At 63.7% G+C, this 57,208-nt stretch carries 54 protein-coding genes and 1 tRNA gene (2 of these 55 cut by a window edge); 17 read left to right on the forward strand and 38 right to left on the reverse strand.

Annotated elements, in window-relative coordinates:
- The 5 genes from IFT60_RS06540 to IFT60_RS06560 all read right to left on the reverse strand — a co-directional run.
- Nucleotides 1-427 carry the 5' portion of a succinate dehydrogenase iron-sulfur subunit gene (locus IFT60_RS06540; protein ID WP_192050775.1) on the reverse strand. Its footprint begins 284 nt before the window's first position, so the window shows 427 of its 711 coding nt (coding positions 1-427); the start codon lies at nt 425-427; its stop codon lies beyond the left edge, outside the window.
- Nucleotides 428-455: 28 nt separating this feature from the next.
- Complete coding sequence (gene sdhA / locus IFT60_RS06545) at nt 456-2,234, reverse strand: succinate dehydrogenase flavoprotein subunit (protein WP_192050777.1); 1,779 nt, start codon at nt 2,232-2,234, stop codon at nt 456-458.
- Between the two features lie 2 nt (nt 2,235-2,236).
- Nucleotides 2,237-2,605 carry a succinate dehydrogenase, hydrophobic membrane anchor protein gene (gene sdhD, locus IFT60_RS06550; protein WP_192050780.1) on the reverse strand — a complete coding sequence of 123 codons (369 nt, stop codon included), beginning with the start codon at nt 2,603-2,605 and terminating at the stop codon, nt 2,237-2,239.
- A gap of 2 nt (nt 2,606-2,607) precedes the next feature.
- Nucleotides 2,608-3,030 carry a succinate dehydrogenase, cytochrome b556 subunit gene (sdhC, locus tag IFT60_RS06555; RefSeq protein ID WP_192050782.1) on the reverse strand — a complete coding sequence of 141 codons (423 nt, stop codon included), beginning with the start codon at nt 3,028-3,030 and terminating at the stop codon, nt 2,608-2,610.
- A gap of 311 nt (nt 3,031-3,341) precedes the next feature.
- Complete coding sequence (locus tag IFT60_RS06560) at nt 3,342-4,109, reverse strand: GntR family transcriptional regulator (RefSeq protein WP_192050784.1); 768 nt, start codon at nt 4,107-4,109, stop codon at nt 3,342-3,344.
- Between the two features lie 260 nt (nt 4,110-4,369).
- Here IFT60_RS06560 and IFT60_RS06565 point away from each other — a divergent pair, with 260 nt between their 5' ends.
- From IFT60_RS06565 to acnA, 4 genes are all read left to right on the forward strand, one after another.
- Complete coding sequence (locus tag IFT60_RS06565) at nt 4,370-5,359, forward strand: malate dehydrogenase (protein ID WP_192050787.1); 990 nt, start codon at nt 4,370-4,372, stop codon at nt 5,357-5,359.
- A gap of 99 nt (nt 5,360-5,458) precedes the next feature.
- Nucleotides 5,459-6,448 carry an HpcH/HpaI aldolase/citrate lyase family protein gene (locus IFT60_RS06570; RefSeq protein WP_192050789.1) on the forward strand — a complete coding sequence of 330 codons (990 nt, stop codon included), beginning with the start codon at nt 5,459-5,461 and terminating at the stop codon, nt 6,446-6,448.
- A complete protein-coding gene (locus IFT60_RS06575; RefSeq protein ID WP_192050791.1) occupies nt 6,448-7,011 on the forward strand; it encodes a hypothetical protein in 564 nt (187 codons plus the stop codon). The genes IFT60_RS06570 and IFT60_RS06575 overlap by 1 nt, the downstream gene beginning before the upstream one ends.
- A gap of 88 nt (nt 7,012-7,099) precedes the next feature.
- Entirely contained in the window at nt 7,100-9,808 is a 2,709-nt protein-coding gene (gene acnA, locus IFT60_RS06580; RefSeq protein ID WP_192050793.1) for an aconitate hydratase AcnA, read from the forward strand.
- Nucleotides 9,809-10,026: 218 nt separating this feature from the next.
- Here the strand turns inward: acnA and IFT60_RS06585 are convergent, their stop codons facing one another.
- Nucleotides 10,027-10,476 carry a DUF4844 domain-containing protein gene (locus tag IFT60_RS06585; RefSeq protein WP_197986239.1) on the reverse strand — a complete coding sequence of 150 codons (450 nt, stop codon included), beginning with the start codon at nt 10,474-10,476 and terminating at the stop codon, nt 10,027-10,029.
- 255 nt (nt 10,477-10,731) lie between these two features.
- Here IFT60_RS06585 and IFT60_RS06590 point away from each other — a divergent pair, with 255 nt between their 5' ends.
- A complete protein-coding gene (locus IFT60_RS06590) occupies nt 10,732-11,202 on the forward strand; it encodes a hypothetical protein (RefSeq protein ID WP_192050798.1) in 471 nt (156 codons plus the stop codon).
- A 250-nt stretch (nt 11,203-11,452) separates the two neighbouring features.
- Here IFT60_RS06590 and IFT60_RS06595 read toward each other — a convergent pair whose 3' ends face one another.
- Complete coding sequence (locus IFT60_RS06595) at nt 11,453-12,133, reverse strand: Fe2+-dependent dioxygenase (RefSeq protein ID WP_192050801.1); 681 nt, start codon at nt 12,131-12,133, stop codon at nt 11,453-11,455.
- A gap of 76 nt (nt 12,134-12,209) precedes the next feature.
- Complete coding sequence (locus IFT60_RS06600; protein WP_192050804.1) at nt 12,210-14,543, reverse strand: TonB-dependent receptor; 2,334 nt, start codon at nt 14,541-14,543, stop codon at nt 12,210-12,212.
- 321 nt (nt 14,544-14,864) lie between these two features.
- Here IFT60_RS06600 and IFT60_RS06605 point away from each other — a divergent pair, with 321 nt between their 5' ends.
- Nucleotides 14,865-16,124 (forward strand): DUF2863 family protein, encoded by a 1,260-nt coding sequence (locus tag IFT60_RS06605; protein ID WP_192050806.1) that lies wholly within the window; start codon nt 14,865-14,867, stop codon nt 16,122-16,124.
- A gap of 228 nt (nt 16,125-16,352) precedes the next feature.
- Here the strand turns inward: IFT60_RS06605 and IFT60_RS06610 are convergent, their stop codons facing one another.
- From IFT60_RS06610 to IFT60_RS06630, 5 genes are all read right to left on the reverse strand, one after another.
- Complete coding sequence (locus IFT60_RS06610; protein ID WP_229510718.1) at nt 16,353-17,504, reverse strand: serine hydrolase domain-containing protein; 1,152 nt, start codon at nt 17,502-17,504, stop codon at nt 16,353-16,355.
- 8 nt (nt 17,505-17,512) lie between these two features.
- Entirely contained in the window at nt 17,513-17,989 is a 477-nt protein-coding gene (locus tag IFT60_RS06615) for a CYTH domain-containing protein (protein WP_192050811.1), read from the reverse strand.
- Between the two features lie 12 nt (nt 17,990-18,001).
- Complete coding sequence (locus IFT60_RS06620; protein WP_192050813.1) at nt 18,002-19,123, reverse strand: M14 family metallopeptidase; 1,122 nt, start codon at nt 19,121-19,123, stop codon at nt 18,002-18,004.
- Nucleotides 19,124-19,234: 111 nt separating this feature from the next.
- Entirely contained in the window at nt 19,235-19,600 is a 366-nt protein-coding gene (locus IFT60_RS06625; protein ID WP_192050816.1) for a hypothetical protein, read from the reverse strand.
- Nucleotides 19,601-19,796: 196 nt separating this feature from the next.
- Entirely contained in the window at nt 19,797-20,087 is a 291-nt protein-coding gene (locus tag IFT60_RS06630; protein WP_056333040.1) for a KGG domain-containing protein, read from the reverse strand.
- Between the two features lie 354 nt (nt 20,088-20,441).
- Between IFT60_RS06630 and IFT60_RS06635 the strand changes: the two genes are divergently transcribed.
- The 6 genes from IFT60_RS06635 (at nt 20,442) to IFT60_RS06660 (ending at nt 26,661) form a co-directional block, all read left to right on the forward strand.
- Nucleotides 20,442-21,308 (forward strand): hypothetical protein, encoded by an 867-nt coding sequence (locus tag IFT60_RS06635; protein ID WP_192050819.1) that lies wholly within the window; start codon nt 20,442-20,444, stop codon nt 21,306-21,308.
- A 391-nt stretch (nt 21,309-21,699) separates the two neighbouring features.
- The gene (locus IFT60_RS06640) at nt 21,700-22,656 is read left to right on the forward strand and encodes a glycosyltransferase family 2 protein (protein WP_374011015.1); all 957 of its coding nucleotides are present in this window, start codon (nt 21,700-21,702) and stop codon (nt 22,654-22,656) included.
- A gap of 7 nt (nt 22,657-22,663) precedes the next feature.
- Nucleotides 22,664-23,629: a glycosyltransferase family 4 protein gene (locus IFT60_RS06645; protein ID WP_192050824.1), complete on the forward strand. Its 966-nt coding sequence runs from the start codon at nt 22,664-22,666 to the stop codon at nt 23,627-23,629.
- On the forward strand, nt 23,626-24,933 hold the full coding sequence (locus IFT60_RS06650) for a glycosyltransferase (protein WP_192050826.1): 1,308 nt from the start codon (nt 23,626-23,628) through the stop codon (nt 24,931-24,933). The genes IFT60_RS06645 and IFT60_RS06650 overlap by 4 nt, the downstream gene beginning before the upstream one ends.
- 26 nt (nt 24,934-24,959) lie before the next feature.
- Nucleotides 24,960-25,583, forward strand: a complete 624-nt coding sequence (locus IFT60_RS06655) for a D-glycero-alpha-D-manno-heptose-1,7-bisphosphate 7-phosphatase (RefSeq protein ID WP_192050829.1) — start codon at nt 24,960-24,962, stop codon at nt 25,581-25,583.
- A complete protein-coding gene (locus IFT60_RS06660) occupies nt 25,567-26,661 on the forward strand; it encodes a glycosyltransferase family 9 protein (RefSeq protein WP_192050831.1) in 1,095 nt (364 codons plus the stop codon). Before IFT60_RS06655 ends, IFT60_RS06660 begins: the two co-directional genes overlap by 17 nt.
- A 45-nt stretch (nt 26,662-26,706) precedes the next feature.
- Here IFT60_RS06660 and IFT60_RS06665 read toward each other — a convergent pair.
- Both IFT60_RS06665 and IFT60_RS06670 read right to left on the reverse strand, forming a co-directional pair.
- Nucleotides 26,707-26,783: transfer RNA gene (locus IFT60_RS06665), tRNA-Pro, on the reverse strand.
- Nucleotides 26,784-26,898: 115 nt separating this feature from the next.
- Nucleotides 26,899-28,785, reverse strand: a complete 1,887-nt coding sequence (locus IFT60_RS06670) for an MFS transporter (RefSeq protein WP_192050833.1) — start codon at nt 28,783-28,785, stop codon at nt 26,899-26,901.
- Between the two features lie 264 nt (nt 28,786-29,049).
- Here IFT60_RS06670 and IFT60_RS06675 point away from each other — a divergent pair, with 264 nt between their 5' ends.
- On the forward strand, nt 29,050-29,250 hold the full coding sequence (locus tag IFT60_RS06675; protein WP_192050836.1) for a hypothetical protein: 201 nt from the start codon (nt 29,050-29,052) through the stop codon (nt 29,248-29,250).
- 15 nt (nt 29,251-29,265) lie between these two features.
- Here the strand turns inward: IFT60_RS06675 and IFT60_RS06680 are convergent, their stop codons facing one another.
- Nucleotides 29,266-30,585, reverse strand: a complete 1,320-nt coding sequence (locus IFT60_RS06680; protein ID WP_192050838.1) for a homoserine dehydrogenase — start codon at nt 30,583-30,585, stop codon at nt 29,266-29,268.
- 30 nt (nt 30,586-30,615) lie between these two features.
- Nucleotides 30,616-31,842, reverse strand: coding sequence for a pyridoxal phosphate-dependent aminotransferase (locus IFT60_RS06685; RefSeq protein ID WP_192050840.1), 1,227 nt, complete (start codon nt 31,840-31,842; stop codon nt 30,616-30,618).
- Nucleotides 31,843-32,012: 170 nt separating this feature from the next.
- Between IFT60_RS06685 and IFT60_RS06690 the strand changes: the two genes are divergently transcribed.
- The 3 genes from IFT60_RS06690 (at nt 32,013) to IFT60_RS06700 (ending at nt 35,039) form a co-directional block, all read left to right on the forward strand.
- Nucleotides 32,013-32,399 carry an Mth938-like domain-containing protein gene (locus IFT60_RS06690; protein WP_192050842.1) on the forward strand — a complete coding sequence of 129 codons (387 nt, stop codon included), beginning with the start codon at nt 32,013-32,015 and terminating at the stop codon, nt 32,397-32,399.
- Nucleotides 32,400-32,566: 167 nt separating this feature from the next.
- Entirely contained in the window at nt 32,567-33,037 is a 471-nt protein-coding gene (locus tag IFT60_RS06695; RefSeq protein WP_374000803.1) for a peroxiredoxin, read from the forward strand.
- Between the two features lie 223 nt (nt 33,038-33,260).
- Nucleotides 33,261-35,039 carry a PhoH family protein gene (locus tag IFT60_RS06700; RefSeq protein ID WP_192050847.1) on the forward strand — a complete coding sequence of 593 codons (1,779 nt, stop codon included), beginning with the start codon at nt 33,261-33,263 and terminating at the stop codon, nt 35,037-35,039.
- Nucleotides 35,040-35,335: 296 nt separating this feature from the next.
- On the opposite strand, the gene IFT60_RS06705 is transcribed toward IFT60_RS06700, so the two are convergent.
- The 7 genes from IFT60_RS06705 to rpsF form a co-directional block, all read right to left on the reverse strand.
- Nucleotides 35,336-36,346 carry an inorganic phosphate transporter gene (locus tag IFT60_RS06705; RefSeq protein ID WP_192050848.1) on the reverse strand — a complete coding sequence of 337 codons (1,011 nt, stop codon included), beginning with the start codon at nt 36,344-36,346 and terminating at the stop codon, nt 35,336-35,338.
- A 24-nt stretch (nt 36,347-36,370) separates the two neighbouring features.
- A complete protein-coding gene (locus IFT60_RS06710; protein ID WP_192050851.1) occupies nt 36,371-36,997 on the reverse strand; it encodes a DUF47 domain-containing protein in 627 nt (208 codons plus the stop codon).
- Between the two features lie 78 nt (nt 36,998-37,075).
- Nucleotides 37,076-38,461 carry a replicative DNA helicase gene (locus IFT60_RS06715; protein WP_192050854.1) on the reverse strand — a complete coding sequence of 462 codons (1,386 nt, stop codon included), beginning with the start codon at nt 38,459-38,461 and terminating at the stop codon, nt 37,076-37,078.
- Nucleotides 38,462-38,589: 128 nt separating this feature from the next.
- The gene (gene rplI, locus IFT60_RS06720) at nt 38,590-39,042 is read right to left on the reverse strand and encodes a 50S ribosomal protein L9 (RefSeq protein ID WP_192050856.1); all 453 of its coding nucleotides are present in this window, start codon (nt 39,040-39,042) and stop codon (nt 38,590-38,592) included.
- Between the two features lie 36 nt (nt 39,043-39,078).
- The gene (gene rpsR, locus IFT60_RS06725; protein ID WP_056332995.1) at nt 39,079-39,369 is read right to left on the reverse strand and encodes a 30S ribosomal protein S18; all 291 of its coding nucleotides are present in this window, start codon (nt 39,367-39,369) and stop codon (nt 39,079-39,081) included.
- A gap of 37 nt (nt 39,370-39,406) precedes the next feature.
- Entirely contained in the window at nt 39,407-39,700 is a 294-nt protein-coding gene (priB, locus tag IFT60_RS06730; protein ID WP_192051130.1) for a primosomal replication protein N, read from the reverse strand.
- Nucleotides 39,701-39,748: 48 nt separating this feature from the next.
- Nucleotides 39,749-40,144, reverse strand: a complete 396-nt coding sequence (gene rpsF, locus IFT60_RS06735) for a 30S ribosomal protein S6 (RefSeq protein WP_192050859.1) — start codon at nt 40,142-40,144, stop codon at nt 39,749-39,751.
- Nucleotides 40,145-40,397: 253 nt separating this feature from the next.
- Between rpsF and lexA the strand changes: the two genes are divergently transcribed.
- Nucleotides 40,398-41,045: a transcriptional repressor LexA gene (gene lexA, locus IFT60_RS06740; protein WP_192050861.1), complete on the forward strand. Its 648-nt coding sequence runs from the start codon at nt 40,398-40,400 to the stop codon at nt 41,043-41,045.
- A 99-nt stretch (nt 41,046-41,144) separates the two neighbouring features.
- Here lexA and IFT60_RS06745 read toward each other — a convergent pair whose 3' ends face one another.
- The 14 genes from IFT60_RS06745 to IFT60_RS06810 all read right to left on the reverse strand — a co-directional run.
- A complete protein-coding gene (locus IFT60_RS06745; RefSeq protein ID WP_192050864.1) occupies nt 41,145-41,894 on the reverse strand; it encodes a tetratricopeptide repeat protein in 750 nt (249 codons plus the stop codon).
- Between the two features lie 119 nt (nt 41,895-42,013).
- Nucleotides 42,014-42,790, reverse strand: coding sequence for a tetratricopeptide repeat protein (locus tag IFT60_RS06750; protein ID WP_192050866.1), 777 nt, complete (start codon nt 42,788-42,790; stop codon nt 42,014-42,016).
- 118 nt (nt 42,791-42,908) lie between these two features.
- Entirely contained in the window at nt 42,909-43,727 is an 819-nt protein-coding gene (locus IFT60_RS06755; RefSeq protein WP_192050869.1) for a tetratricopeptide repeat protein, read from the reverse strand.
- A 96-nt stretch (nt 43,728-43,823) separates the two neighbouring features.
- Nucleotides 43,824-45,065, reverse strand: a complete 1,242-nt coding sequence (locus tag IFT60_RS06760; protein WP_192050871.1) for a cystathionine gamma-synthase family protein — start codon at nt 45,063-45,065, stop codon at nt 43,824-43,826.
- A gap of 12 nt (nt 45,066-45,077) precedes the next feature.
- A complete protein-coding gene (purF, locus tag IFT60_RS06765) occupies nt 45,078-46,604 on the reverse strand; it encodes an amidophosphoribosyltransferase (protein ID WP_192050873.1) in 1,527 nt (508 codons plus the stop codon).
- A gap of 64 nt (nt 46,605-46,668) precedes the next feature.
- Entirely contained in the window at nt 46,669-47,157 is a 489-nt protein-coding gene (locus IFT60_RS06770) for a CvpA family protein (RefSeq protein ID WP_192050875.1), read from the reverse strand.
- A 13-nt stretch (nt 47,158-47,170) separates the two neighbouring features.
- Nucleotides 47,171-48,190 (reverse strand): SPOR domain-containing protein, encoded by a 1,020-nt coding sequence (locus tag IFT60_RS06775; protein WP_192050878.1) that lies wholly within the window; start codon nt 48,188-48,190, stop codon nt 47,171-47,173.
- An 11-nt stretch (nt 48,191-48,201) separates the two neighbouring features.
- Nucleotides 48,202-49,500, reverse strand: a complete 1,299-nt coding sequence (folC, locus tag IFT60_RS06780; RefSeq protein WP_192050880.1) for a bifunctional tetrahydrofolate synthase/dihydrofolate synthase — start codon at nt 49,498-49,500, stop codon at nt 48,202-48,204.
- An 80-nt stretch (nt 49,501-49,580) separates the two neighbouring features.
- On the reverse strand, nt 49,581-50,453 hold the full coding sequence (accD, locus tag IFT60_RS06785) for an acetyl-CoA carboxylase, carboxyltransferase subunit beta (RefSeq protein WP_192050883.1): 873 nt from the start codon (nt 50,451-50,453) through the stop codon (nt 49,581-49,583).
- Nucleotides 50,454-50,751: 298 nt separating this feature from the next.
- Nucleotides 50,752-51,549 (reverse strand): tryptophan synthase subunit alpha, encoded by a 798-nt coding sequence (gene trpA / locus IFT60_RS06790; protein ID WP_192050885.1) that lies wholly within the window; start codon nt 51,547-51,549, stop codon nt 50,752-50,754.
- Between the two features lie 173 nt (nt 51,550-51,722).
- Nucleotides 51,723-53,000, reverse strand: a complete 1,278-nt coding sequence (gene trpB / locus IFT60_RS06795; RefSeq protein ID WP_374000810.1) for a tryptophan synthase subunit beta — start codon at nt 52,998-53,000, stop codon at nt 51,723-51,725.
- A complete protein-coding gene (locus tag IFT60_RS06800; protein WP_192050887.1) occupies nt 52,951-53,676 on the reverse strand; it encodes a phosphoribosylanthranilate isomerase in 726 nt (241 codons plus the stop codon). Before IFT60_RS06800 ends, trpB begins: the two co-directional genes overlap by 50 nt.
- A 10-nt stretch (nt 53,677-53,686) precedes the next feature.
- On the reverse strand, nt 53,687-54,487 hold the full coding sequence (gene truA, locus IFT60_RS06805; protein ID WP_192050890.1) for a tRNA pseudouridine(38-40) synthase TruA: 801 nt from the start codon (nt 54,485-54,487) through the stop codon (nt 53,687-53,689).
- Nucleotides 54,484-57,208 carry the 3' portion of a motility hub landmark protein FimV gene (locus tag IFT60_RS06810; RefSeq protein ID WP_524537862.1) on the reverse strand. Its footprint extends 329 nt past the window's final position, so the window shows 2,725 of its 3,054 coding nt (coding positions 330-3,054); the start codon falls outside the window, past its right edge; the stop codon is at nt 54,484-54,486. Before IFT60_RS06810 ends, truA begins: the two co-directional genes overlap by 4 nt.

Below are 57,208 nucleotides of genomic sequence, written 5' to 3' on the forward strand. Positions count from 1 at the left end.
CGTCGAGCTCTTCGCGCTCTTCAGGCGATTGCAGGCGCTCTTTTTCCGGCTTGATCGATTCGTTGATCAGGAACGGCTTGACCGAGTGGTACTGCTTGAAGAACTGGGTCATGTCGACGATCAGGTCGCGCACGACCGGCAGGCCCGGCAGCGGACGCAGCACGATCGGCTGGCTCAGTTCGTTCAGGTTGGTGGTGCAGGCCAGGCCGTTCTTGCCGTTGATGTTCATCGCGTCCGAACCGCAGACGCCTTCGCGGCACGAGCGGCGCAGGGCCAGCGAATCGTCGACGTCCGACTTGATGCGCTGCAGCGCGTCGAGCAGCATCTTGTCGGTGTCTTTCAGTTCGACGGTGACGTCTTGCATGTAAGGCTTCGAATCCTTGTCCGGATCGTAGCGGTAGATCTTCAGTTGGACTGTGCGTGCCATGTGGTTTACCTAAATAATTTTTCGTGGATCAGAACGTACGTGGCTTCGGTTTGAAGGTATCGACCGTCAGCGGCTTGGTCACGACCGGCTTGTAGTCGAGACGGTTGCCTTCCGAGAAGAACAACGTGTGCTTCATCCAGTTTTCGTCGTCGCGCTGCTCGTAGTCGCTGTGGGCGTGGGCGCCGCGCGATTCCTTGCGTGCCGCAGCCGACACGATGGTCGCCTTGGCCACTTCGATCAGGTTGTCGAGTTCGATCGCTTCGATGCGGGCGGTGTTGAACACCTTCGACTTGTCCTTGAACGAGACGTGCTTGCGGCGCTCGTCGAGCTTCATGATTTCGGCCACGCCCTGGTCCATCAGGGCCTGGGTGCGGAACACGCCGCAGTACTTCTGCATGGTGGCGCGGATGTCGTTGGCGACGTCCTGCACCTTTTCGCTGCCGCTCGCCGTTTCCTGGCGGTTGAGGCGATCCAGCGCGTAGTCGGCGAAGTCCTTCGGCAGGGCGCGGTTGCCCTGGGCCTTGAGCTTCTGGCCGATGATGTGGTTGCCGGCCGCGCGGCCGAACACCAGCAGGTCGAGCAGCGAGTTCGTGCCAAGGCGGTTGGCGCCGTGCACCGAGACGCAGGCGCATTCGCCAATCGCGTACAGACCGTTGACGATCTTCTGGCTGCCGCTGCCGTCAGGTGCGACGACCTGGCCGTGGATGTTGGTCGGGATGCCGCCCATCTGGTAGTGGATGGTCGGAACGACAGGGATCGGTTCCTTGGTCGCATCGACGTTGGCGAACTTGTGGCCGATTTCCAGGATCGAAGGCAGGCGCTTCTTGATGGTATCGGCGCCGATGTGGCGCAGGTCCAGCAGCACGTGGTCCTTGTTCGGGCCGACGCCGCGGCCTTCCTTGATTTCCTGGTCCATCGAGCGCGAGACGAAGTCGCGCGGCGCCAGGTCCTTCAGGGTCGGCGCATAGCGCTCCATGAAGCGTTCGCCGTTCGAGTTGATCAGGATACCGCCCTCGCCGCGCACGCCCTCGGTGATCAGGACGCCCGCGCCGGCCACGCCGGTCGGGTGGAACTGCCAGAACTCCATGTCCTGCAGCGGCAGGCCGGCGCGTGCCGCCATGCCCAGGCCGTCGCCGGTGTTGATGAAGGCATTCGTCGAGGCGGCGAAGATGCGGCCGGCGCCGCCGGTGGCGAAGATCGTGGTCTTCGCTTGCAGCATCATGACGTCGCCGGTTTCCATTTCGAGGGCGACCACGCCCAGCACGTCGCCGTCGGCGTTACGCACCAGGTCGAGGGCTTGCCATTCGACGAAGAAGTGGGTCCGCGAGCGAACGTTACGCTGGTACAGCGTGTGCAGCAGCGCATGGCCGGTACGGTCGGCCGCGGCGCAGGCGCGCTGGACCGGCTTTTCGCCGAAGTTGGCGGTGTGGCCGCCGAACGGGCGCTGGTAAATCGTACCGTCGGTGTTGCGGTCGAACGGCATGCCGAAGTGTTCCAGCTCGTAGACGACTTTCGGTGCTTCACGGCACATGAATTCGATCGCATCCTGGTCGCCCAGGTAGTCCGAGCCCTTGACGGTGTCGAACATGTGCCAGTACCAGTCGTCTTCGCTCATGTTGCCCAGCGAAGCGCCGATGCCGCCCTGCGCCGCCACGGTGTGCGAGCGGGTCGGGAACACTTTTGAGAGCACGGCGACGTTCAGGCCGGCTTCGGTCAGTTGCAGTGCGGCGCGCAGGCCGGAACCGCCCGCGCCGACGATGACGACGTCGAACTGGCGGGTAGGGATTGCAGAATTAAATGCTGCCACGATTAAACACTCCAGAGAATTTGCACAGTCCACACGGCGTATGCCACCAGCAGGAGCACGGTGATGCACTGCAAGGCCAGCTTGATGCCGGCGTTTTTGACGTAGTCCATCCAGATGTCACGCACGCCGACCCACACGTGGTAGAACAGTCCGAAGAAGGTGACTGCCGTGAAGAGCTTGAACCACTGGCGCGAGAACAGCGACGCCCAGCCTTCGTAGGTGAAGTTTTGTGCGGTCAGGAAGGTGGCGAGCAGGATGACGGTGTACACCACCATCAGGATCGCGGTGACGCGCTGCGCCAGCCAGTCACGCACACCGTAGTGGGCGCCGACGACGAGGCGGCGCTGGCCGATATTATTCTTGCTTGCCATGATTAGAATACTCCGAACAGTTTCAGGCCACAGAGGGCGGTCAGGACCAGGCTGATGACCAGCACCCAGCGTGCGGTCTTCTGGGCGGCGTCCTTGTCCAGGGCAATGTGGTTGTCCATGAACAGGTGGCGGATGCCGGCGGTGAAATGGTGCGCATAGGCCCAGATCAGGCCCAGCAGGATGATCTTGGTGAAGGCGTTGTCGACGATGCCGCCGAAGTGGTAGTACGAGATTTCCGAACGCAGGCTTTCCTGGAGCAAATACAACAGGAAAGGCAACATCAGGAAGAGCCCGAAACCGCTGATGCGGTGCAGGATCGACACGATGGCCGATGGCGGCATCTTGTAATGCGTAGTGATATCCGCAATATTGATATTACGAATCGGCTGTCCTCTCTTTTGCTGCTTTGTTATGGCCTCGGACATACAACACCTCCCTTAACTGACAAAATGTGATTAACCCTTAATTTTCGCCGATTTTTTGCGGCGCACCAAGACACATTCTCCGAATATTCGTGGGATAAACGTGGAACCGGGTTTTGTTTGGCGATTTCTTGCTAACAACATATTTTATACGCATACGAACGAACGTGCTGACGGTCCGCTTTTCGTAGGGTGGACGGCTCCGCCGTCCACGTGGTGATACTTGTCGGGTCCGATATCGTGCCGGATGATCTCGCTGCTACGTACCACCGCGTGGCCGGGAAACCCGTCCACCCTACGGCTTGCATCACGTATCACGACAACTCGTTCTGGTAATGATGCTGCGCCGTCAGATACAAGCCGCGCCGCAACTCCACCGGGCGGTCGCCGTAGGTGAACGACACCCGGTCCGCCACCAGCAAGGGGGTACCTTCGGCCACGTTCAAATATTCGGCGGCGGCGGCATCGGCCCCGACCGCGCGGATCTTCTCGGTCGCGCGGATCATGCGCGTGCCGAATTCCGACTCGAACAGGCCGTACATCGGACCCTTGTACTCGACCAGCCGCTCGGCCGTCAGCCCCTTGAACACCTGCCCCGGCAGCCACAACTCTTCGAGGATGGTCGGCGCGCCGTCGAAGCACATCAGGCGCTTGATGTAGACGACGGCGTCGCCCGATTTCAGCTCGAGCAGGCGCGTCACCTCGGCCGGCGCACGGATGCGCTTGACCTCGATGATGCGGTTCTCGGGATGGTGGGGCACGCCCTCGTCGGGCATCAGTTTCAGGAAGCGGAAATGCGCGCGTTCTTCGTGGTGGGTGGCAACGAAGGTGCCCTTCCCTTGCCGGCGCACCACCAGGTTCTCGGCAGCGAGTTCGTCGATGGCCTTGCGCACCGTGCCCTGGCTGACCTTGAAGCGAGCCGCCAGTTCGACTTCGCTCGGCATCAACTCGCCCGGCTTCCACTCTCCGGATTGCAGGCTGTGCGTGATCAGCGCCTTGATTTGCTGATACAACGGCCGGAACGATGGCGAAGCATTGCTGCCTGGCCCCTCGCCGGAAGGGTTGGTCGGGACGGAATTCATAGACCACGATTTCACCACAAAAGCCCCGTTCCGTCCAGTGTGCGCATGGCAACATATGTGTCTTATATAAGACATATGATATCAATTGACAGGTAGAACAGGCGAGGACTACACTCGCGGTCGATCGGGTGTCCAGGCAGGCCTCGCGCCATATGCAGGACGCCTACGGGATCGATGTCCGTTTTGGTATGATTGCAGTTTTCGCGGACAGGCGTATCCTCGGCTTCGACCGTTTTCATTCCCACTTTTGGAGATTCATCATGGCTAAAACCCCAATGCGCGTTGCCGTTACCGGCGCTGCCGGCCAGATCGGCTATTCGCTGCTGTTCCGTATCGCTAACGGCGACATGCTGGGCAAAGACCAGCCGGTCATCCTGCAGCTGCTGGAGATCGACAACGAAAAAGCACAGAAAGCCCTCAAGGGCGTCATGATGGAAATCGACGACTGCGCCTTCCCGCTGCTGGCCGGCATGACCGCGCACTCGGACCCGATGACCGCGTTCAAGGACGTCGAGTTCGCCCTGCTGGTCGGCGCGCGTCCACGCGGCCCTGGCATGGAACGCAAGGACCTGCTGGAAGCCAACGCCCAGATCTTCACCGTGCAGGGCAAGGCGCTCGACGCCGTCGCTGCGCGCAACGTCAAGGTGCTGGTGGTCGGCAACCCTGCCAACACCAACGCCTACATCGCCATGAAATCGGCGCCGAGCCTGCCGGCGAAAAACTTCACCGCCATGCTGCGCCTGGACCACAACCGCGCGCTGTCGCAAGTGGCTGCCAAGCTGGGCAAGCCGGTCGGTTCGATCGAAAAGATGGCTGTCTGGGGCAACCACTCGCCAACCATGTACGCCGACTACCGCTTCGCCACCATCGACGGCGCCTCGGTCAAGGAAGCGATCAACGACGACGCCTGGAACCGCGACACCTTCCTGCCGACCGTCGGCAAGCGCGGCGCCGCCATCATCGACGCGCGCGGTGCGTCGTCGGCCGCATCGGCCGCCAACGCGGCGATCGACCACATGCATGACTGGCACCTGGGCACCGGCGGCAAGTGGACCACGATGGGCATCCCATCGGATGGTTCCTACGGCATCCCTGAAGGCACCATGTTCGGCTTCCCGGTCACGGTCGAAAACGGCGAGTACACCATCGTGCAAGGCCTGGAGATCGACGCGTTCTCGCAAGAGCGCATCAACCTGACGCTGAAAGAGCTGACGGAAGAGCGCGAAGGCGTAGCCCACCTGCTGGCCTGAGTTGACACCGCGGCGGATGGGCCGGCACGGCATGCCCATCCGCTGAACTTTCTGTGCCGCCTCCTGGGCGGCACGGCTGTTTCTACTACTAAACCCACCATGCACCCTTCCGAGGTTTTATTCCAGGGCAAACGCCAGCCGCTCCTGCTTCCCGCCTGCGATCACTATTGCGGCTCGGAGAAGCTGATGCGCAAGTCGATGGCCCTGCAACAAGAGCTTGGCCCCGTCTTCGACATCACCTTCGATTGCGAGGACGGCGCCGCCGCCGGCAACGAAGCCGCGCACGCCCAGCTGGTCGCCGCGCTCGTGAACAGCGAAGACAACCGTTTCAAACGCATCGGCGTGCGCCTGCACGACATCGACAGCCAGCACTTCGTGCAGGACGTGGTCACCATCGTCGGCGCTGCCGCCAATCAATTGGCTTATGTCGTGCTGCCGAAACCGAGCGGCATCGACGACGTACGGCGCGCGCTGGAAATCATCAACCGCGTCGCCGTGCCGAACGGGCGCGCGGCGCTGCCGGTACACGTGCTGATCGAAACCCACGGCGCATTGCACGACGCCTACGAGATCGCCGCCCTGCCCCAGGTCGAGTGCCTGTCGTTCGGCATCATGGATTTCGTTTCCTCGCACTTCGGTGCGATTCCCGCCGGTGCGATGCGCACCCCGGGACAGTTTTCTCACCCATTAGTTGTCCGCGCCAAGCTGGAGATGGTTGCGGCATGTCATGCGCACGGCAAGGTGGCCTCGCATAATGTGACGACCGAGATCAAAGACAGCGCGATTGTGGCAAACGATGCACAACGTGCCGGCGGCGAATTCGGTTTTACGCGCATGTGGAGCATCCATCCCGACCAGATCAAACCGATCGTCAAGGCGTTTACGCCCCGTCTGTCGGAAGTGAACGAAGCCACCAACATTTTGCAGGAAGCGATGGCGGTGAATTGGGGTCCGATTGCTCAACATGGGCGCTTGCACGACCGCGCCAGCTACCGATATTATTGGACCGTTTTGCAGCGCGCGAAGCTGGCCGGCCTGGCGCTGCCTGAATCCGCGGCGGCAATCGTCAACCAAACGGAATCCCACTAATGGCCACCTCCCCCAAACACCTGTTCGCCGCCGGCGCTTTCGCGTTCGCGGCTATTGCCCTGTGCGCTGCTCCTGTCTCGGCCGCTCCCGAGAAAAACCACCCGAAGGCGGAAGACGTCCTGAAGGCCAGGAAAGCTAAGACCGCGAAGCCATCGAAGTCGAAGAAAGCAGCCGCCGCTGCGGCAGCGACCGTCGCTACTGCCGCCGCCGCCGACAACTGGGCGCCGGCCGACGAAGCCGAACCGGACATCACCGATACCAAGGTCACCGAGTACACCTGCGAGCTGAACAACAAGGTCACGATCTACTCGAACGAGAACGACGACGCCCACATCGCGCTGCGCTGGAAGAAGCGCCTGCACCGCCTGGAGCGGGTCGGCACCACCACCGGCGCGCTGCGTTTCGAGAACACCAATTTCCGCCTGATCTGGATCGGCATCCCGTCGAAGGGCATCCTGCTCGACTCGCGCCTGAACCGCCAGCTGGCCAATGAATGCAAGAATGCCGAGCAAAGCAAGCCTGTCGTTGCTGCCGCTTCGGAACCGAAGAAAGCCGACGCCTGAAGAACCAATCGGGCATCGGCGCCCCGTTGCCCGATATTCTTATAACGAATTGACGCAATAACAAGAGACCCCTACTGAAGGAGAGCTTATGTCTCGCAACACCCTGAACACGCTGAAGGACTTCCCGCTGGCAGCGGGTGCGTCCGGCCAGTTCTATTCGCTGCCGGCGCTGGGCGAAAGCCTGGGCGTGAACCTGTCGCGCCTGCCGGTGTCGATCCGTATCGTCCTAGAGTCCGTGCTGCGTAACTGCGACGGCAAGAAGGTCACCGAAGAACACGTCCGCCAGGTGGCGAACTGGAGCGCGACCGCCGAGCGCACCGACGAGATTCCTTTCGTCGTTGCCCGCGTCGTGCTGCAGGACTTCACCGGCGTGCCGCTGCTGGCCGACCTGGCCGCGATGCGCAACGTCGCCGCCCGCAATGGCGCCGATCCGAAGAAGATCGAGCCACTGGTGCCGGTCGACCTGGTCGTCGACCACTCGGTCACCATCGACCACTTCCGCGAGCCGGGCGCGCTCGACCTGAACATGAAACTGGAATTCCAGCGCAACAACGAGCGCTACCAATTCATGAAGTGGGGCATGCAGGCTTTCGACACCTTCGGCGTCGTGCCTCCGGGCTTCGGCATCGTCCACCAGGTCAACCTCGAGTACCTGGCGCGCGGCGTCATGAAGCAAGGCGAGACCTACTACCCTGACACCCTGGTCGGCACCGACTCGCACACCACCATGATCAACGGCGTCGGCGTAGTCGGCTGGGGCGTGGGTGGCATCGAAGCCGAAGCCGGCATGCTGGGCCAGCCGGTCTATTTCCTGACCCCGGACGTTATCGGCGTCAACCTGACCGGCAAGCTGCGCGAAGGCTGCACCGCGACCGACCTGGTGCTGACCATCACCGAACTGCTGCGTAAAGAGAAAGTCGTCGGCAAGTTCGTCGAATTCTTTGGTGCGGGCACCCGTTCGCTGTCGACCACCGACCGCGCCACCATCGGCAACATGGCGCCTGAATACGGCGCGACCATGGGCTTCTTCCCTGTGGACGAAGCCACCGTCGACTACTTCCGCGGCACCGGCCGTACCGAAGAAGAACTGACCGCCTTCGAGAACTACTACAAGGCCCAGGGCATGTTCGGCATCCCGCAAGAAGGCGAGATCGACTACACCCGCATCGTGCACCTCGACCTGTCGACCGTGACGCCATCGCTGGCCGGCCCGAAGCGTCCGCAAGACCGTATCGAACTGGGCAACGTGAAGAACAACTTCACCGAGTTGTTCAGCAAACCTACTACTGAAAATGGCTTTAACAAGGCGCCTGAAGACCTGTCGAAGGTCTACGAGACGACCAACGGCGTGCGCGTGAAAAACGGCGACATCCTGATCGCCGCCATCACCTCGTGCACCAACACCTCGAACCCGAGCGTGCTGCTGGCCGCCGGCCTGCTGGCCAAGAAAGCCGTCGAGCGCGGCCTGACGGTTGCTCCGCACATCAAGTCCTCGCTGGCCCCTGGCTCGCGCGTCGTCACCGAGTACCTGACCGCCGCCGGCCTGCTGCCTTACCTGGAAAAGCTGGGCTTCGGCGTGACCGCCTATGGCTGCACCACCTGCATCGGCAATGCCGGCGACCTGACCCCGGAACTGAACGCCGCGATTGTCCAGAACGACATCGTCGCGTCGGCCGTCCTGTCGGGCAACCGTAACTTCGAAGCACGTATCCACCCGAACATCCGTTCGAACTTCCTGGCCTCGCCACCGCTGGTCGTCGCTTACGCGATCGCCGGCAACATGACGCGCGACCTGATGACCGAGCCAGTCGGCAAGGACAGCAATGGCGTCGACGTCTACCTGGGCGACATCTGGCCGTCGAGCCAGGAAGTGGGCGAACTGATGCGCTTCGCGATGAACTCGGAAGTCTTCAAGAAGAACTACGCCGACGTCAAGGGCAACCCGGGCGAGTTGTGGGAACGCGTGTCGTCGACCGAAGGGCAAGTGTACAACTGGCCTGAGTCGACCTACATCGCCGAACCGCCGTTCTTCAGCGACTTCGAAATGACCCCGAAAGCAGCTGCCACCGGCATCACCGGCGCCCGTGCGCTGGGCGTGTTCGGCGACTCGATCACGACCGACCACATCTCGCCAGCCGGTTCCATCAAGGAAGACGGTCCAGCGGGCAAGTGGCTGAAGGATCACGGCGTGCTCAAGGCCGACTTCAACTCCTACGGCTCGCGCCGCGGCAACCACGAGATCATGATGCGCGGCACCTTTGCCAACGTGCGTATCAAAAACAAGATGATCCCGGCCAAGGCAGACGGTTCGGCAGTCGAAGGCGGCATCACGATCCACCAGCCATCCGGCGAACAGATGTCGATCTACGACGCGGCCATGCAATACGTGGCGGCGGGCACCCCGACCATGGTGTTCGGCGGCGAAGAGTACGGCACCGGCTCGTCGCGCGACTGGGCAGCCAAGGGCACCCAACTGCTGGGCGTGAAGGCGGTCGTCGTGCGTTCGTACGAGCGCATCCACCGCTCGAACCTGGTCGGCATGGGCGTGCTGCCGCTGCAGTTCATCGGCACCGACAGCGTCGAAACCCTGGGCATCACCGGCAAGGAAACCTTCGACCTGAAGGGCCTGGAAGGCGAGATCAAGCCGCAACAGCTGGCCACCCTGGTCATTCACCGCGAAAACGGCGAATCGCAGGAAGTGCAAGTGCTGCTGCGTATCGACACCCCGATCGAAGTCGACTACTACAAGCATGGCGGCATCCTGCCGTTCGTGCTGCGCCAGCTGCTGGCTGCGTAAATGTCGAAGGCCCGCCTCGCGGCGGGCTGGTGAAGACAAAGGGCTGGAACCTTCACGGGTTCCAGCCCTTTTTTTATTCATCGTTCCCGTTCGCAGCAGGACGTAGGGTGGGCGGGTCCCTGCGGGGCCGCCGAGGCCCACGCGTTCAACCCGCTCCAGAAACCTCGCGTCGCTGCAAGGTAGATCAGGCCACGAAAAGCACCTCGTGCCAACCGCAATCAGAAAAACCACCCATAAGGAAAACCATAGCGCCAGACAGTGAACAATTGCGATGACCCTTCAATCCCGCAGATGTCGAGCGCGCGTTCCAGATAGAACAGCATGCGGTCGCGCTCCTCCGACTCGATCGTCGTGAACCCTGCGAGCGCCCGCTTGAAATGGCCAAGCACGACCGCACGGCGCGGATGCGCCGGCAGGTCGTCGATCAGCGCCTGGATCACATTGTCTGCCACCAATTGTGCAGCGGCGCGTTGCGCTTCGTTACGCGCGCCCGGGTAGAAGCTCGCCGCATCGGGTCCGAACTTGTGCTCCCGCTTCAACTCGTCCAGGCGCGCCAGCATGGCCGGCGTGACGTTCAGGCGGTGGTCTCCCAGGAAGGTTGGCCATAGATAGAAACTGAGTCCGGAGACGCCGGCGGCAACGATGGCGGCAACCAGGATGACGATCATGGCCAGGTACTTCATGCAGGTAGCAACTCCTCGTTCATATGCGAGCAAATGGCCGGCCATCCTCGCATGGATCGGTTATCGAAGCAACAACCCCCGTGGCCTTGCCCGGCCTGGCAGAAGCACAGATGGTTCACGCACCCGGGCTCCCCATGCATACAAAATTTTGCTTGAAAATTCGTCAATAATCTGGAGAATGGAAGAGACAACCTGGGGGTGTCCATGCGTACAACAGCAACTCTTGCGATCGCTTCGATAATGACCCTGCTGCTCAGCTGGCAGCACCTGCACGGCGGCGTGCCGGCGCACCACCTGCTGGCCGATCCGGGCTTGCCGGCGCTGTCGAACTGGTGGGGCCTGCTGACGCTGCCGCTGCTGGCGTGGTTTCTCCTCGGCCGCGTCGAACGCCGGCGCCAGGCCCGGCCACACGCCGCGCATGGCGATTTCGCCGCCTTCACGGGCGCGCTAGTGTTCGGCGCCGTGCTGTCGCTGCTGTTCACGGCCGGGCAAAGCACCGCGACCGAAAACATGGTGCAAGGGCTGGCCCTGCTCGCGCTGTTCTATCCGATCCACCGCGCCGCCTGCGTGCTCGGCTTCGTGGTCGGCATGACCTGGACCTTCGGGGCGGTGCTGCCGATGATCGCGGCGGCCATCTTCGCGGCGGCTGGCGCAGCGATTTATTATGGCGTGCGTTTCATTTACTCGCGGGCGCTGGTGCTGCGCCGCTAAACGCCCTCATCGAATACCTCGCGCGGCGGATGGCGTTGCGCGTATCACCGCGTGGACGGCGGAGCCGTCCACCCTACCCTCTCGGTCGACCTGTAGGGTGGGCGCCCCGTGCCCACGCGTGAAGTCTGCATCGTGTTGGCTGGGTCTTTCTTAAAACGAAGCCAATACGGTGCGACGTTTACGCGTGGGCACGGGGCGCCCACCCTACTTTCCTTCGCTCCAATTTAACGATACGTCCAACCGGTGTGCATCACACCTCCGCCCACATCCGCAGCAGGTTGTGATAATGCCCCGTCAGCCCGACCGTCGCCTCCGATTCGCCATGCGCCGTGCGCAGCGCCTGGATATGGGTGTCGAGCTCGAACAGCATGGCGCGTTTGGCGTCGTCGCGCACCATGCTCTGGGTCCAGAGAAAGGAGGCGATGCGTTCGCCGCCCGTGACCGGCAGCACTTGATGCACGCTGCCCGACGGATAGACGATGGCGTCGCCCGCCGGCAGTTTCACCTCATGGGTGCCATAGGCATCGACCACCACCAGTTCGCCGCCTTCGTATTCGTCCGGTTCGCTCAGGAAAACCGTGGTCGAGACGTCGGCGCGGATCGCCGGCAGCCCAGGGCGCTGGGCGCGGATGGCGCCGTCGACGTGCAGGCCGTAGTGTTCGCCGCCGCCATAGCTGTTGAAGTAGGGCGCCAGGATGCGCAGCGGCAGCACGCTGGAAAAGAACAGCGGGTGCGCCATCAGGGCGGCGCTGACGATCTGGCCGAGCTCGACGGCGAGCGGCGACCCTTCCGCCAGCTGGCGGTTGCGCTTGACTTGCGCGCCCTGGGGGCCGACGCTGGCGCGGCCGTCGATCCAGTCGGTCGCCGCCAGACGCGCGCGCATCTGTGCGACTTGTTCGGGGCTGAGTACGCCGGGGATGTGCAGCATCATGGCATCAAGCCTTTTCAATAAAGCACGGCCCTCCCCGCTTCAAGCAAGGAGGGCCGTGCGAAACATATCTGCGTGTTTAGAACTTCAGGTTGGCAGTCAGGCTCGCCGAGCGGCCGGCGCCCACACCCGCATAATGCGGCGACGAGACGCGGTCGAAGTACAGCTTGTCGCCCAGGTTCTGGACGTTCAGCTGGAACGAGACGTTCTTGTTCAGGTTATAGCTGGCCATCGCATCGAAACGGGTATAGCTCGGCGCGTACTTGGTATTGTTGACGTTGGCGTAGACCTTGTCGACATAGTTCATGCCGATGCCGGCGCTGAATTCCTTGTTGAACGCGTACGAAGTCCAGAGCGAGGCGCTGTGCTTCGGCGTGGTCGGGAACACGTTGCCGTTGAACGGCGACGCTTCGTAGCGCGGCGCACCCGCGGTGCCGACGTTGACGAAGCCGTTGTCAGCCACGATCGCGTCGAGCCAGGTATAGCCGCCGAACACTTGCCAGGCATTGGTCAGCTTGCCCGAGAAGCCCAGTTCCAGGCCTTTCAGTTCGCGGCGGCCGACGTTTTGCGTGGTGCCGTCCGGCGCGGTGACGCGGGCATTGTTCATCTCGCTCTTGAACAGGGCGGCATTGAGCGACAGGCGGCTGCTCAGAACTTCCCACTTGGTGCCGAGTTCAAAGTTTTTGCTTTCCTGCGGCTGCAAATTTTGCACGGCCACCGTCAGCGCGTCGAAGCCGTCGCCGGCATCGTTGCCCGGCGGCGTGGCCGAGGTGGCATACGAGACGTAGACGCTGCCGTTGGCGCTCGGCTTGTAGACCAGGCCAGCCTGGTAGGTGGTGAAACTGGTGTCGACGCGGGCGTTGGTGGCGGCCGTGGCGCCGTTCGCCGCCGTGTGGAGTTGGGTCTTGAACTCGTCCCAGCGCACGCCCAGGTTCAGCATCCACTGCGGATTGAATTCGATGGTGTCGAAGCCGTAGACGGCGCGGGTGTTGGTCTTGACGTCGGTGCGCGCCGGCGACACGCTGCGGGTGTAGACCCACGGGTCGTACGGATTCGGGTTGACGGCCGTGGTGCAGTTGTACAGCGTGGTTGCACCCGAGGTCGGGCAGGTGAAGGTGCCGGTCAGCGGGTTGTTGGTGCCGGGCGCGAACAGGTACGAGGAACGCTCGGTCTGCTCGCGGCTGATCTCGACGCCGACGTTGTAGCTGTGCTTGACGGCGCCCGTGCCCAGCTTGCCGGTGAGGCTGGTAGCGTTGGCCATCGTCTCGGTATCGGTGACGCGGGTGTTGGCGCGGCGCCAGACGGTGCCGAACAGGACCGCATTGCCCTTCGAATCGTCGGGCTGGGTCCAGACGAAGTCGTTCTTCGACTTGCCGTAGCGAGTGACGTTACGCAGCACCAGGTTGTTGCCGAAGTCGTGGCGCAGGTCGATCGTGCCGATGTCGGTTTCGGTGTCGCGGAAGTCGCGGTTCACCAGGCCATAGAAGGTGTCGCGCGGAACGTCGATCGGGGTGCCGTTGCCGTTGCGCGGGACGTTGACGCCGCTGGCGAACGGATTGTTGAACGGGATGCCGGTGTCCGGGATCTCGCTCGACTCCATGTGGTAGTAGCTGAGGATGGCTTTCGTCGGGCCGGTCATGCCGAAGGTGATCGTCGGCGCGATGCCCCAGCGGTCGCCACCGACGACGTCGCGGCCGGCCACGTCCGCCTCGTGTGCCATCACGTTCAGGCGGAAGGCGGCATTGTTGCCCAGCGTGCGGTTGATGTCGCCGGTGACGCGGCGGTACTTGTCGGTGCCGAGGCCAATGCTGGCGTTGTTGAAATTCTCCAGCTGGGCCGATTTGCTCACCAGGTTGATGCCGCCGCCCGCCGACGAACGGCCGCCGTAGGCCGAGTTCGGCCCCTTGACCACTTCGACCTGCTCGAGGTTGAAGATTTCGCGCGATTGCGAACCCGAGTCGCGGATGCCGTCGACATAGGTGTCGGTCTGGGCGTTGTAGCCGCGGATGAAGACGTTGTCGCCGACCGGGTTGCCGCCCTCGCCCGCGCCGATGGTGATGCCGGGTACGGTGCGTAGGGCGTCGGTCAGGGTCACGGCCGCCGTTTGCGAGAGCACTTCCTGGGGGATGACGGTGACGGCTTTCGGCGTGTCCAGCAGGGGCGCGGTGAACTTGTCCGAGCTCGACACCACCGGCGCCTGCACGTCGCGGCGGGCGGTGCCGGTGACTTCCACTTTCGCGACCGGCTGCTGCTGGTCGACCTCCGCATTGCCGCCGTCGGCCAGCGCCAGCGGCGCGGCCAGCGTGGCCAGCACCGCGAGCGCGGAACCAGTCAATACCGGCGCGGCGGCGCGCGCGTGCTTGCGGCTGCGGATGAAGGAGGTGCTCTGGACTGCCGGGCGGATCGTGGTCATGGTCATCGGTAAGAGGGTTTGCCAGTCCGGTCACGCCTGTCGTTACCCAAGGCGAAACCGTAGAATTAATGAGAACGATTCGTATTATGATTTTTATTGATTGATCTGGCAAGTATCGATGGGCTCAATCGCCCACGGCATGCGCTGCGGCAGCTTGAATGTCCGCTTGGCACCACAATGTAAGGGGAGTGTCCCTGGCCGTTGTGTTCATGGCATGTGGCCGAATCAACTACAATACCGGGGATAAGGGTTTATCATGACCTCTTGGCACTTCGATCCTGCCCTTCGATCCTCACCTATTTACAAGAGACTCTCCAGCGTATGCGTCGTCCTTCCAAAGATTCATCCAACAAACTTTCCGCAGAAAGCCAGCGTCTCTCGAGCATTTCCCAGGCCATCGTGCAGTCCGCCAGCCGCGTCGAAGAACGCACCTGGGAACGCCAGCTCGATGCGCAGCTGCAGAAACTGCTCAAGACCAACCACCAGGAAAGCATCGACGCCGCACTCAACGCCCTGTTCAAGGACGACCTGGCTGCCTACGACGTGCTGATGGATGGCGTCGAAGCCGTGAGCGAATCGTCGACGATGGTCGAGCAGGCCAACGACGGCGCCGAAGTCACCTGGCAAGCCCTGCTGGTAGCAGCGCCGATCCTGGCCTGGACGCGCTTTTCGATCGGCTCGGGCACGATCCCGGCGGAACTGCTGACCACCCTGTCGGCCCACTTCTCGGCGCACTTGCTGGCCGAAGGCACGCAGATGGCGATGGCGCCGACCCTGTACGCGATCGACCAGTTGCCGCGCACCCATGCCGAAACCTATGGCCTGACCCACAAGCTGGCGCAGGCCGCGCACAAGGGTACGAGCGTCAAGCCGGCCGTGCGCACGCCGGAAACGGCCCCCTTCCTGGCCGACACGCGCTACCTGCTGGTGGCGCTGGTCGCGCCGGTCGGTGCGCCGCTGTTCCGCTGGCAGGAGCCGCAGCACCAGATCGATTTCGAAAAGGAACGCACGAACGCCCTCGAAGCCTGGCGCGAGCAGGCTACCGCCAACGTGGCGCGCCTGCTGCCGGGCTGCGGCGTCGAACTGCTGCTGCCGGAAGCATATTACGTGGCCTGCCGCGAAGCCGACAAGGCGATCCGCCCGGTCTCGATCCGCGCCGCCGTGCACTATCTGACCAATACGCTGGACGTCGAGGCATCGGACTTGCGCGCCGTGGTCGCCGGCTTCGGCGAAGAAGCGGCCGACGGCCAGATCGACGAATACCGCGTCGGCTTCACCCTGCGCCAGAGCGCGGAAGTCGTGTACGGCATCGTCTGGCCGCTGTACGGCCAGGAAGACGAGGAAGGCACGCCGATGGAAGGCCCCGCAGGCGGCCTGCTGCCGGCGCCGCTGAGCCCGATCGACGAGATCACGGCGCACCTGAACGAAGCGGGCGTCACCCACATCAAACGCATCAATGAACTGTATGTCGCCGAGTATTGCGACGATTGCGGCTCGCCGCTGTTTGCCGACCCGACCGGTGAACTGGTGCATGCAGAGATGCCGGAAGATACGCCGGCGGGTAGCGAGCATTTCCACTGATCGGTTTGGCTTTATTCATGAAAAACGGCGCTGAATAAGCGCCGTTTTTTATGAAAGATCTTACTGAGTCAACGAAATGGATGTTGGCTTCGATGGCGGCGCAACCGTTTCTGTAGGGTGGGCGCCCCGTGCCCACGCGGTTACGATCATGTGCTTGCACCCCAAACGATCAGACGCCCGTGACGCGTGGGCACAGGGCGCCTACCCTACAACGGCCAAACGATACGTTCAGCGAATCGCCCCGATCACCCGCTTGCCGAATTCGGCCACATTGCCGCCATGCCAGCGCCAGACGAGCACCAGGTCGTGCTCCGGCGACACCAGGATCGTATTGCTGCCCGCCCCCAGCGCGGCAAAGGCCGTGTCCGGCATGCCCGGCAGGTTCTTGCCCTTGGTATTGAGCCACCACAGATAACCGTAATCCGGCCCATGCGCACTCGGGGTCAAGGCTTGCTTGACATAATTGCCTGGAATAACCTGGCGGCCATTCCAGGCGCCGCCGCGCAGCCACAGGTAGCCGAAGCGCGCCATGTCCCAGGAATTGATCCACATGCCGCCGCCCCAGCGCGTGCCGCCGCTGACCGACGGCACTTGCTTGCCGTTCAGCTCGACATAGCTGTTGTTGTACGGGACCCATTTCCAGGTGTTCGAGGCGCCGATGACATCCATCACCTCTTCCTGGAACACTTGCGGCACCGGTTTGTCGAACACGCGCAGCAGCGACAGCGCCAAGCGGTTGATGCGCACGTCGTTGTATTCGTAGAAGCTGCCCGGCGCGCCCAGCGTGCGCGGCTTGCGTTCGCCGGCGCCGAATTGCTCCTTGCCGATGAAGTCGGCATTCTTGCCCCACAGGCTGCCTTCCCATTCGGTTTCCTGCTGCAGGTGGTGCTTCCACGTTACCTGCGCATTGCGCGGCGAAGCATAGCCGCCGTCGTTGACGCGCTTGCCGACCGGTTCGTCGAGCTTGCCGATGCGCCCGTCCCTCTGGGCCACGCCGGCCACGGTCGAGAGCATGCTTTTCGCCACCGAATAAGTCGGGTCGACAAAGGCGGTGTCGCCGAATTCGGCCACGACATAGCCTTTGTAGATGACCAGGCCGTTGGTGCGCGCGCGGCGCGTCGGCATGGAACCGAGGCGGCTGCCGAAGGTCGCTTCCTGATCGGAGAAATCGACGGCGCGTGCGGTTTCATTGTTCTGCGCATACTGGATGGCGGCAGCCAGTGCCGCCGCGTCCATGCCGAGTTCGGCGGGTGCCTTGCGCGCCCAATCGCCGGCTGGCGGGAAATAAGCAGACTGCGAAGGAGCCGCCGGTGCAGCGCTGACGCCAGCGCCGGCAAACAGCGCAAACGCGCCAAAGACGAGCGCGCTACGGCGGGACATGCTGATGCTCATGCGCTGTCTTTCCACGAAGAGTACGGATTGCGGATCAGGTTGGAATTGAAATAGCGGGCGTCGTGCGTGACTTCGGCCCCCACCCAGTCGGGCTTGTCGAAGGCTTCGTCCTCGCTGGCCAGCTCGATTTCGGCCACGACCAGCCCGGCATTCGCGCCCAGGAACTCGTCGACTTCCCAGGTATGCGCGCCGACGGCAATGCGGCGGCGGTATTTCTCGACCAGCGGCGGCTGGCACAGCGTATCGAGCAGTTCGGCCGCCTCGTTCACGGGAATCGGATACTCCCACTCGCCGCGCGTGGCGCCCTGGCTCCTGCCCTTGATGGTGAGAAACGCCGCGTCACCCTGGATGCGCACGCGCACCACGCGCGCCGGGTCGGCGCTCAGGTAGCCCTGGCGCAGCAGGACCGGCTGGCCCTGCGTGCGCCAGCCCTCGCCTTGCAGCAGGAACTTGCGCTCAATCTCAACGCCCATGCGCGACGCCCATCAATCCAGCGATTGCAGAATCGGCTGCAGCAAGGCCGCGCCCAAGGCCGCGCTGCGGGCGCCGTTCCAGCCGGTATAGCTGTTGGGCAGGTTGGCGTTGTCCTTGAATGGCATTTCCAGCGTCAGCGACAGGCATTTGAAGGTGTGGCCGATGTATTTCGAGGCCAGCGTCAGCAGTTCTTCGTTGTACTTGCTGGCCGCATAGCCGTACACGTTCTGGAAGTCGGGGCTGGCCGCCATGTACTGGTCGACGAAAGCCTTCTGGCGCGCGGCGCGTTCGGGCGTGAAATCGGCCAGCATCTCGTTGCCCGCCACGAAGTTGTACGGCAGTGCTTCGTCGCCATGGATGTCGAAGAACATGTCGACCCCTAGCTCGTGGATCTTGTCCTTCACGCACAGCACTTCCGGGCTGCGCTCGGGCGATGGCGTCATCCACTCGCGGTTCAGGTTGGCGCCGGCGGCATTGGTGCGCAGGTTGCCGCGCACCGAGCCGTCCGGGTTCATGTTCGGCACGATGTAGAACACGGCGCGCTGCAGCAGTTTGGTGGCGATCGGATTGGCGTCGTCGAGCAGCGCATCCATCAAGCCTTCGACATACCATTCGGCCATGGTTTCGCCCGGATGCTGGCGCGCGATGACCCAGATCTTTTTCTCGGCTGCCGGGTTGCCGATGATCACCAGGTTCATGTCGCGGCCGTCGATCGTGGTGCCGATGTCATGCACGCGTGCGATCGGGTTTTCGGCCACTTCGCCCAGCAAGCGCAGGTGGCGCTCCCAGGTGTAGGGTTCGAAATAGGCGTAGTAGATGCTGTCGAGCTCGGGCGTGTGCTCGACGGTCATCACTTGGCCGTCGAAACTGGTCGGCACACGGAACCAGTTCTCGGTGTCGTAGCTGGCGGCAACCTGGTAATCCTCGAAACCCTTCGGATAGGTGGCCTGGCCGGCGTTCAGGAAGCGGATCGTGCTGGCCTGGCCACGTGCGCCCTGCAGGCGGAAGTGGAACCACTGGTGGATGTCGGCGTTGTTGTCGCGGCGCAGGTTCAGGTCGATCTGTTGCGCGCTGTCCGCCTGCACCACCTCGATGGCGCCCGAATCGAAATGCTGACTGATTTTAATGGGCATGGCTGATCCTTTATGGGCTGTTCGCGAAGTGGAGAATATTACCGGAATTGCCTGAGCGGTTCGTATGCAGCCCCTCGTGCAGAACAGGAGGCCGCATTGGCAAACGGAAGATTATGCGTCGAGGTCGATCAGGTCGCGGCTGTAATGGCCCATGATCTGGCGCATCAGTTCAACGTTGCTGCGGTCGAGGACGAAGACCATGTTCGGGCCGCGCTCGAGGTTGAACGCCATGCGCAGCTTGCCCGGCAGTTCGCGGCAGTTCAGCGTCAGCGCGCGCGGGTTGGCGGGATTGTCCCAGTCCTGCTGGGTGATCTGGGGCGACGGCGCCGCCGGCGGCTGCAGGGCCGGATCCTGGTTGACCGGCATGTGCTTCAACAGCCAGAACACGATCGAGGCCGGAATATGCAGGCAGACTTCGCTTGCGCCTTCCGTGGAGAACTTGGCGAGCAGCGAATTGCCGACGCGATCGCATGACATGGACATGCTCTTTACTTGACGAATGACCGCTTCTTTCACCACGATGTTCCCTCGAGAGTTGTTTAAAAAGGCGCAGCGATTCTACCCCAAATTAGTATGGCTCCGGAAAGAAAACGGGGAGCAAGCGCTCCCCGTAAATAATCCGTGTTGCCGCACGCTGTGCCGGCCGCAGCCGGCCCGGTGCCCGGCAAGCCGCTTACTCTTTCGAGCTGCGGCCGCCGCTCTTCGAGGAGCTGCGCGAGCTGCTGCCCGAACCGGCGCTGGCCGATTGACGGTTACCGTGGCTCATGCTGCCGGCGCGGCGTGCTTCCTCGGAAGTGAATTCGTGCGCGGTACCCTTCTGGTGGGCTGCCTTGCCACCCTGGCTGGCGATTTCGCGCTGGCGCTGTGGGTCCATCGATGCGAAACCGCGGTTGCGGGTGCCGCCCGCGCTTTGGCTGTTGGATTGATTACCGCCCTGCTTGTTACCCTGGTTACTCGAAGCCATGATTGTGTTCTCCCTGTTCACTTATAAAACCGCCGCGTCCTGCGGCAGGCTTGGCCCTCACACATTTGCGCTAACGCAGATGAGCGAACGTCGAATTCATAGTAGGCATGCGAATTAGATGAGGGTATAGGACATTTTCAGATGACTTTGTAGGACTACAGGCGACAGAAAATGCACTTACGAAATTGACTGCTTTTGATCACTTTTCCCATCAGTATTCGTCCTACACACTACCGCTGCGTCTTCCTATACTGAACCTGCGTGCTGGCGCGCATCATGGCAAGATTGGGCGGTGCCGACGGACCCTCTGTCGAGATAGTCCCGCCAGCAAAATCGTTTTTGAAAGGAAATGACATGGACGCGAACCAACGCAGCGAAATGAACAACCAGACGAATAACGGCGGCAACGAGAAGTGGAATGCCAACGCCAAGGGCAAGACCGCGCCCGACGCGCCGCTCGACCATACGTATCCGCAAGGCGCCGTGCAACAGCAGGGGCGCCAGGGCGTCGACCAGATGGGCACCCAGCAAAGCGGCATGGGACCTGGGCAATTTGCCGAGGACAGCAGCCGCTGGGACTTGCCGGGCGGCTCGATGCAAACCCAGCAGAGCGGCGGCAGCGGCCCACAGCAAGGCCTTACCGACAGCCATCAGCGCCAGATGGAGCAGCGTTCCGGCGCCTATGGCCAGCTCGAACAGCCGGTGGGCGGCCATCGCCCGGCTGACAGCGGCACCGACCTGCTTCGCCACGAAGGCGCGCATGCGGGCAATACGCAAGCGGGCTCGCGCATGAATCCGCAGGATCCGCGCCAGCCCGAGCTGCAGGGCGGCTCGCTCGGCCATCACCACGGCGCCGGCCAGTCTATGCAATCGGGCATTGGCCAGGAATCCACGGGGCGGACCCAGGACAATCCCGCCGGTAGTGCGAGCACCGACCGCGCCGGTTCGCAAACCGGCGAAGCCGGCCGCGAGGCAGGCACCGAAGATGCCGACATGCACCAGTCGAACGACAGCATGGGCGGCTTGCCGCGCAGCCCGGGCAACTCGGGTCCGCGCGGCGACAACCCGGGCTGGAAGCCGGGTGGGAGCATGGCGCAGGATCCGGACGGCGTGCACGAGTCGAACGATGCCGCCGGCGGCTATCCGAAGAGCCCGGCCGGCGCCAACCGCCTGGCGGGCGACCGCAAGATGGATGACGACACCGGATTTTCGCGCGGGTGATCGGATTATTCTGATTTAACCTCTATTGTCCCGGCAGCGTACAGGCGCTGCCGGCGTATTCTTCTCAAACCCGATGCCCGCCTTGCGCGGGCTTTTTTTCGTCTCCTTTATCTGCAGCCGACTGCGCTTGGCTGCAGGACCAGTCCTACACTTATAAAGCAATGTTTTATAAGCGCCGCACGGTTTTCCGGTCTATGCATGCGCTCTTTTGCCAGCTTCGCTTGATCCAGATTGAGCGCACGCGACGGTGCAGGAACTCGACCGTTCGTCACGCAATCGAACCACTCTCATCAGGAAAGCAACCCCGTTCAACCCACCGGAGAGCAGCATGCCAGGTATGACCTCAGGTACGACATCAAGGACAGCCTCTGGCACGATCGAATTATCGGTCGTGGTGCCGACCAGCGGACGGATGGACCTGCTCGACCGCTGCCTCGATGCCCTCACCCGCCAGACCCTGCCCGCCAGCGCCTACGAAGTCATCATCGTCGACGACGAACCCAACCACAACACGCTGCACCTGGTGGCCGGTTGGCGCGCCCGTACCCTGGAGCGCGGGCCGCGCCTGGTCTATCTGCCCAATTCCAACCGCCATGGCCCGGCCGCCGCGCGCAACCTAGGCTGGCGCAGCGCGCAGGGAGCGATCATTGCCTTTACCGACGAAGATGCGGTCCCCGCGGCGTCCTGGCTGGCCCAGGGACTGGACGCCTTTGACGACGACGTCGACGTGCTGTGCGGCCGCCTCGACATGCGCGTGCCCGCGCGCTTCGCCAGCGCCGGCCACGCCCCACCCGCGGCCGAGGCCGAAACCCTGAGCATCGCCAACTGCTTTTGCCGCAGGAGCCTGCTCGAGCGGCTCGAAGGCTTCGACGAACGCTTCGAGCAGGCCACGCATTGCGACGCCGACCTGCACTTCCGCCTGCTCGCGCTCGATGCGCGCATCGTGCACGCCCCCGACGCGCTGGTGCTGCTGCCGATGCAGCCGGCGCCCTGGGGCGCAAGCCTGGGCCGTACGCGCGCGGCCGTGTTCGACGCCCTGCTCTACAAAAAACATCCGCAGCTGTACCGCGAGCGCGTCGCCGCCTCGCCGCCCTGGGATTACTACCTGGCCTCCATCACGCTGCTGGCCTGGCTCGCGGGCCTGCTGGCCGGTAACACGGTGCTCGCGCTCGTTGCCGGCCTGCTCTGGCTGGCGCTCACCGCGCGGCTGTGCCTGCAGCGCCTGCGCGGCGCCGCGCACAGCGCATCGCAAGTGGCCGACGTCGTCGTCACCTCGGCCCTGATCCCGCCCCTGGCCGTGTTCTGGCGCCTGGCCGGGGCCATCCGCTACCGCGTCCGCTTCACCTGAGGTTGCCATGCGCCGACTCAAGATCCTTACCTGGCACACGCGCGGCAGTTATTTGTATTACCTGTCGCAGGCGCCGCACGATTTTTTCGTGCTGCCGGCGCCCGGCCGCCCCGACGTTCGCGACTATCCCTGGGGCGGCAACGTGCACCACCTGCCGGCCGCGGCGGCGCGCGCGCGACAATTCGACTGTATCCTGTTCCAGGACCGGCACGCGTGGCAGGAAGACCAGTTCGCCGTACTGACGCCAGCCCAGCGCGCCCTGCCGCGCATCTACCTCGAACACGAGGCGCCACCCGGCTATCCGATCGATAAGGAAGGCATGGCGCATCCCGTCGACGACCCGGGCGTGCTGCTGGTGCATGTTTCGCCATTCAATGCGCTGATGTGGAACAGCCGGCGCACGCCGGTGCGCGTGATCGAGCATGGTGTCATCGTGCCGGAATCGGTGCGTTACCTCGGCACGCTCGAGCGCGGCCTGGTCATCGCCAACCACCTGCAGCGCCGCGGCCGGGGCATGGGCCTCGACCTGTTCCTGCGGGGGCGCGTCGCGTTGCCGCTCGACCTGGCCGGCAGCGCGTCCGACGCGTTGGGAGGCCTGGGCGAGGTGCCGCATGCGCAGTTGCCGGCCCTTGCGGCGCGCTACCGCTTCCTGTTCAGCCCGCGCCGCCACGATAGCCTCGGCCTGGGCGTGATCGAAGCCATGATGGCCGGCGTGCCGGTGGTGGCGCTGGCGACGGGCGAGCTGACGACCGTGATCGACGACGGCGCCAACGGCTTCATCGACACGCGCCTCGAGCGCCTGTCCGATTGCATGCGCGACCTGCTGCGCAGCCCCTCGCTGGCACGCGAACTCGGCCAGGCGGCCCGGCGCCGCGCCCAGGAACGCTTTTCGATCGAGCGCTTCAGCGCCGACTGGGATGCCGCCTTGCGCGAAGTTACCGGGGGCGTTACAAGCAGCGGGAGCGGCGCATGAAACTGAACGAAGCCTTGCTGCGCGCGGTGCCCGTCGCCCGGCCCGCGCACCTTGCCCTGATCAGCGAGCATGCCGCGCCGCTGTCCGCGCCGGGAAAGGCCGAGCACGCGGGCCAGGACGTGTACGTTGCCAGCCTCGCGCACGAACTGGCGCTGGCGGGCGTGCACGTCGACATTTTTACGCGCCGCAGCGCGCCGGCGCAGAAGCAGGTGGTGCCGCTGGGCGACAAGGTACAGGTGATCCACGTACCGGCAGGTCCCCCGTATCCGCTGCCGAAAGAACAGCTGTTGCCCTACATGGACCGCTTCGCGCGCTTCGTGATCCGCTTCGCCCGGCGCCTGCCCGCCCCCTATGACATCGTGCATGCGAACTTCTTCATGTCCGGCATGGTTGCCCAGCAACTCAAGCTGGCGCTCGGCATTCCGTATGTGATCACCTTTCACGCACTCAGCGCCGCACGCCGCCAGGGGGCCTTGGACGCCTTCCCGCCCGAGCGCAGCCGCATCGAGAGCGCCCTGATGCGCGAGGCCGACCGTGTCATTGCCCAATGCGCGCAAGACCGGCTCGACATGGAACAGCTGTACGGCGCCGACCCGCAGCGCATCACCGTCGCGCCGCGCGGCTTCGACCCGAACGAACTGTGGCCGCTGCCGCGGCTGGCCGCGCGCGCCCAGCTGGGCCTGGCCCCGGGACGCTTCACCGTGCTGCACCTGGGGCGCCTGGCGCCGCGCAAGGGCATCGACACCGCGTTCCAGGGCCTGGCGATGCTGCGCGAGCGGCACCGCATCGATGCCGACCTGGTCGTCGTCGGCGCCGACGATGGCAGGGAAGACCGTGGCGAAGGCGCCGAACTCGCGCGCCTGAAAGGGCTCGCGCACCAGCTCGGCATCGGTGCGCACGTACGTTTCGCCGGCCAGCAGCCGCGCGCCGCCCTGCGCCTGTGGTACGGCGCCGCCGACGTCTTCGTCAGCACACCCTGGTACGAGCCCTTCGGCATCACCCCGGTCGAGGCGATGGCCTGCGCGCGGCCGGTGATCGGCGCCGAGGTCGGCGGCATCAAGAGCACGGTCGTGGACGGCCTCACCGGCTTCCTGATTCCCTCGCGCGACCCGCGTGCACTGGCCGAACGCCTGGCCCTCCTCCATGCCGACCCGGCGCTGGGCAGGCGGATGGGCGAGGAAGGCTTGCTGCGCGCCTGGCGCCACTACACCTGGCGCGCCGTCGCCCGGCAAGCCTGCGCGGTGTACGCGACGGTACTCGACGAAACGCAGCCCGGCATGGCGTCGGGCTTCACCCCTTTTTAGGAAGACATGAACATGGTGGTTTCCGCATGAAAGCAATTTTTCTCGACAAGGACGGCGCATTGGTCGACAACCTGCCGCAGGACGCGGAAAGGCGCGCAGAACGACGCCTGGAACCGCGCCGCATTCGCCTCAGCAGCGGCGCCGGCCCGGCCCTGCGCCTGCTGGCCCGGCTCGACTACCGTTTTTTTGTCGTCTGCAACCAGGCATGCATTGCCCAGGGACGCTTGCCGGAAGCCGCGATGCATGGCGTGAGCGACCGCCTGACCGACCTGCTGTTTCGCGAAAACCTCAGCCTCGACGGCTTTTATTATTGCCCGCACGATCCGCTCGGCAGCGTCGCGCCGTATGCCGTCGAATGCCATTGCCGCAAGCCCCTGCCCGGCCTGCTATTGAAGGCTTCGTTCGAGCACGGCATCGACCTGCGTGCCTCCTGGATGATCGGCAACGTCCTGCACGACGTCGAGGCCGGCAACCGTGCCGGTTGCCGCACCGTGCTGCTCGACAATGGCGTCGAAACCGAATGGCGGCTCGGGCCGCGCCGTATCCCCACCCGCATGGCGCCCGACCTGTATGCCGCCGCCGTCCTGATCGCCGGCCACCAGCAGGCACCTGATAACGACGATAAGAATGACCATGAGCATGACCACTGAATGGAACGCTGCGGCGCACCTGCTGTGCGTGCAGCTGGGCTCGCCCGGCGACGTCCTGCTGTGTACGCCAGCGCTGCGCGCATTGCGCGCGCAATGTCCGGACCGCAAGGTGACCTTGCTCGCCTCGCCTTCCGGCGCCACAGTCGGCCCGTATCTGCCCGACGTCGATGCCGTGCTTTCCTACGAAGCCCCGTGGATGAAAAACGGCATGGCAGCGCCGCTGTCCGCACACCTCGACTGGATCGCCACGCTCGCCGCGCAGCGCTTCGACGGCGCCGTCATTTTCACAGACCGCAACGCCAGCGCCCTGCCCGCCGCCCTGCTATGCCGGCTGGCCGATATTCCCCTGCGGGCTGCCTGGTGCCGCGACGACCCATCCGGACTGCTGACGCACTGGATCGCCGACCCGGAGCCGGGCGCCATGCTGCGCCACCCGGTGCAGCGCCAGCTCGACCTGGTGCGCCGCCTCGGCGCCGAAATCGCCGACGAGCGGCTTGCGTTCGTGCCGACGCAGCCAGACCTGGCGCGCATGCGCACGCGCCTGCAGGCGGCCGGCATCGATCCGGCAGGCCGCTGGCTGGTACTGCACCTCGGCGCCGGCGCCCAGGCCAGGCGCTGGCCGCAGCATCGGTGGAGCGAACTGATCCGTGCGCTGCATGAACGCATCGCTTGCCCGCTGGTGCTGGCCGGTGGTGCCCGCGACACGGCGCTGATCGACGCGCTCGCGCTTCCGCCGGGTGCGCGCGTTCATTCGCTCGCCGGCCAGTTGGGCATTGGCGAACTGGGCGCCCTGCTGGCCCAGGCCTCGCTGCTGCTCGGCGCCGATCAGGGAGCGGCACTGCTGGCCGCAGCGGTTGGCACACCGGTCGTGCATCTGGGTGCATCGCCGGACCCGCAGCATCCGCCGTGGCGAGTGCCCGGCCGCGTGCTGAACCACGCGATGGAAAGACCCGATGGCCAGGGCGCCCGTCATCACGAGGACACGGACGGGCCAGCGCCGGCGCAGGTAGCCGATGCAGTCAGCAGCCTCCTCAAACAGACGGAAAGCGATCGTATTCGAGCGGCAATACGCGGATAAAAACAAAAAGGCCAATCCGAAGATTGGCCTTTCCGTTTGATTCTTTGGTCGGGGCGAGAGGATTCGAACCTCCGACCCCGTGCACCCCATGCACGTACGCTACCAGGCTGCGCTACGCCCCGACTAGTCAGCAATTATACCTGAGGCCGAAAATTTTTCTCAGTTTTTTGTGATGGCTAAGACAAGTGTCGAGGCGCCGGCGGAAGGAACCAATCGGGGGCCGCCAACGCGCACAGCCTACTTCCAGTCCCCGCGCAGCACCCTCACCTGCTCGTGCAGGTACTCCGGCGTCGCTTCCTGCGGCTTGACCGGCATGCCCACCGCCAGCGCCAGCTTCGAGCGCCAGCCGCGCGAGAACGAACGCTCGAACAGGTTGCCCGGATCGCGCGTAAACACGCTGCCCCACAGGCCGCGCAGCGCCATCGGGATCACCGGCACCTTGCTGCGCTCGACGATTTTTGCGACGCCGCCGCGGAATTCGTTCATCTCGCCCGTCGTCGTCAGTTTGCCTTCCGGGAAGATGCAGACCAGGTCGCCCTGGTGCAGCGCTTCGGCGATGTCGACATAGGCGCGCTCCATCATGAACGGGTCTTCCTTGGCAGGGGCGATCGGAATCGCTTTCGCGGTGCGGAAGATCCAGCCCAGGAACGGCGTCTTGAAGATGCGGTGGTCCATCACGAAGCGGATCGGGCGCGGGCTGGCGGCGCCGATGACGATCGCGTCGACGTAGCTGACGTGGTTACAGACCAGCACCGCCGGCCCTTCGTCGGGAATGCGCTCGACGTCGACCGTGTTGACGCGGTGGATGGTGTGGATCAGCAGCCAGGCCAGGAAGCGCATCAGGAATTCCGGCACCAGCGAGAAGATGTAGACCGCCACCGCGGCGTTCAGCAGGGCGGTAACGAGGAACATTTCCGGGATCGAGAAGCCCTGCCCCAGCAGCAGGATGGCGACGCCGGCGGCGGCCACCATGAACAGGGCGTTCAGGATGTTCATGCCGGCGATCGTGCGCGAGACGTGCTTCGGGTCGCAGCGGGTCTGGATCAGCGCGAACAGCGGCACGATGAACAGACCGCCGAAGATGCCGATCAGGATCAGGTCGGCCAGGATGCGCAGCGCGCCCGGCTGGGCCACCAGGGCAAAGGCGTCGACGGTGGCCGTGTTGGTGTAGGCCATGCTGGCGAAATACAGGTCGATGCCGAACAGCGACAGGCCGATCGAACCGAAAGGGACGAGGCCGATCTCGACCTTGCGGCCGGACAGCTTTTCGCACAGCAGCGAGCCGACGCCGATACCGAGCGAAAACACGGTCAGCAGCAGCACGAACACGCTGTGGTCGCCATGCAGGTAATCCTTGGCATACACCGGGAATTGCGACAGTACCAGGGCGCCATAGAACCAGAACCAGGAATTGCCCAGCATCGACAGGAACACGGTGCGGTTGCCGCTCGAGAAGCGCAGGTTGCGTACCGATTCGGTGACGAAGTTGTAGTTGATCTTGAGCTCCGGCGCCGGCGGCGGCGAGGCCGGGATGCGCCAGCTGGCGGCCAGGCCGATCAGCGCCATCAGCAGGCTGGCGCCGGCGACGAGTTCGATGCCGAAGGGTTTATGGGCGACCAGCAAGGCGCCCGCCACTTCGCCCAGCAGGATGCCGACAAAGGTGCCCATTTCGACCACGCCATTGCCGCCGACCAGTTCTTCCGATTTCAGATGCTGCGGCAGGTAAGCGTATTTCACCGGCCCGAACAGCGTCGAATGCACGCCCATGCCGACCACGGCCGCGATCAACAGCCACAGGGTATGCGTCAGCCAGCCGATGCCGGCCACCAGCATGATGACCACTTCGAGCAGTTTCACAAAGCGCGCCAGCCTGCCCTTCTCGACCTTGTCGGCGATCTGGCCGGCGGTGGCGGAAAACACCACGTAGGGCAGGATGAACAGGCCGGGAATCAGGTTGTTCAACAACCCAGGGTCGAGCGTGGTCCAGGACAGGGCATCGTAGGTCAGGGCGACCAGCAGCGCGGTCTTGAACAGGTTGTCGTTGAAGGCGCCGAGGAACTGGGTCCAGAAAAACGGCGCGAAGCGGCGCTGCGACAACAGGGAAAATTGGCTCGACTGGCTCATGAACGTGGCCCGTGGTGGAGAGATGCGTAATTTACAACAGGGAGGAGCGCGCTACAATCTTTATGTTGCTTTAAATCATCAGGGTGCGATGCTAGCGCAAAGTATCGCGCGGCGAGACGAACGGTAGCAGGAAACGAACCTTTATCGATTTCTCGATGTTGTTCGTAAAAGCAATTGGAGTGAGCGCAGGAAACCCGGTTGATGGACCGCAAAGGTGAAGTGTCGACTGCTTGTTGTGCAGCGCAGCGTGAGTAGAATGCTTGGATGAATTCGCACAAGCTCCCCACCATCCTGCGCGGCGCGCCTGACGCGCCCTGCGACGATATCGAGCACGCGCTGCTCGACCTCACCACCGCTTCGCTCGACGACGAGGACGGCATGCCCGCCCCCACCGTCGACGAGTTTGCCCTCGAATTCCTGGTCGAGTGTAGTCGCCCGCCCGGTGCGGGCGGGCACAGGATGTAGATCCTCAGCTGATCCTCAGCTGAGTGTCTCCAGCCTGATCCGGATCACTTTCCCCACCACCGAAGCGAGCGCTTCGATGCGGGCAATCGCCGCGTCGACCTGCTTTTCGCGCGTTTCATGGGTGATCATGATGATGTCGGTGTGCTCGTCGCCACGGGTTTCTTTCTGCAGTACCGCGTCGATCGAGATGGCGGCGTCGGCCAGCACCCGCGTCAGGTCGGCCATCACGCCGAGCTGGTCGCTCACCCGCACGCGCAGGAAGTAGCTGGTCGTGATGTCGGCCATCGGCAGGATCGCCACGTCGGTCATCTCGTTCGGCTGGAAGGCCAGGTGCGGCACGCGGCAGTACGGGTCGACGGTGGCCAGGCGTGTCACGTCGACCAGGTCGGCGATCACGCTTGATGCGGTCGGCTCCGCACCCGCGCCCTTGCCATAGTAAAGAGTGGAACCGACCGCGTCGGCTTCGACCAGCACCGCGTTCATGGCGCCTTCGACGTTGGCGATCAGGCGTGCGGCAGGGATCAGGGTCGGGTGCACGCGCAGTTCGATGCCCTCGACGCCGTCGACCGTGGCGCGGCGCGTGATGCCGAGCAGCTTGATGCGGTAGCCGAGCTGTTCGGCGTAGCGGATGTCGAGCGCCTGCAGCGCGCTGATGCCCTCGACGTGGGCCTTGTCGAACTGCACCGGGATGCCGAAGGCGATCGCCGACATGATCGTCAGCTTATGGGCCGCGTCGACGCCTTCGATATCGAAGGTCGGGTCCGCTTCGGCATAGCCGAGTTCCTGGGCCTGCTTCAGGACGACGTCGAAATCGAGGCCCTTGTCGCGCATTTCGGACAGGATGAAATTGGTGGTGCCGTTGATGATACCGGCCACCGATTCGATGCGGTTCGCCGTCAGGCCTTCGCGCAGCGCCTTGATGATCGGCACGCCGCCGGCGACGGCCGCTTCGAAGGCGACCATCACGCCCTTTTCCTGGGCGGCGGCGAAGAGTTCGTTGCCGTGCAGGGCCAGTAAAGCCTTGTTGGCGGTGACCACGTGCTTGCCGTTGGCGATGGCGCGCAGCACGAGTTCGCGCGGCAATTCGTAGCCGCCGATCAGTTCGACGACGATGTCGACGTCCGGGCTGTCGACGACCTGGAATGGATCGTCGACGATCTGGCAGTTTCCGCCGGTCAGGCGCGCGGCACGCTCGGTGTTGCGGGCGGCAACCATGGTGATCTCGATGCCGCGGCCGGCGCGGCGGCGGATATCTTCCTGGTTGCGTTGCAGCACATTAAAAGTGCCGGCACCGACGGTGCCGATGCCGAGGAGGCCAACTTTGATGGGTTTCATGGTCTGTTCTTGATGGTTTGGCGCAGATAATCAGCGCGCGTGGCGTCGTCGGTAACCGTCGAGGAAGCGTGCGATGCGCGCACAGGCATCCGTCAGGTCGTCGGAATTGGGCAGGAACACCAGCCGGAAATGGTCGGGCGAGTGCCAGTTGAAGCCGGTGCCCTGCACCAGCAACACCTTTTCCTCGCCCAGCAGTTCGCAGATGAATTGCTGGTCGTCGGCGATCGGGTACATCGCCGGGTCCAGGCGCGGGAACATGTACAGCGCCGCTTTTGGCTTGACGCAGGTAACGCCCGGAATATCGGTCAATAACTTGTGGGCCAGGTCGCGCTGCTTGAGCAGGCGCCCGCCGGGGCCGACCAGATCGTCGATGCTCTGGTAGCCGCCGAGCGCGGTCTGGATCGCGAACTGGCCGGGGGCGTTGGCGCACAGGCGCATCGAGGCCAGCATGTTGAGGCCGTCGATGTAATCCTTCGCGTGGCGCTTCTCGCCCGAGACCACCATCCAGCCGGCGCGGTAGCCGCAGGAGCGGTAGTTCTTCGACAGGCCGTTCAGGGTCACGAACAGCACGTCGTCGGCCAGAGAAGCGATCGAATCGTGCTGGGCGCCGTCGTACAGCACCTTGTCGTAGATTTCGTCGGCATAGACGATCAGGCTGTGCTGGCGCGCCAGCTCCACGATCTCGAGCAGGACCTCGCGCGGATACAGGGCGCCGGTCGGGTTGTTCGGGTTGATGACGACAATCGCGCGCGTGTTCGGCGTGATCTTCTTGCGCATGTCGGCGATGTCCGGCATCCAGCCGGCCTGTTCATCGCAGATGTAGTGCACCGGCGCGCCGCCGGCCAGGCTGACGGCGGCGGTCCACAGTGGGTAGTCCGGCGCCGGCACCAGCACTTCGTCGCCGTTGTTGAGCAAGCCCTGCATGGCCATGACGATCAGTTCGGAGGCGCCATTTCCCAGGTAGATGTCGTCGATACCGACGCCGGCGATTTTCTTTTGCTGGGTGTAATGCATCACCGCCTTGCGCGGCGCAAACAGGCCCTTCGAATCCGTATAGCCGGCCGCGCCGTGCATGTTGCGGATCATGTCCTGCATGATTTCGTCGGGCGGATCGAAACCGAAGACGGCCAGGTTGCCGATATTGAGCTTGATGATCTTGTGGCCGTCGTCTTCCATCTGGCGCGCCTGGGCCAGGGCCGGGCCGCGGATCTCGTAGCAGACATCGTCGAGCTTGTTCGATTTGAGAATCGGTCGCAAATTTATCACCCTTTTTGTCAGCTACTGTCGCCCGCATGTTGCAGTGCGAAAAATACCATTCTGCCGAAAGCTTCCGATTTAAGCAACCTTCGCCCCGCCCCGCGCGCATGCGGGGCAAAAGTGACAGAAAGGTTACAATGGCAACCCATTCGCCCTCATCCAGCAATGCCATGAAACTTCATTCCGACAGTACCCAGCAGTACCAGACCGTCACCGGCTACGATGCCTCGGGCGTGGAAATCAATGCCGAGCGTTTCAACCACAGCCTGCTGGTGATGCCGGAAACCCCGCCGCGCCCGTGGGACGTGACCCGCTTCGAGGACTTGCAGGCTGCGCACTTCGAGCAGATCGCCGCCGATGCACCCGACGTCGTCATCCTCGGCACCGGCGAGCGCCAGCGCTTCGTGCATCCGCGCCTGATCCAGTCCCTGTCCGCGCACCACATCGGCGTCGAATCGATGGATAGCCAGGCCGCCTGCCGCACCTACAACGTGCTGATGGGCGAAGGCCGCAAGGTGACGCTGGCGCTGATCATCGACGCCGCCGCGGCAGCCTGATACGCGCTGCGCACCGCGCTATTGAATGGCCGGGTTGCGCCCGCATATCGGGTTGGCGCTTGACAGTTCGGCATGCCAGACTGGCATCGACGCCAATGCTTGATTATCATGAGCGCTATGCAGGATGGCACGAGGCCGATCCTGCCCCACCAGTCCAGGAGAACCCCGTGGCCGACAGCCCCAGCGCAGCAACCGTAGAGAATTTTTCCGCCGCAATGACCGGCGACCAGACCTTCCAGTTCACCGGACGTCCGGCCAAATATACGGTGCTGTATTTCTACCCCAAGGACAATACACCCGGCTGCACCACCGAGAGCATGGCCTTCCGCGACAAGCACGACGAGTTCGTGGCCGCCGGCGCCGAAGTGTATGGCATCAGCCGCGATTCGCTGCGCTCGCACGAAGGCTTCAAATCCAAGCTCGGCCTGCCCTTCGAACTGATCTCCGACCCCGAAGAACAGATGTGCAACCAGTTCGGCGTCATGAAGAACAAAATGATGTATGGCAAGCAGGTACGGGGGGTCGAGCGCAGTACGTTTGTCGTTGACGCTCACGGCCGATTGGTGAAAGAATGGCGTGGCGTGAAGGTCGCCGATCACGTCGATGAAGTGCTCGCATTTGTGAAGAGCCAGCCGTAAAACACGGCTCCAGTCCGACAACTTTACTGGACAAACCCCGTTATTTTGAGTCAACCCGTTTTTAGATCAGCATCACTCCAACCTGGCTGCCTGCCACGCCGCCCTTGCGGCCCTGGCCCGCGCCTTTCGCTAGTCTGCTTTACCCCGGTTGCATCTACTCCGCCCGCCAGTGCTTTCAACGCGCTGGCGCGAGCGTCCTCCACTTTATTAGATTGAGAACCTGATGCCACTACCAAAAATGCCAACCAAGCCGGCCACATTGCTGCCGGTGAACGAATACCCCAAAGCCGAACCCGGCAAGTCTCCCGTGCGCGCCGTTGCCGCAGCGCCGACTGAAGCCGATCCCGTCGAAGACCTGATCAGCGGTAAAGCCGTACCCGCTTCCAAATCGAGCCGTGCGCGCAAGAACAAGGCCGCGCCGCTGGCCGCCGTGCCAGCACCAAAAGGCGAAACCGCGACCTGGCCGGCGCATGCCGAGACCGGCACCGTCGCCAAGCTCAAGGAAACCGACCAGGACGAACCGCATCCGGCCAAGCACAAGCCGGTCGAGGTCAACGTCAAGTCCTCCACCAGCCGCAAGGCCGACCGCTCCGGCAAGACCAAGGTGTTCGTGCTCGATACCAACGTGCTGATGCATGACCCGACGAGCCTGTTCCGCTTCGAGGAACACGACGTCTACCTGCCGATGATGACGCTTGAGGAACTCGACGATCATAAAAAAGGCATGTCGGAAGTCGCGCGCAATGCACGCCAGGTTTCGCGCACCCTCGACGCCCTGATCGCCGACATCGACGACGACGGCATCGAGTCGGGCATCGAACTGGCCAAGCTCGGCAACAAGGATGCCAAGGGCCGCCTGTTCTTCCAGACGAAGCTGCAAAGCGGTCCCCTGCTGCCCGAAGGCTTGCCGGTCGGCAAGGCCGACAACCAGATCCTGGGCGTGGTGAAAGCGCTGGCCGCCGAGCAGCCCGAGCGTGCCATCGTGCTGGTGTCGAAAGACATCAACATGCGCATCAAGGCGCGTGCGCTGGGTTTGCCTGCGGAAGACTATTTCAACGACCACGTACTGGAAGACACCGACCTGCTGTACTCCGGCATCGTCCAGCTGCCGGACGATTTCTGGGACAAGCACAGCAAGAACATGGAATCGTGGCAGGAAAACAAGAACGGCAACAACGCGATGTTCTACCGCGTGAACGGCCCGTTCATTCCGAGCCTGCTGACCAACCAGTTCGTCTTTCTCGAGCCATCCGCCGGCGAAGCGCCGCTGTATGCGCAAGTCAAGGAAATCAACGGCAAGACAGCCGTGCTGCGCGTGCTGCGCGACTACAGCCACACCAAGAACAGCGTCTGGGGCATCACCGCGCGCAACCGCGAACAGAACTTCGCCCTGAACCTGCTGATGGACCCGGAGTGCGATTTCGTCACCCTGCTGGGCCAGGCCGGTACCGGTAAAACCCTGCTGGCACTGGCCGCAGGCCTGGCGCAAGTGCTCGAAACCAAGCTCTACAACGAGATCATCGTCACCCGCGTGACGGTGCCGGTGGGCGAGGACATCGGCTTCCTGCCGGGTACCGAGGAAGAAAAGATGTCGCCGTGGATGGGCGCCTTCGACGACAACCTCGAAGTGCTGAACAAGACCGATTCCGACGCCGGCGACTGGGGCCGCGCGGCGACGCAGGACCTGATCCGTTCGCGCATCAAGATCAAGTCGCTCAACTTCATGCGCGGCCGCACCTTCGTGAACAAGTTTCTGATCATCGACGAGGCGCAGAACCTGACGCCGAAGCAGATGAAGACCCTGGTCACGCGCGCCGGTCCCGGCACCAAGATCCTGTGCCTGGGTAACATCGCGCAGATCGACACGCCTTACCTCACCGAGGGTTCGAGCGGCCTGACCTATGTGGTGGATCGCTTCAAGGGTTGGGGCCACAGCGGGCACGTGACGCTGGCGCGCGGCGAGCGTTCGCGCCTGGCGGATCACGCGAGCGACGTGTTGTAAGCGGTTTCGTTTCAAGCAAAAACCTGCGCGCCGCGAGGCCCGCAGGTTTTTTTTATCCCCACGGCAGCAGCGGACCGTAGGGTGGGCACTTGTGCCCACGCGGATCACAAGTTGATATAACCGCACCCCATCATCACCGGGGCAGCAAGCGATCCAATCATTTGCATGAGCACCCATCGACCATACGCCGCACCGCGTGGGCACAAGTGCCCACCCTACGGTACGCCACGGCTGCGCAGGCAAAAACAAAAACGCCCGGCACAAGGCCGGGCGTTTTTACGTTCGCACGAACGCGATTACATGATGTGCTTGCCGATCCACCACGCCACCGCCGCCATGAAGGCCGATGCCGGGATGGTGAAGATCCACGCCCAGACGATGCTGCCCGCCACGCCCCAGCGCACGGCCGAGGCCTTTTGCGAGGCGCCCACGCCGACGATGGCGCCGGTGATGGTGTGGGTGGTCGAGACCGGGATGCCCCAGAAGCTCGCCATCAGCAAGGTCATCGCGCCGCCGGTTTCGGCACAGAAGCCGCCGACCGGTTTCAGCTTGGTGATCTTCTGGCCCATGGTTTTCACGATGCGCCAGCCGCCGAAGAGCGTACCGAAGCTGATCGCCGCATAGCAGGAAATGATGACCCAGGCCGGTGGCAGGGTATCGGTCGGGCTGACGTGGCCGGAAGCGATCAGCAACATCCAGATGATGCCCATCGTCTTTTGCGCGTCGTTACCGCCGTGGCCGAGCGAATAGCCGGCCGCCGAGGCCAGCTGCAGGCGGCGGAACCAGACGTCGACCTTGCGCGGCGTGGATCGTACGAAAATCCAGGACACCAGCAGCATCATGATGGACCCGAGCACGAAGCCGAGCATGGGCGCGACGACGATGAAGATGACGGTCTTCCAGAGACCCGCGGCAACCAGCGCGCCGGTGCCAGATTTCGCCACCGCGGCGCCGACCAGGCCGCCGATCAGCGCGTGCGAGGACGAGGACGGAATGCCGTAGTACCAGGTGATGATGTTCCAGACGATGGCCCCGACCAGGGCCCCGAAGATCACGTAATGGTCCACCACGTGCGGGTCGATCGTGCCCTTGCCGATCGTTTGCGCCACCTTCATGCTGACCACGAAGATCGCCAGGAAGTTGAAGAATGCGGCCATGGCAACGGCCGACTGCGGTTTCAGCACCCCGGTCGAGACGACGGTCGCGATCGCGTTCGCCGAGTCGTGGAAGCCGTTCATGAAGTCGAAGACCAGTGCGAGCAGCACCAGCAGACCCAGCACATAAATGCTGATAGTTAAATGTTCCATGATTATTCTTGTTCTGCGCGGGCGTTACGCGTTCTCGACGATGATGCCTTCGATGATGTTGGCGACATCTTCGCAGCGATCGGTGACGGTCTCGAGGATCTCGTAGATCGCTTTCATCTTGATCAGGTTGCGCACGTCCGGCTCGTCGCGGAACAGTTTGCTCATGGCGGCGCGCATCACGTGGTCGGCATCGGATTCGAGGCGGTCGATTTCTTCGCAGATGGCGACGATCTTCTGGGCGTTGCCCATGTCGTGCAGCAGGCCGACGGCGGCTTGCACGCGTTCGCAGCAGGACAGGCACAGCTCGGCCAGGCGCTTGGCTTCCGGGGTGACGGCGTGCAGGTCGTACAGGGAGATGGTCTGGGCCGCATCTTCCATCATGTCGAGGATGTCATCCATGCGGGTGATCAGCTTGTGGATGTCGTCGCGGTCGATCGGGGTGATGAAGGTCTTGTGCAGCAGGTCGACCGTGGCGTAGGTGACCTTGTCCGCCTGCTTTTCGATGCTTTCGACGGCGTGCGTGCGGGTTTCCAGGTCGTCGAAGTTGGTCATCAGGCCAACCATTTCTTGCGCACCCTTTACGCACAGCGCGGCGTGCTGGTTGAACAAATCAAAAAACTTGCCCTCGGTGGGCATCAGGCGTCCAAACATTAAAGATTCTCCGTGATAAAACTCTTGGGACTGCGAGGGGCCGGGACCAGACGGTCCCGGCGACGGCGCAATAGCGGCTTAATCGCCTTGATAAACGGCGAGGTTACCGCTGTAGTTGCCAAACTTGGTGTACTGGCCGATCCAGGTCAGGCGAATCGCGCCGATCGGACCGTTACGCTGCTTGCCGATGATGATTTCGGCGGTACCTTTATCGGGCGAGTCGGGGTTGTAGACCTCGTCGCGATACAGGAAGATGATCACGTCCGCATCCTGCTCGATTGCGCCGGATTCGCGCAAGTCGGACATCACGGGACGCTTGTTCGGACGCTGTTCCAGCGAGCGGTTCAGCTGGGACAGCGCGATCACCGGGCAATGCAATTCTTTCGCCAGGCCCTTGAGCGAACGCGATATCTCGGAAATCTCGGACGCCCGGTTGTCGCCCGGCTGGCTACCCTGCATCAGCTGCAGGTAGTCGACAATAATGAGGCCGAGCTTGCCACACTGTCGCGCCAGGCGGCGCGCGCGTGCGCGCATCTCGATCGGATTCAATGCCGGCGTCTCGTCGATGTAGAGCTGGGCATCGTTCATCTTCTGGATGGCGTGCGTCAGGCGCGGCCAATCCTCGTCGTTCAGGCGGCCGGTACGCAGGCGGTGCTGGTCGAGCTGGCCGACCGAACCGAGCATACGCATGGCCAGCTGGGCGCCGCCCATCTCCATCGAGAACACGGCGACCGGCAGGCCGGCTTCGATGGCGACGTTCTCGCCGATGTTCACCGAGAATGCAGTCTTGCCCATCGACGGACGGCCGGCGACGATCACCAGGTCGCCCGGCTGCAGGCCCGAGGTCATGCGGTCGAGGTCGATGAAGCCGGTCGGCACGCCGGTAATTTCGCCCTGGTTCTCGCGCGAATACAGTTCGTCGATACGCTCGACCACCTGCGTGAGCAGCGGCTGGATCGGATTCCAGCCCTGCTGTCCGCGCGCGCCGGATTCGGCAATGGCGAAGATCTTGGATTCGGCTTCGTCAAGCATCTGCTTGACTTCCTTGCCTTGTGGATTGAACGCATTGCCCGAAATTTCGTCGGCAACGGTAATCAGCTTGCGCAGGATGCCGCGGTCGCGCACGATCTCGGCGTAGCGGCGGATATTGGCGGCGGATGGCGTGTTTTGCGCCATCGCGTTCAGGTACTGGAGGCCGCCCACGTCGTCGGCTTTGCCGAGCGAGACCATGGCCTCGTAGACGGTAATCACGTCGGCCGGCTTGCCGCTGTTAATCAGGCGCACCATCTGTTCGAAGATGATGCGGTGGTCGTAGCGATAAAAATCGTCCGCGTGCATGAAGTCGGCAATGCGGTCCCAGGCCGCATTATCGCGCAGGAGGCCGCCGATGACGGACTGTTCTGCTTCGATGGAATGCGGGGGAATGCGCAGCGATTCGATTTGCGGATCTGCGGGGGTATTCATGGCGGGCATTATAACCCCTCCCGTCACACGGCTGAAATAATTGGTTAGTTTCCACGCATAAAAAAAAGCCGGGCGAACCCGGCTTTTCTTTTACGCAACAATGCGTTGCGCGTGTGCTCGGCTGCTAATTAAGCAGCTTCGCCGACGACGGCGATCGTGATTTCCACGACTACGTCGGTGTGCAGTGCGACGGCAACCGGGTGCTCGCCGGTGGTCTTCAGCGGACCGGTCGGCAGGCGAACCTGTGCTTTTTCGACTGCGAAGCCTTGCTTGGTCAGCGCTTCGGCGATATCGAAGTTGGTGACCGAACCGAACAGGCGACCGTCAACGCCGGCTTTCTGGGCGATGGTGATGGTCATGCCGCTCAGCTTGTCGCCCTGGGCTTGCGAAGCCGACAGCTTTTCGGCTGCCGCTTTTTCCAGTTCGGCGCGCTTGGCTTCGAACTCGGCCTTGGCCGATTCGGTAGCGCGGCGGGCCATCTTTTGCGGGATCAGGAAGTTACGTGCGTAACCGTCCTTGACCTTGACCACGTCGCCCAGGTTGCCGACGTTAACAACTTTTTCCAAAAGGATAACTTGCATATTTTTCTCCAGGATGTTCTGAACTGTACGACGCGATTAAGCGTTGTGCAGGTCGGTGTACGGCAGCAGCGCGAGGTAGCGTGCGCGCTTGATCGCGGTATCGACCTGACGCTGGTAGTGCGCCTTGGTGCCGGTCAGACGTGCTGGCATGATCTTGCCGTTTTCCTGGACGAAGTCCTTCAGGGTGTCGACGTCTTTGTAATCGACCTGTTCCACGTTTGCAGCGGTGAAGCGGCAGAATTTCTTACGCTTGAACAGCGGGTTCTGCTGTTTGCGCTTGAGTTTTTCTTTGGCCTTGTTTTTGTCGAACTTTTTACCGAATGCCATTTGAGGCTCCTGTATCTAAATGGTGGCCGCTAATTAATTAAGCGGCAGCACTGAAATCAATGATGTGAAACACCAGGGCTTTACTGTTGCGATTCTTTTTGGCCAGGAATCCCGTGAACTGGTGGGCGGCACCCAGTTCCGCGCTGGCGAAGCGGCCCGAAATCTCACCCGCGGCGAACGCGGCAATTTCGAACTCGACCAGCCGCTCGACCCCTGCCTCTACCTGCTGCGAACTGTGCATCAGGATTGCCGAGACGACCGGCACGCCGGCGGGGGTGTAGCGCAGTACGTCGCGTTCAGCGATGGTGGCGACGACTTGTAACTGGTTCACTTCTTCAACGCGGGGCACGCGGCCCGTTCACGCTTCCTGGCAAAAAAATTAGGCAGCAGCTGGGGCTGGAGCTGCGGCAGCCGCTGGGGCTTCCGAGCGGTGGCTCTTGGCTGCGTCTTCGCGCTGGACCGACTTCATCATTGGCGATGGTGCGGTTTCAGCTTTCTTCATCTTCACGGTCAGGTGACGCAGCACGGCATCATTGAACTTGAATGCGGTTTCCAGCTCGACCAGGGTCTCGTTGTCGCACTCGATGTTCATGCAGATGTAGTGTGCCTTCGGCAGCTTCTGGATCGAGTAAGCCATCTGGCGACGGCCCCAGTCTTCGACGCGATGGATGTTACCGCCGCGTGCGGTGACGCTGGCCTTGTAACGCTCGATCATCGCCGGGACTTGCTCGCTTTGGTCCGGGTGGACGATAAAAACGATTTCATAATGACGCATGCAACACTCCTTGAGGACGTTTAAACAAATGCCCACCTCGGCGTCAAGACGAGTGTGGGAAGGGAAAGCCGGCAATTATAGCGCGACTGCGGCATTGACGCAATCGCCGGCGATATTCGGCGAGCCGTCGCCCGCTTGCGACACTTGCTGGGCGGGAATCGCGCGATTAGCGACAAATAATCGGAATTCCCCTTGCATTCGCCCAAATACTGTACAAAAATACAGTCTACTCATACAACCATGCCGTAACACCATGCTCAAGCTCACCGCAAGGCAAGAACAGATCCTTAACCTGATCAAGGAAGCGATCGACAATACCGGCTTCCCGCCGACCCGCGCCGAAATCGCGAAGGAGTTGGGCTTCAAGTCGGCCAATGCAGCCGAAGAACACCTGCAAGCCCTGGCGCGCAAAGGCGCGATCGAAATCGTCTCCGGCACCTCGCGCGGCATCCGCCTGATCGGCGCGTCGGTCACCACGCCGGCGCCGCTGCCGGTGCCGCACGTCCCGGCCGCCCTGCTGATGTCGCTGCCGCTGGTCGGCCGCGTCGCCGCGGGTTCGCCGATCCTGGCGCAGGAACACGTCGAAGCCACCTACAACGTCGACCCGGCCATGTTCGGCGCGCGTCCCGACTTCCTGCTGAAGGTGCGGGGCTGGTCGATGCGCGACGCCGGCATCATGGATGGCGACTTCCTCGCCGTCAAAAAGATCGACAGCGCCAAGAATGGCCAGATCGTCGTCGCCCGCATCGGCGACGACGTCACCGTCAAGCGCTACCGCAAGACTGGCGAAACGATCGAACTGCTGCCGGAAAACCCGGACTTCACGGTCATCCGCGTCGAGCCGGGCGACGAGTTCGCGCTCGAAGGCCTGGCGGTGGGATTGATGCGCAGCTGGCACTAAGGCACCTGGCACCAAACACCTGGCACTACCGCAGCTGGTACTAAGCCCAGCAAAAAAAAGCCGCGCGAGCGGCTTTTTTTACGTCTGCTGTTCCCGGGATCAGTTGTAGTTGCGCTTGCGCGCCTCGATATCGCGCGCGCGCTCTTCCGAAGGACCGCTCTCGACGATGGCGTTGCGCTCCTTGACATAGGCCGTGGTGGCGCTGCGCCATGCGGCCACGTCGGCCAGCACCAGTTTCGAACCGACGCGCGCCTCCTCGCTCAGGTTTTCCTCTACCCCAGCCAGGCGCTCGCTGGCGCGCATCGTTTCAGCCTGGTTCATCAGCTTGACGATATCGGCGGGAATACGCTTGACCAGCGGCGCGGCGGCCTTCAGGTTGGTCACATAATCGTTGAAGCAATTTTGCCATTTGGCGATGCTGGCCGAGACGCGCTCGATGTCCTCGCTTTGCTTGGAGACCGCTGGAATACGCGGCACGGTGCAATTGAACTTGCCGGTTTTCAGGTCTTCGCCCTGGTATTGCTCGACCCAGTGCAGGATTTCCGCACGGCGCGTGCCGCGCTGCTTGATGAGCTCGATCGAGGCAAGCGCTACCGCATTGCCTTTTGCCGCCGCCTTGCGGAACCAGGTTTCCGCCTTGGCCTCGTCCACAGCGCCGGCTTCGCCATAGAAGTACATTTCGCCGAGGTGCTGCTGGGCTTCGACATTGCCCGCGTTCGCCAGTTTGGTGTAGGCCGCGAGGGCTTGCGGGTAAGCCTTGCTGGCGAACAGGGCGTTCGCGTCGGACAAGGCATCGGCGTGGACGGCGGAACAGGCGAGCAGGCCCGCAAGGAAAAGGACACGTTTCATGAATGGCGGCGGCAAGGTCAAAACCCATGATACCGCGAGCTCATCCTTCCCTCAACTGCCATTACGCCGCTTTACGCCCTGCCCGTTCCCTGCTGCGCCGGCGCCGTCCGCACGCCGGTTCAGCGGCCCGACAGCGCGCGGTTGTCGGTCGAACCCGGCAGCCTGTAACGCATGTCCTCGGTGACCCGTGCGGTTTCGATCTCGGCTTGCTTGCGGCGCTGGTTTGCTTCGGTCACGAAGTTCCTGGTCGACTTTTCCCACGCATCCCGTTGCGCCAGCGTCGCGGCCGCCTGCGCCTGCGCATCGCTCATGATCTGGCGGTACAAGGGGTCGATGTGCGCCTGCACGCGTTCGAACTCGGCCGGGCTCATCATGTCGAGCACCTCTTGGGGGATCACTTTCCCTACCGGCATGGCGTTGCTGAAATTCTCGACAAAGCCGTTATAGCAGGCCTGCCATGACGTGAACCTGGCCTCGGTGGCGGCGATTTCCGCATTGGTTTTGGAGACAGCGGGAAACGCCGGCGCTGGACAGGCAAATTTTCCTGACCGCAGTTCTTCGCCGCGATACGCGCTCATCCAGTAGTCGATGTCGGCGCCGCGCGTTTTGCGGCGCTCGAGGATCGGCAGCGATTCCCTGGCGTCCTGGTTGCCGGCGGCGGCCGCTTTCGCCATCCATTCGTTCGCCGCCTGCAGGTCCTGGGCGGTACCGTCGCCGTACCAGTACATTTCGCCGAGCCGGAACTGGGCTTCCGCATTACCGGCCTTGGCCGCCGTGGCATACAGCGGCAAGGCCTTGCCATATTCCCTGGCTGCCAACAAGCGGTTTGCTTCGGACAAGTCGTCGGCACTGGCGCCGAGGCTCACGAACATCAGGCAAAGCAACAAGCGGCGCATCGCAGTCTCCCATGGTGTTATTGAACCATCATAGGAGGATCATTCCATTAGTGCAATGTGCAGTGCATTAACTTGGCCGGCATTCCCGAGGCGGCGCCCGGGAATACCGGCCATGATCTCAGCGGCCGCCGCCAGACGGTGCCGGCAGCGTCGGCGCCGACGGTGCCGGACCCGGACGCTGCATTGCCGCGTTATCCTGCCAGCCCTTGCGACTGTCGACAATGCGGCGCGTCTCTTCGCGCTGCACGCGTTCCACACGTTGGTTTTCTTCCCTGGCGAAGCGGCTGGTGGCCGATTCCCATGCGAGCTGCTGCTGCTTCACCTGGTCCGCTTCGCGCTCCGAGCTGGTCAGCACCGTGCGATACACCGACTCGATGTGCGTGCGCGCGCTGTCGATTTCCCGCGGTGTCATCATGTCGAGCACGTCGGCCGGAATGCGCTTGGCGACCGGCGCCGTCGCATTCAGGTTGGCGACGAAGCCGTTATAGCAGGCGCGCCAGCCCGCGATCGCCGTACGGGTGGCGTCGATGTCCGCGTTGCTCTTCGACACAGGGGGAATGGTAGGGGATGTGCATTCGAACTGGCCGGCTTGCAGGTCGGCGCCGTCGTATTTGCCGGTCCAGTAGGCGATCTCGCCGCCGCGTGTCTTGCGGCGCTCGAGGGCGGCAAGGGCTTCCCTGGCGTCCGTGTTGCCACCAGCGGCCGACTTCTCGAACCAGCGCTGGGCGGCTTGCAGGTCTTGCGGAGCGCCATCGCCATACCACGCCATTTCGCCCAGGCGGAACTGGGCTTCGGCGTTGCCGGCGTTGGCAAGGCGGGTGTACAGCGGCAAGGCCTTGCCGAACTCGTTCGCCATCAGGTATTTATACGCATCCGTCATGTCGTCCGCCATTGCGGCAGAACTGACGAGCAGCAGGGAAAGCAGGATCCGGCGCATACCACCTCCAATGAATGTTTGGAATTTGATAGTAGAGCGCCGCTATGCATCATGCAACACTTGTTACATGCGAAACATTAGGCCCGGTTTCGAGGCTTACATACCCAAGGCCGCGCGGAAATCCTCCAGCAGATCATCCGTATCCTCGATCCCCACCGAAACCCGGATCAGCGACTCGGCAATGCCCATGCTGGCGCGGCGCTCGGCGCCCATCTCGAAGAAGATCGTGTGCGCCACCGGAATCACCAGCGTGCGCGTATCGCCCAGGTTACTGGCGGGGATCGCCAGCTGCAGCCGGTTCAGGTAATCGAAGGGATCGATATCGGCGCGCAGTTCGAAACTGAGCAGCGAGCCGGCCGAGCGGAACAGCTCGCTCGTCAAGCCATGCTGCGGATGGGACGCCAGGCCCGGATAGTGGACTGCCGAGACACGCTCATCGCTTTCGAGCATCCGTGCCAGCGCCAGCGCGTTGGCGCAGGTGCGTTCCATGCGCAACGCCAGGGTTTCGGCGCCGACCGCGATGTGGTGCGCCGCTTCCGGCCCCAGGGCGGCGCCGAAGTCGCGCAGGGCTTTCGCACGCAATTGCGCCATGCCCTGGGCGGCGGGCGGCTGCTTGCGGAAGTTCGCCGCGATGTTCGGGAAAGCGCTCCAGTCGTACAGGCCGGTATCGGTCAGCGCGCCGCCGAGGGCGATGCCGTGGCCGGCGATCGATTTCGTCAACGAATTGACGACCAGTCCGGCGCCGACCGCTTTCGGACGGAACAGATACGGCGTGGTCATGGTGTTGTCGACCACATACAGGATGCCGCGCGCGCGGCACAGCTCACCGATGCGCGCCAGGTCGGCCACTTGCGTGCGCGGATTGGCGATCGTCTCGACGAACACCAGGCGCGTGTTTTCCTTCAGCACCGCCTCGACATTGCCGGCATCGGTGGCATCGACGAAATCGACCTCGACGCCCTGCCCCGCCACCGTCTGCCACAGGCTGTTGGTGTTCCCGAACAGGAAGCTCGAGGAGACGATATGGTCGCCTTCCTTGAGCAATGCCTGGAACAGCGCGCCGATGGCGGCCATGCCGGTGCCGAAACACAAGGACGCGACGCCGTCTTCCATCCGCGTGATCTTGTCTTCCAGCGCCGCCACCGTCGGGTTGCCCTGGCGGCCATAGCGGAAACCCGGCTCCTTGCCCTGGAACACCGAGGCCAGCTGGCGTGCATCGTTGTAGCCGAACGCGACCGAGGTATGGACCGGCTTGTGCAGCGAACCCTGCTCGATCGCCTTGCGGCGGTCGTTGTGCAGGATGGTGGTGGTAAAACCGTAGCTTTTCTTGTCGCTCATGCGTGCCAGTCCTTATTCGGCGGGAACCGCGGGATTGAGATTGAGCTGGGTGCGCACCACGTCTTCCTGGGACACGCCCTTGCCGCCGTTATGGCGTGCGCGCTCCAGGTTGTCGAGGTAAGCGGGCGTCACGTCACCGGTGACGTACACGCCATCGAAGCACGACGCCTCGAAATTCGACAAGGCCGGATTCACGTCCGAGATCGAGCGTTTCAGGGCATCGATGTCCTGGTAGACCAGGCGGTCGGCCGTGATCTCGGCGCACACCTCTTCCACCGTGCGCCCATAGGCGATCAGCTCGTCGCGGGTCGGCATGTCGATGCCGTAGACGTTCGGGAACAGCACCGGCGGCGCCGCCGAGGCGAAGAACACTTTACGCGCGCCCGCTTCGCGCGCCATCTGCACGATCTCGCGGCTGGTGGTGCCGCGCACGATCGAATCGTCGACCAGCAGCACATTCTTGCCCTTGAATTCGGAGCCGATGGCGTTGAGTTTCTGGCGCACCGATTTCTTGCGCATGCCCTGCCCCGGCATGATGAATGTACGGCCGATATAGCGATTCTTGATGAATCCTTCGCGGTATTCGACGCCGAGTTTCAGTGCCAGCTGGATCGCCGCCGGACGCGACGAGTCGGGAATCGGCATCACCACATCGATTTCCTCGACCGGGATTTCCTTGCGAATCTTGTCGGCCAGGTATTCGCCCATTTTCAGGCGCGTGGCGTAGACCGAGGCGCCGTCGATCACCGAATCCGGACGCGCCAGGTAGACGTATTCGAAGGCGCACGGGTTGAGCGACGGGTTCTCGGCGCACTGGCGCTCGTGGAAGCTGCCATCCTCGCCGATGAACACGGCTTCGCCCGGCGCAATGTCGCGCAGGAAGCGGAAACCGATGCCCTCGAGCGCCACCGATTCGCTGGCGACCATGTATTCGACGCCGTTCTCGCCCTCGTTCATGCCCAGGCACAGCGGACGGATGCCGTACGGGTCGCGGAAGGCCAGCATGCCGTGGCCGGCAATTTGCGCCACGACGGCATAGGCGCCGCGCACGCGGCGGTGCACGACAGCGACCGCCTTGAAGACGGCTTCGGCGTCGAGCGAATAGCCGTTGGCCGCTTCCTGGATCTCGTGCGCCAGGACATTCAACAGCACTTCCGAGTCGGAATTGGTGTTGATGTGGCGGCGGTCGTTGCGGAACAGCGCCTCTTTCAGCTCGGCCTGGTTGGTCAGGTTGCCGTTGTGCGCGAGCGTGATGCCGAACGGGGCGTTCACGTAGAACGGCTGCGCTTCTTCCTCGCTCGATGAACCGGCGGTCGGATAGCGGCAGTGGCCGATACCGGTATTGCCATGGAGCGAACGCATGTTACGGGTGCGGAACACGTCGCGCACGAGGCCGTTGGCCTTGTACATCGCGAACATGCTGCTGTGATTGGTTGCAATCCCCGCCGCGTCCTGGCCGCGGTGCTGCAGCAGCAGCAATGCGTCATACAACAACTGATTGACGGGGGTTTGCGAGACGACGCCGACGATGCCACACATGGTGCGCTCCTAAGAACTGAATGCTGTTACAGGAAATGTAAAACGGGAATTCAAAACGGATGGTTCACATCTTTATGTGCTGCGCCAGCGCAGCAGGGAGAAATGGCTTGACGGTGCGCGCTCCGGCCTCGGCCAGTGGGGAAAACAGCGCGTCTTTCCAGAATGCTTGTTGGGGAATGGCGGTCATCGAACACAATATGACGGCGGCCAGCACGATTACAATCCCGCGCGCCAGGCCGAACAGGCCGCCGAGGCCACGGTCCGCCAGGCTCAGGCCGGCGGCATCGACCAGGGCGCCGATGGCCAGCGACAACAGGCCCATCAGGATGCGCACGCCGAGGAACAGGGCAACGAAGGCCGCGATCAGCCGCGCCGTGTCGCCTGGAATCATATCCGGTAACAGCGGCGCGAGGCGCGCACCATACATATTGGCGACGACAAAGGCGACGACCCAGCCCACCAGGGACAGGATTTCTTTTACTAAACCACGCATGGTGCTGATCACAACCGAGGCCACCAGCACGAACAACACCAGGTAATCGAATATCGTCACAGTACCCGAAACATCAAACAGGTACCAGGAACCCGCCCAGGCCCATGCTGCCGAGCTTGGCCTTGGTGCGGTCGGCTTCCTCGCGGCTGCCGAACGGACCGACCTGTACCTTGATCAGGGCGCCGGACTTTTTTGTGAAGGAACTGATGCCGCCGGCGCGCAGGCGCGCCTGCAGCTCGTCGACCTTTTCCTGGGTGGCCAGGGCGGCAACCTGCACCACAAAGCGTTGATGCGCTTCGGCTTTGGTTTCCGCCTTGTCCTCGGCGCGTGGATGCGATTCGGCCGGCTTGGTCGCAGGCTTGCCTTCGAGCAGCGCCAAGGCACGGGCCGCTTCGCTGTCTTTCGCCTTGGGCGCGACCGGCTTTTCTTCAGGCTTTTTCACCGGCGGCTTCTCGACTGGCTTGTCGGCCACCTTGCGCTCGACGGGTTTCGGTTCCGGCTTGTGCTCGACAGGCTTCGAGTCGGGCTTCAGTTCGGCTTTGTGCTCGACCACCTTCGGCGCAGGCTTCGGTTCGACCTTCGGCTTGCTTGCGGGTTCGCTGTACACCAGCGGCGGCGGTTCGTCCTGGACCGGCGCTTTTGCGACCGGCGCCGCGGCGGGACGGGTTGCCGGCGTTTCCGGCGGCGGCGCGATGATTTCCTCGTCCTGGTCGACGCTCTCGGCGGCCGGCACCGGGCTGGCCGGCAGCGGCAGCGCGGGCGCCTTTTCTTTCGATGGAATCTGGATGGCGATGTCGCCGTTCAGCGGACGCGGCTCGGAGTCGAGCAGCATCGGCAAGCCGACCGCGGCGGCCAGCGCCAGCGCGACCGCGCCGACCAGGCGGCGCCGTGCGCGCTTCTTTTCGGGAAGCATGGGGTCGCCACCGCTGCGGCTGCGGCGCGAACCGCCCTGTCCGCTTTCATTGGCCTGGTTGGCATGCGACGCGCGCCGGGCCCGGGCCTGGCGCCCGAACTCGTCGTCGTCGCGGGAAAAATGGCCACTGTCCTGGGCGGTATCTTGCTTGTTTTTGCTGAAAATCGAGAACAAGCCCATGCGTCTGTATGTCAGTGAAGAGAGTTTTTTCGGGCGGCCATCACGCCGGCAACGGTGTAGAACGAGCCAAAGACCACAATTCTATCATTCTCCTCGGCACGGCTCATCGCATTTGCGAACGCGGCCGCCGGATCGGCAAAGGTGGAGACCGAAAAGTCGGCATCTTTCGCGCCCGCGGGGCGCAGGGCGGCGATTTTTTCGGCCAGGGCGCTGCTCTTCGCCGAGCGTGGCGACGGCAAGTCGGCCACGCACCAGTGGTCGATCAGGCCGGCCATCGGCGCGATCACGCCGGCGATGTCCTTGTCGTCCATGATGCCGAACACGGCATAGGTATAGCGGTGAAAGCCCATGTTGCCGAGGTTCTGGGCCAGCGTGGCCGAGGCATGCGGATTGTGGGCGACGTCGAGCACCGTGGTCGGGCGCCCCGCCAGCACCTGGAAGCGGCCCGGCAACTCCACCAGCGCCAGCCCCGAGCGCACTTCCTGCGCGCCGCAGGGCAATTGCATGCGCAGCGCTTCGAGCGCGGCCAGCGCGGCCGAGGCGTTCAACAACTGGTTGGCGCCGCGCAGGGCCGGATAGGCCAGCGAATTGCGGCGCTGGGTACGCCCGCCATAGCTCCATTGCTGCTGGTCACCCTGGTAATTGAAATCGCGCCCGATCAGCCACAGGTCGGCGCCGATGTCGCTCGCATGCTGGATCAGCGATTGCGGCGCCAGCGGATCGCTGCAGATTGCGACTTTGCCGGCGCGGAAAATGCCGGCCTTTTCGAAACCGATCTCCTCGCGCGTCTCGCCGAGGAAGGCCGAATGGTCGATGTCGATGCTGGTGACGATCGAGACGTCGGCATCGATCACGTTGACCGCGTCCAGGCGCCCGCCCAGGCCGACTTCGAGGATGGCCACGTCGACGCCGGCTTTCGACAGCAGGTGCATGATCGCCAGCGTGGTGAATTCGAAATAGGTCAGCGAAATGTCGCCGCGCTGCGCTTCGACGAAGTCGAAGGCCTCCACCAATACCTCATCGCTGGCCATCTCGCCGTTGATGCGGGCGCGCTCGTTAAAGTCGAGGAAGTGCGGCTTGATGTAGAGGCCGACGCGGTAGCCGGCATGCAGCAGCACCGATTCGAGCATTGCGCAGGTCGAGCCCTTGCCGTTGGTGCCGGCGACCATGATGACCGGGCAGGTGAACGCCAGTTCCATGCGCTCCTTGACGGCGCGCACGCGGTCCAGGCCCATATCGATATAGGTTTCGGCGTGGCGCGACTCGAGCAGGGCCAGCCAGGCGGGCAAGGTGGTGGGGAGAGTGGACATGGGATCGAATATGCGTTGAAACGAAAAACCGGCGGGCCGCGATGCGGGCCGCCGGCCGGAGTGCTTACTGTAGCGGCAATTTATGCGATGACTTCGGCTGGCTGGTTCTGCAGCAGCGCCAGCAGGCGCGCGATTTCTTCGCGCATCTTGCGGCGGTCGACGATCATGTCGACGGCGCCCTTTTGCACCAGGAACTCGGCGCGCTGGAAACCTTCCGGCAGCTTTTCGCGCACGGTGTTTTCGATCACGCGCGGGCCGGCAAAGCCGATCAGCGCCTTTGGCTCGGCGATCACGACGTCGCCCATGAAGGCGAACGAAGCGGAGACGCCGCCCATGGTCGGGTCGGTCAGCACGCTGATGAACGGCAGCTTCTTCTCCGACAGCTTGGTCAGCATGGCGGTGGTTTTCGCCATCTGCAGCAGCGACAGCAAGCCTTCCTGCATGCGCGCGCCGCCGGTGGCGGTAATGCAGATGAACGGCACTTTCTGTTCGAGTGCGATCTGGGCGCCGCGCGCGAAACGCTCGCCGACGACGGAACCCATCGAGCCGCCCATGAATTCGAATTCGAAGCAGGCCACCACGACCGGCAGGCTCATGATCGAACCACCCTGCACGATCAGCGCATCGGTCTCGCCGGTCGCTTCCATCGCCGCTTTCAGGCGGTCCGGATACTTCTTGCTGTCCTTGAATTTCAGAGTGTCGACCGGCAGCGCTTCCTGGCCGATTTCATAGCGGCCGCCTTCGTCGAGCAGCGCGTCGAGGCGGGCACGGGCGCGGATGCGCATGTGGTGGTCGCACTTCGGGCAGACGTGCAGGTTCGACTCGAGATCGGCGCGGTAGAGCACCGCTTCGCACGACGGGCACTTGACCCACAGGCCCTCGGGCATGGTCTTGCGGTTGGCGGCATCGGAGCGCTGGATTCGTGGGGGCAGCAGTTTTTCCAACCAACTCATGTTCTTCTCCTGTGCGGCGTTTCTGGAATGGGGCGTAGTGTAGTCGCTAGCGCCGGGCTTGTCACCGCTTGCTTGTCTGGCAATCAATTGTTCCTGAGCTCCATCGCGAGGCCATCCGTGGAGCTGCAATTCAGTTATACACCCATGTAGCGTGCGGATGGAGCACGAATCCCGGTGGATATTGTACGCACACCGTGCGTTGGGTGGGCGCCCGTGCCCACGCGAACATTCACACCGTGTTGACCTTCGAATGCGGCCAACACGGCGCACCATTCTGCGTGGGCACAGAGTGCCCACCCTACGAATCGAGCGCCGCGCGGATGTTGGCGCAGAAGGCGCGCACGGCCTCGGGACCGCCCTCCTTCGGCGTATTTTCCAGTTCCTGGATGATGCGGCTGCCGATGACGACCGCGTCCGCCACCGAGGCCACCGCCTTGGCCGTCTGGGCATCGCGGATGCCGAAACCGACGCCGATCGGCAGGCTGACGTGCTCGCGGATCGCGGCCACGCGCCGCGCGACGTCCTCGGTATCGATGCTGCCGGCGCCGGTCACGCCCTTGAGCGAAACGTAATAGGAAAAACCACTGCCGTAGCGCGCCACCTGGCGGATGCGTTCCTGCGTGGAAGTCGGGGCCAGCAGGAAGATCAGGTCGAGGCCATTGGCGCGCATGGCGTCGGCAAAGGCTTCGCACTCTTCCGGCGGATAGTCGACCACGATGGCGCCGTCGGCGCCGGCTTCTTTCGCGCGGGCGATGAAGTTGTCGGGGCCGATGCGTTCGATCGGGTTGGCGTAGCCCATCAGGACCACCGGGGTGTCAGGATTGGTCTGGCGGAACTCGCGTACGTAGGCGAAGACATCGTTCAGGCCGATGCCGAATTTCAAGGCGCGCTCGCAGGCGCGCTGGATGACCGGGCCTTCGGCCATCGGATCGGAAAAGGGAACGCCCAGCTCGAGGACGTCGGCGCCGCCCGCGACCAGCGCGTGCATCAGCGGGACGGTCATCTCGGGACCGGGGTCGCCGGCGGTGATGAAGGTGACGAGGCCGGTTTTGTTTTGCGCGCGCAGGGCGGCGAAGGTTTGTTCGATTCGGGACATGGTGTTGTTCTCTGTTCTGGGGTCGGTGGAGTTCGGGTGTGCATGGGTCCGTTGAACGCGTGGGCGGCATAGCTGCCCACCTTACGTCGCTCCGATGAATGTTACGGATGAGCGAAGGGACGTAAGGTGGGCGGATTTCCGCCCACGCGTTCAACAAACGTACGAATGGCGGATCAGCTGAAATCCAGCCCCATCCGCTGCGCCACCGTATGCATGTCCTTGTCCCCGCGTCCCGACAGGTTCACCAGGATCAGCTGGTCCTTCGGCAGCGTGGCCGCCAGCTTCACGCCGTAGGCGATCGCGTGCGAGGATTCCAGCGCCGGAATGATGCCCTCGATGCGGCAGCAGTCGTGGAAGGCCTGCAGCGCCTCGTCGTCGGTGACCGACACATATTCCGCACGCAGCGAATCCTTCAGCCAGGCGTGCTCGGGACCGACGCCTGGGTAATCCAGGCCGGCCGAGACCGAATGCGTCTCGATGATCTGGCCATTCGCATCCTGCAGCAGATAGGTGCGGTTACCGTGCAGCACGCCCGGGAAACCGGCCGTCAGCGACGCCGCGTGCTTGCCCGAATCGAGCCCCTCGCCCGCCGCCTCGACGCCGACCAGCTTGACGCCCGGCTCGTCGATGTAGGGATAGAAGATGCCCATCGCGTTCGAACCGCCGCCGATGCAGGCGACCACGTAGTCGGGCTGGCGCCCGGTCATGGCCGGCATCTGCACGCGGCATTCCTCGCCGATCACCGACTGGAAATCGCGCACCATCATCGGATACGGATGCGGTCCGGCCACGGTGCCGATGATGTAGAAGGTGTTTTCGATGTTGGTGACCCAGTCGCGCATCGCTTCGTTGAGCGCGTCCTTCAAGGTCTTGCTGCCCGATTCGACCGGCACGACGGTCGCGCCCAGCAGCTTCATGCGGTAGACGTTCTGGGCCTGGCGCTTGACGTCCTCGCTGCCCATGTAGACCACGCATTCGAGGCCGAAGCGGGCGCAGATGGTGGCGGTGGCCACGCCGTGCTGGCCGGCGCCGGTTTCGGCGATGATGCGCTGCTTGCCCATGCGGCGTGCCAATAAAGCCTGGCCGATCACGTTGTTGATCTTGTGGGCGCCGGTATGGTTCAGGTCTTCGCGCTTGAAGAAGACTTGGGCGCCGCCGGCGAGTTCCGACCAGCGCTTGGCGTGGTAGACCGGCGACGGCCGACCGACGAAGTGCGCCAGCTCGTAGCGGAATTCGTCGAGGAATTCAGGGTCTTGCGAATAGCGCGCGTAGGCTTCGTTGAGCTCGGCCAGCGCGTGGGTCAGCGTCTCGGCGACGAAACTGCCGCCGTAGGGACCGAAGTGGCCTTTGGCGTCGGGGAATTGATAGTCGGTCGTCTGGAACAGGGCGTTGATCGACCGTTCAAGCGTTTTTTCCTGGGTCTCCAGGGCTGCTTCCTGTACTGATTTCATGGGGGTGTTCGCTTTCAATGATGGCATCGGCTGCCCGCACCGCGGCGATGAAACCAGCGATCTTGCGGGCGTCCTTGATTCCCTTGGCGGATTCGACACCACTGCTGATGTCGACGGCCCAGGGACGTATGCGGGCGACTGCGTCAGTCGCGTTTTGCACGCTCAAGCCACCACTCAAAACGACCCGAGGCGCGAGCTCTTTTGGGATAAGAGACCAATCGAAGACCTTTCCAGCGCCACCGTAGGCATCCACGTAGGTATCGAGCAGGAGGCTGGAAAACCAGGGACTGGCGGCGCGGTATGCGAGTTCGCATTCTAGCAGTTCAAGCGGCGCCGTGTCCGGCCGGACGCGGTAGGCGTGTACGAAAGGACGCTGCACGGCGGCGGCGATGCGCGCGCACTCCTCGACCGTTTCGTCCCCATGGAATTGCAGCAGCGCCACCGGGCCGGCGTCGACCACCGCCCGCACCTCTTCCAGGCTGGCGTTGACGAACAGGGCGACCGAACTGACGTAGGGCGGCAGGCCGGCGCTGAGCGTGGCGAAGCGCTCGGGCGTGACGTAGCGCGGACTCTTCGGATAGAACACGAAGCCGAGCGCGTCGGCGCCGGCGCTGACTGCGGCGCGCAAATCCTCTTCGCGCGTGATGCCGCAAATTTTGATGCGGGTGCGGTGCATTGTTAAAACCTTAAAGCCAAGGGAGCGGAGAAATCGCCTCCTGCGGCAATCCCCACTTTGGATCGTAATCGATTTTCGCGAAGTACAGGCCGTCGGGCATGAAGGTCGGCGCGGCGGCGTCGCGGTTGCGCGCGGCCAGCACGTCGGCCATCCAGTCCGGCTCGTTGCGGCCGAGGCCGACGTAGATCAGCGCGCCCACCAGGTTGCGCACCATGTGATGGAGGAAAGCGCTGGCGCGCACGGTGAACACGATGATGTCGCCGCGCCGCTCGATGCGGATTTCCTGCATGTCCTTGACCGGCGTGTTGGCCTGGCAGCCGGACGCGCGGAAGGAAGAAAAATCGTGCAGGCCGATCAGGTGGCGCGCAGCCTGCTGCATGCGCTCGACGTCGAGGGGACGGAACACCCAGCCGGCGCGGCCGGCCAGCAGCGAGGATGGATTCGGGTTGTTGTACAACACGTAGTGATAGGTGCGCGAGCGCGCCGAGTAACGCGCGTGGAACTCCTGGCCCTCGGGATCGGCCGGCACTTCGCTGGCCCAGCGCACGGCGATCGAATCGGGCAGGAAGGTGTTCGTGCCACGCACCCAGCTCTGCATCGGGCGATCGAGTTCGGTATCGAAGTGCACGACCTGCTCGACCGCATGGACGCCGGCATCGGTACGGCCGGCGCAGGTGGTGCTCAGTTTCGTGCGTGCGAACTTCTCGAGGGCGATCTCGAGGGCGTCCTGGATGGTGTCACGGCTCGGCTGTTTCTGGTATCCATTCCAGCCGGTGCCGACATACTGGAGTCCAAGTGCAATGCGGGTCACGCTAACTGGGCGCGCATCGCACTGGCGCGGGTGGACTGTTCGACGTTACCGCCCTTGATGACTTCGTCGAGCAATTCGCGCGCACCTTCCTTGTCGCCGATCTCCTGGTAGGCAATCGCCAGATCGAGCTTGGTTTCCATTTCCATTTGCGCCGCGGTGAGTTCGGCGGTGCTGCCTGCGGGGCTGCCCGCGGGCGTTTCCGGCTGTGTCAGGGCGAAGTCGTTGGCCGGCAGGTCGAGGTCCATGGTGGACAGGTCGAAGCGCGGCACCGGCGTGCCCGGGTTCGGGATCGCCGGCACGTCGTCCAGCGCGAACGGATCGTCCTGCGGCGCCGCCGGTGCGGCCGGCTGGCCGAAGTCCATCATGTCGAGGTCGAACAGCGGGTCCTTGTCGGCGGGCGCCGCCGTCTCCTCCGCCGACGCATCGGCGGTCGGCGGATCCAGGTCGAAATCGGTCGCGCCGAAGTCGAATACCGGTTCCTGGCGCGCGCCCACCGGCGTCACCGGGGTCGTGTCGGGGAGGCTGAAGTCCATCGCGTCGAGGTCGAACAGCGGGTCTTTCAGGTCGGACGCCGGTTCCGCCGCAGGCGCTGCGGCGGGGACGTCCGGCATGTCGTTCAATTCGAATTCGCGTGCCAGCTGGGCGATGTCGACGTCGGTGTCCGGGCCGCTCTTGCTGAGGTCGAGGACGAAGGCGTCGTCCTCATCGGCCACTGGTGCCGGCGTGCTGGTCGCCGGTGCGCCGAAGTCCATGTCGAAGGCGAGGTCGTCCAGGCTTGCGCTGTCGGCGACGACCGGGGTGCCGGATGATGACATGCCCGTAGGGGACTCGAGTGGCGCGAACGGCTCCATGTCGAACTGCAGGTCGGGCACGGCGGTCGGGTCGTCGTGCACGGCGTTCGCCGTGCCGGTGGCGGTAGTAGTGGCAGCTACGGGCTCGAACGACAGGCCGCCGAGGTCGAAGTCAAGAAGGTTATCGTCAGCCTTGGTTTCGTTCGCGCTCGCCTGCGGCAGCGCCGTGGCGTCCTGGTCCAGGCCCAGGCTGTCGAAATCGAAGTCGCTGCCCAGCGGCGCGCCGGTGACGGCGTCCACCGTCGCATCGGGCTCGATGATTTCGGGCGATGCATCGCGGCTGCGGAAGGCTTGTTCCAGCTGCTGCGACAGCATCGTCTGCGGACCGGCATCGTTGCCTGCCGATGCCGATGCAGCGGCCAGGCCGGCGCCGGCCAAGGTAGCACCAGCGGCACCGGCGGCCAGCGCCGCGCCGCCGCCCATGCCGGCGGCCTGGGCATACATCGGGTTGGCCGGGTCGAGCGTATGGCCGAGCGCGGCGGCTTGCGCCCACTCGTCGCCCTTGCCGCCCGAGAGGCTGTACAGCTCGGTCGCCTGGGTTTCGAAGGCGCGCACGTCCTTGCGCGCCGCGTAGATCTCGAGCAGCTTCAGGCGCACCGGATGGCGGTACGGATCGTTGCGCAGCGCTTCCTTGAGGATGTCCTCGGCCTGGGTGTCGAAGTTATAGGCGAGGTACAGTTCGGCTTCGGCCAGCGGGTCGACTTCGTTGGTGTCGAGCTGGCTGGCCGACGGTGCGAAGCTGGAGTTGAACACGCTGTCGTGGGTGTCCACGCTCTGGCCGCCGGTTTCGGCGAACATCGATTGCGCCGGCTGGGCCGCGCTGCCGAGGATGGTCGGCGGATTCGGCGCTGCTTGTACCGCCACCTTCTGCTTGCGGCGCTGCGACAGGCCGAGCGCGGCCAGCAGCAGCACGGCGGCGCCGGCGCCCAGGTACAGGATGTTGTCCATCAGGGTGTCGAGCAGGCCGGCTTCGTCCGGGGCGTCCGGCATGGCCGGCTGCGGCGCCGTCCTGATCTTCGGTGCGGGCTTCGGTTCGGTATCGGCCTGGGCGACGACCACCGGCGCCACCGGCGCCGCCGGCGCCGCCGGGGCCGCAGACGTGGCCGGTGCATCGGCGCGCTGGGTAGCGTCGGCACCGGTCTGGCTCTTCACCGTGATCAGGCTCTCGAGCTGGTTGACGTTCTTTTCCAGCTCCTTGACGCGCGTCTGGGCGTCCGCCAGTTCCTTTTCCCGGGCGATCGCATCCTCGGCACTCGGCGCCGCCGCACCCGTGCCCGGACGGTTCGGCGCCGCTTTCGACAGGCGCAGCTGGTCTTGCGATTCGTTGGCGGCGGTCGGGCGCTCCTCGACCTTGGCCGTGATGCGGCCGGTCGCGCTCTGCCCTGCCTGGGCCTCGCGTGCCGGCGCGCTGGTGGCGACCTGGCCGGCCAGCTTGCTGCGGTAGGCATTGAAGTCGGCCGCATGTGCCACGACCGTGCCGTGCGCGTCTTCCGGATCGAGGCCGCGCATGCTGTCGCCGCTCGGCACCGACAGGATCTGGCCCGACTTCAGGCGGTTCATGTTATTGCCGATGAAGGCATCCGGGTTGGCGCGGTACAGGGCGACCAGCATCATGTCGAGCGAGACGTCGACCGGTTTGAGTTTGCCGGCGATGCGGCTGAGCGTGTCGCCGGCCTTGACGCGGTAGCGCGAAGCCGCCGCACGTGCGGCCGGTTCGCCCGCGGTCTCGTCGGCGCGTGCACCGCGCTGCGGACGCGCCGCCGGTTCGGCCGCCTGGCCTCCTGCCGCCGCCGCACCACGTGCTGCCCGCGCAGCTGGGGCAACCTGCGCCGATTGCGTCGAACGCAGCTCGGCCGGATCGAGCAGGAAG

Origin of the sequence: Massilia sp. CFBP 13721 (genome assembly GCF_014842025.1) — a bacterium.
Taxonomy (GTDB): Bacteria; Pseudomonadota; Gammaproteobacteria; order Burkholderiales; family Burkholderiaceae_D; genus Telluria.

Coding starts and splice junctions, on each gene's coding strand:
- lexA (WP_192050861.1), top strand. CDS start 40,398: ATGCTCAAGCTCACCGCAAGGCAAGAACAGATCCTTAACCTGATCAAG.
- IFT60_RS06705 (WP_192050848.1), bottom strand. CDS start 36,346: ATGGAACATTTAACTATCAGCATTTATGTGCTGGGTCTGCTGGTGCTG.
- IFT60_RS06590 (WP_192050798.1), top strand. CDS start 10,732: ATGACCCTGCTGCTCAGCTGGCAGCACCTGCACGGCGGCGTGCCGGCG.
- IFT60_RS06760 (WP_192050871.1), bottom strand. CDS start 45,065: ATGAGCGACAAGAAAAGCTACGGTTTTACCACCACCATCCTGCACAAC.
- IFT60_RS06680 (WP_192050838.1), bottom strand. CDS start 30,585: ATGAAACCCATCAAAGTTGGCCTCCTCGGCATCGGCACCGTCGGTGCC.
- folC (WP_192050880.1), bottom strand. CDS start 49,500: ATGTCCACTCTCCCCACCACCTTGCCCGCCTGGCTGGCCCTGCTCGAG.
- IFT60_RS06645 (WP_192050824.1), top strand. CDS start 22,664: ATGCGCCGACTCAAGATCCTTACCTGGCACACGCGCGGCAGTTATTTG.
- IFT60_RS06605 (WP_192050806.1), top strand. CDS start 14,865: ATGCGTCGTCCTTCCAAAGATTCATCCAACAAACTTTCCGCAGAAAGC.
- rplI (WP_192050856.1), bottom strand. CDS start 39,042: ATGCAAGTTATCCTTTTGGAAAAAGTTGTTAACGTCGGCAACCTGGGC.
- IFT60_RS06615 (WP_192050811.1), bottom strand. CDS start 17,989: ATGGGCGTTGAGATTGAGCGCAAGTTCCTGCTGCAAGGCGAGGGCTGG.
- rpsR (WP_056332995.1), bottom strand. CDS start 39,369: ATGGCATTCGGTAAAAAGTTCGACAAAAACAAGGCCAAAGAAAAACTC.
- IFT60_RS06710 (WP_192050851.1), bottom strand. CDS start 36,997: ATGTTTGGACGCCTGATGCCCACCGAGGGCAAGTTTTTTGATTTGTTC.
- IFT60_RS06575 (WP_192050791.1), top strand. CDS start 6,448: ATGGCCACCTCCCCCAAACACCTGTTCGCCGCCGGCGCTTTCGCGTTC.
- IFT60_RS06650 (WP_192050826.1), top strand. CDS start 23,626: ATGAAACTGAACGAAGCCTTGCTGCGCGCGGTGCCCGTCGCCCGGCCC.
- IFT60_RS06675 (WP_192050836.1), top strand. CDS start 29,050: ATGAATTCGCACAAGCTCCCCACCATCCTGCGCGGCGCGCCTGACGCG.
- IFT60_RS06800 (WP_192050887.1), bottom strand. CDS start 53,676: ATGCACCGCACCCGCATCAAAATTTGCGGCATCACGCGCGAAGAGGAT.
- IFT60_RS06570 (WP_192050789.1), top strand. CDS start 5,459: ATGCACCCTTCCGAGGTTTTATTCCAGGGCAAACGCCAGCCGCTCCTG.
- trpA (WP_192050885.1), bottom strand. CDS start 51,549: ATGTCCCGAATCGAACAAACCTTCGCCGCCCTGCGCGCGCAAAACAAA.
- IFT60_RS06625 (WP_192050816.1), bottom strand. CDS start 19,600: ATGTCATGCGATCGCGTCGGCAATTCGCTGCTCGCCAAGTTCTCCACG.
- sdhD (WP_192050780.1), bottom strand. CDS start 2,605: ATGGCAAGCAAGAATAATATCGGCCAGCGCCGCCTCGTCGTCGGCGCC.
- IFT60_RS06755 (WP_192050869.1), bottom strand. CDS start 43,727: ATGCGCCGGATCCTGCTTTCCCTGCTGCTCGTCAGTTCTGCCGCAATG.
- IFT60_RS06745 (WP_192050864.1), bottom strand. CDS start 41,894: ATGAAACGTGTCCTTTTCCTTGCGGGCCTGCTCGCCTGTTCCGCCGTC.
- purF (WP_192050873.1), bottom strand. CDS start 46,604: ATGTGTGGCATCGTCGGCGTCGTCTCGCAAACCCCCGTCAATCAGTTG.
- IFT60_RS06595 (WP_192050801.1), bottom strand. CDS start 12,133: ATGATGCTGCACATCCCCGGCGTACTCAGCCCCGAACAAGTCGCACAG.
- IFT60_RS06690 (WP_192050842.1), top strand. CDS start 32,013: ATGAAACTTCATTCCGACAGTACCCAGCAGTACCAGACCGTCACCGGC.
- IFT60_RS06775 (WP_192050878.1), bottom strand. CDS start 48,190: ATGGGCTTGTTCTCGATTTTCAGCAAAAACAAGCAAGATACCGCCCAG.
- IFT60_RS06600 (WP_192050804.1), bottom strand. CDS start 14,543: ATGACCACGATCCGCCCGGCAGTCCAGAGCACCTCCTTCATCCGCAGC.
- IFT60_RS06700 (WP_192050847.1), top strand. CDS start 33,261: ATGCCACTACCAAAAATGCCAACCAAGCCGGCCACATTGCTGCCGGTG.
- IFT60_RS06585 (WP_197986239.1), bottom strand. CDS start 10,476: ATGATCGTCATCCTGGTTGCCGCCATCGTTGCCGCCGGCGTCTCCGGA.
- IFT60_RS06670 (WP_192050833.1), bottom strand. CDS start 28,785: ATGAGCCAGTCGAGCCAATTTTCCCTGTTGTCGCAGCGCCGCTTCGCG.
- rpsF (WP_192050859.1), bottom strand. CDS start 40,144: ATGCGTCATTATGAAATCGTTTTTATCGTCCACCCGGACCAAAGCGAG.
- acnA (WP_192050793.1), top strand. CDS start 7,100: ATGTCTCGCAACACCCTGAACACGCTGAAGGACTTCCCGCTGGCAGCG.
- IFT60_RS06750 (WP_192050866.1), bottom strand. CDS start 42,790: ATGCGCCGCTTGTTGCTTTGCCTGATGTTCGTGAGCCTCGGCGCCAGT.
- IFT60_RS06660 (WP_192050831.1), top strand. CDS start 25,567: ATGAGCATGACCACTGAATGGAACGCTGCGGCGCACCTGCTGTGCGTG.
- IFT60_RS06565 (WP_192050787.1), top strand. CDS start 4,370: ATGGCTAAAACCCCAATGCGCGTTGCCGTTACCGGCGCTGCCGGCCAG.
- IFT60_RS06635 (WP_192050819.1), top strand. CDS start 20,442: ATGGACGCGAACCAACGCAGCGAAATGAACAACCAGACGAATAACGGC.
- accD (WP_192050883.1), bottom strand. CDS start 50,453: ATGAGTTGGTTGGAAAAACTGCTGCCCCCACGAATCCAGCGCTCCGAT.
- IFT60_RS06610 (WP_229510718.1), bottom strand. CDS start 17,504: ATGTCCCGCCGTAGCGCGCTCGTCTTTGGCGCGTTTGCGCTGTTTGCC.
- IFT60_RS06560 (WP_192050784.1), bottom strand. CDS start 4,109: ATGAATTCCGTCCCGACCAACCCTTCCGGCGAGGGGCCAGGCAGCAAT.
- IFT60_RS06630 (WP_056333040.1), bottom strand. CDS start 20,087: ATGGCTTCGAGTAACCAGGGTAACAAGCAGGGCGGTAATCAATCCAAC.
- sdhC (WP_192050782.1), bottom strand. CDS start 3,030: ATGTCCGAGGCCATAACAAAGCAGCAAAAGAGAGGACAGCCGATTCGT.
- IFT60_RS06620 (WP_192050813.1), bottom strand. CDS start 19,123: ATGCCCATTAAAATCAGTCAGCATTTCGATTCGGGCGCCATCGAGGTG.
- IFT60_RS06655 (WP_192050829.1), top strand. CDS start 24,960: ATGAAAGCAATTTTTCTCGACAAGGACGGCGCATTGGTCGACAACCTG.
- IFT60_RS06715 (WP_192050854.1), bottom strand. CDS start 38,461: ATGAATACCCCCGCAGATCCGCAAATCGAATCGCTGCGCATTCCCCCG.
- trpB (WP_374000810.1), bottom strand. CDS start 53,000: ATGAAATCAGTACAGGAAGCAGCCCTGGAGACCCAGGAAAAAACGCTT.